Origin of the sequence: Pararobbsia silviterrae, from assembly GCF_003628125.1 — a bacterium.
Taxonomy (GTDB): domain Bacteria; phylum Pseudomonadota; class Gammaproteobacteria; order Burkholderiales; family Burkholderiaceae; genus Pararobbsia; species Pararobbsia silviterrae.
The window spans coordinates 281,941-339,611 of the sequence record NZ_RBZU01000003.1; the positions used below are offsets into that span (position 1 = coordinate 281,941).

At 63.0% G+C, this 57,671-nt stretch carries 51 protein-coding genes and 3 tRNA genes (1 of these 54 running past the window's edge); 17 read left to right on the forward strand and 37 right to left on the reverse strand.

All coding sequences use genetic code 11. The features are described from left to right. The 3 genes from D7S86_RS09410 to D7S86_RS09425 form a co-directional block, all read left to right on the forward strand. Positions 1-786 carry the 3' portion of a cupin domain-containing protein gene (locus D7S86_RS09410; RefSeq protein WP_121085699.1) on the forward strand. Its footprint begins 162 nt before the window's first position, so the window shows 786 of its 948 coding nt (coding positions 163-948); its start codon lies beyond the left edge, outside the window; the stop codon is at positions 784-786. Between the two features lie 57 nt (positions 787-843). Beyond that, entirely contained in the window at positions 844-2,178 is a 1,335-nt protein-coding gene (locus D7S86_RS09415; protein WP_158601915.1) for an MFS transporter, read from the forward strand. A gap of 215 nt (positions 2,179-2,393) precedes the next feature. Then, entirely contained in the window at positions 2,394-3,128 is a 735-nt protein-coding gene (locus D7S86_RS09425; protein ID WP_121085710.1) for a transporter substrate-binding domain-containing protein, read from the forward strand. A 12-nt stretch (positions 3,129-3,140) separates the two neighbouring features. On the opposite strand, the gene D7S86_RS09430 is transcribed toward D7S86_RS09425, so the two are convergent. The 23 genes from D7S86_RS09430 to D7S86_RS09540 form a co-directional block, all read right to left on the reverse strand. After that, positions 3,141-4,109 carry a hypothetical protein gene (locus tag D7S86_RS09430; protein ID WP_121085712.1) on the reverse strand — a complete coding sequence of 323 codons (969 nt, stop codon included), beginning with the start codon at positions 4,107-4,109 and terminating at the stop codon, positions 3,141-3,143. A gap of 31 nt (positions 4,110-4,140) precedes the next feature. After that, positions 4,141-5,538, reverse strand: a complete 1,398-nt coding sequence (locus tag D7S86_RS09435) for a glycosyltransferase family 2 protein (protein ID WP_240648059.1) — start codon at positions 5,536-5,538, stop codon at positions 4,141-4,143. A gap of 318 nt (positions 5,539-5,856) precedes the next feature. Then, positions 5,857-7,158 (reverse strand): type II toxin-antitoxin system HipA family toxin, encoded by a 1,302-nt coding sequence (locus D7S86_RS09440; protein WP_121085714.1) that lies wholly within the window; start codon positions 7,156-7,158, stop codon positions 5,857-5,859. Further along, on the reverse strand, positions 7,139-7,429 hold the full coding sequence (locus D7S86_RS09445; protein WP_240648060.1) for a helix-turn-helix domain-containing protein: 291 nt from the start codon (positions 7,427-7,429) through the stop codon (positions 7,139-7,141). Before D7S86_RS09445 ends, D7S86_RS09440 begins: the two co-directional genes overlap by 20 nt. Positions 7,430-7,616: 187 nt before the next feature. Then, entirely contained in the window at positions 7,617-8,606 is a 990-nt protein-coding gene (locus D7S86_RS09450) for an ABC transporter permease (RefSeq protein ID WP_121085718.1), read from the reverse strand. A gap of 21 nt (positions 8,607-8,627) precedes the next feature. After that, positions 8,628-9,560, reverse strand: coding sequence for an ABC transporter permease (locus D7S86_RS09455; protein WP_121085720.1), 933 nt, complete (start codon positions 9,558-9,560; stop codon positions 8,628-8,630). After that, entirely contained in the window at positions 9,557-11,116 is a 1,560-nt protein-coding gene (locus D7S86_RS09460) for a sugar ABC transporter ATP-binding protein (RefSeq protein ID WP_121086096.1), read from the reverse strand. Before D7S86_RS09460 ends, D7S86_RS09455 begins: the two co-directional genes overlap by 4 nt. Positions 11,117-11,340: 224 nt before the next feature. Beyond that, positions 11,341-12,294 carry an ABC transporter substrate-binding protein gene (locus D7S86_RS09465; protein ID WP_240648085.1) on the reverse strand — a complete coding sequence of 318 codons (954 nt, stop codon included), beginning with the start codon at positions 12,292-12,294 and terminating at the stop codon, positions 11,341-11,343. Positions 12,295-12,668: 374 nt separating this feature from the next. Then, positions 12,669-13,850: a LacI family DNA-binding transcriptional regulator gene (locus D7S86_RS09470; protein WP_205962779.1), complete on the reverse strand. Its 1,182-nt coding sequence runs from the start codon at positions 13,848-13,850 to the stop codon at positions 12,669-12,671. Between the two features lie 208 nt (positions 13,851-14,058). Further along, positions 14,059-15,153, reverse strand: a complete 1,095-nt coding sequence (locus D7S86_RS09475) for a protein-glutamate methylesterase/protein-glutamine glutaminase (protein WP_121085724.1) — start codon at positions 15,151-15,153, stop codon at positions 14,059-14,061. Continuing rightward, on the reverse strand, positions 15,150-16,448 hold the full coding sequence (locus tag D7S86_RS09480; RefSeq protein ID WP_121085726.1) for an EAL domain-containing response regulator: 1,299 nt from the start codon (positions 16,446-16,448) through the stop codon (positions 15,150-15,152). The genes D7S86_RS09475 and D7S86_RS09480 overlap by 4 nt, the downstream gene beginning before the upstream one ends. Before the next feature lie 49 nt (positions 16,449-16,497). Continuing rightward, positions 16,498-17,307: a CheR family methyltransferase gene (locus D7S86_RS09485; protein ID WP_121085728.1), complete on the reverse strand. Its 810-nt coding sequence runs from the start codon at positions 17,305-17,307 to the stop codon at positions 16,498-16,500. A gap of 72 nt (positions 17,308-17,379) precedes the next feature. Continuing rightward, positions 17,380-17,931: a chemotaxis protein CheW gene (locus D7S86_RS09490; RefSeq protein ID WP_121085730.1), complete on the reverse strand. Its 552-nt coding sequence runs from the start codon at positions 17,929-17,931 to the stop codon at positions 17,380-17,382. 13 nt (positions 17,932-17,944) lie between these two features. Beyond that, complete coding sequence (locus D7S86_RS09495) at positions 17,945-19,642, reverse strand: HAMP domain-containing methyl-accepting chemotaxis protein (protein ID WP_121085732.1); 1,698 nt, start codon at positions 19,640-19,642, stop codon at positions 17,945-17,947. A 39-nt stretch (positions 19,643-19,681) separates the two neighbouring features. After that, entirely contained in the window at positions 19,682-21,952 is a 2,271-nt protein-coding gene (locus tag D7S86_RS09500) for a chemotaxis protein CheA (RefSeq protein ID WP_121085735.1), read from the reverse strand. Positions 21,953-21,973: 21 nt separating this feature from the next. Next, the gene (locus D7S86_RS09505; RefSeq protein ID WP_121085737.1) at positions 21,974-22,324 is read right to left on the reverse strand and encodes an STAS domain-containing protein; all 351 of its coding nucleotides are present in this window, start codon (positions 22,322-22,324) and stop codon (positions 21,974-21,976) included. A 14-nt stretch (positions 22,325-22,338) separates the two neighbouring features. Beyond that, positions 22,339-22,707: a response regulator gene (locus D7S86_RS09510; RefSeq protein ID WP_121085739.1), complete on the reverse strand. Its 369-nt coding sequence runs from the start codon at positions 22,705-22,707 to the stop codon at positions 22,339-22,341. A 6-nt stretch (positions 22,708-22,713) separates the two neighbouring features. Continuing rightward, positions 22,714-23,907 carry a methyl-accepting chemotaxis protein gene (locus tag D7S86_RS09515; RefSeq protein WP_147432281.1) on the reverse strand — a complete coding sequence of 398 codons (1,194 nt, stop codon included), beginning with the start codon at positions 23,905-23,907 and terminating at the stop codon, positions 22,714-22,716. A gap of 786 nt (positions 23,908-24,693) precedes the next feature. Then, positions 24,694-25,833 (reverse strand): porin, encoded by a 1,140-nt coding sequence (locus D7S86_RS09520; protein WP_121086100.1) that lies wholly within the window; start codon positions 25,831-25,833, stop codon positions 24,694-24,696. A 171-nt stretch (positions 25,834-26,004) separates the two neighbouring features. Next, a complete protein-coding gene (locus tag D7S86_RS09525; protein WP_121085743.1) occupies positions 26,005-27,579 on the reverse strand; it encodes an MFS transporter in 1,575 nt (524 codons plus the stop codon). 139 nt (positions 27,580-27,718) lie between these two features. After that, positions 27,719-29,413 carry a long-chain-fatty-acid--CoA ligase gene (locus D7S86_RS09530; RefSeq protein ID WP_121085745.1) on the reverse strand — a complete coding sequence of 565 codons (1,695 nt, stop codon included), beginning with the start codon at positions 29,411-29,413 and terminating at the stop codon, positions 27,719-27,721. An 87-nt stretch (positions 29,414-29,500) separates the two neighbouring features. Then, complete coding sequence (locus D7S86_RS09535) at positions 29,501-31,000, reverse strand: coniferyl aldehyde dehydrogenase (protein ID WP_121085747.1); 1,500 nt, start codon at positions 30,998-31,000, stop codon at positions 29,501-29,503. An 88-nt stretch (positions 31,001-31,088) separates the two neighbouring features. Next, positions 31,089-32,003, reverse strand: coding sequence for a TauD/TfdA dioxygenase family protein (locus D7S86_RS09540; RefSeq protein ID WP_121085749.1), 915 nt, complete (start codon positions 32,001-32,003; stop codon positions 31,089-31,091). Between the two features lie 123 nt (positions 32,004-32,126). Between D7S86_RS09540 and D7S86_RS09545 the strand changes: the two genes are divergently transcribed. Continuing rightward, complete coding sequence (locus D7S86_RS09545) at positions 32,127-32,828, forward strand: TetR/AcrR family transcriptional regulator (RefSeq protein ID WP_121085751.1); 702 nt, start codon at positions 32,127-32,129, stop codon at positions 32,826-32,828. A gap of 11 nt (positions 32,829-32,839) precedes the next feature. Here the strand turns inward: D7S86_RS09545 and D7S86_RS09550 are convergent, their stop codons facing one another. After that, complete coding sequence (locus tag D7S86_RS09550) at positions 32,840-34,330, reverse strand: amino acid permease (protein ID WP_121085753.1); 1,491 nt, start codon at positions 34,328-34,330, stop codon at positions 32,840-32,842. Between the two features lie 376 nt (positions 34,331-34,706). Between D7S86_RS09550 and D7S86_RS09555 the strand changes: the two genes are divergently transcribed. From D7S86_RS09555 to D7S86_RS09560, 3 genes are all read left to right on the forward strand, one after another. After that, positions 34,707-34,782, forward strand: a tRNA-Thr gene (locus D7S86_RS09555). Positions 34,783-35,082: 300 nt separating this feature from the next. Continuing rightward, complete coding sequence (locus D7S86_RS29770) at positions 35,083-35,229, forward strand: hypothetical protein (RefSeq protein WP_166444110.1); 147 nt, start codon at positions 35,083-35,085, stop codon at positions 35,227-35,229. 191 nt (positions 35,230-35,420) lie between these two features. Continuing rightward, entirely contained in the window at positions 35,421-36,023 is a 603-nt protein-coding gene (locus tag D7S86_RS09560) for a chorismate mutase (protein ID WP_121085755.1), read from the forward strand. Positions 36,024-36,124: 101 nt separating this feature from the next. Here D7S86_RS09560 and D7S86_RS09565 read toward each other — a convergent pair whose 3' ends face one another. Beyond that, positions 36,125-36,328 carry a cold-shock protein gene (locus D7S86_RS09565; RefSeq protein ID WP_121085757.1) on the reverse strand — a complete coding sequence of 68 codons (204 nt, stop codon included), beginning with the start codon at positions 36,326-36,328 and terminating at the stop codon, positions 36,125-36,127. Between the two features lie 385 nt (positions 36,329-36,713). Between D7S86_RS09565 and D7S86_RS30645 the strand changes: the two genes are divergently transcribed. The 3 genes from D7S86_RS30645 to D7S86_RS09580 all read left to right on the forward strand — a co-directional run bounded on the left by D7S86_RS30645 (position 36,714) and on the right by D7S86_RS09580 (position 39,344). Beyond that, positions 36,714-36,899 carry a hypothetical protein gene (locus D7S86_RS30645; protein ID WP_420813224.1) on the forward strand — a complete coding sequence of 62 codons (186 nt, stop codon included), beginning with the start codon at positions 36,714-36,716 and terminating at the stop codon, positions 36,897-36,899. 759 nt (positions 36,900-37,658) lie between these two features. Beyond that, complete coding sequence (locus D7S86_RS09575) at positions 37,659-38,801, forward strand: porin (RefSeq protein WP_121085761.1); 1,143 nt, start codon at positions 37,659-37,661, stop codon at positions 38,799-38,801. A gap of 171 nt (positions 38,802-38,972) precedes the next feature. Further along, entirely contained in the window at positions 38,973-39,344 is a 372-nt protein-coding gene (locus D7S86_RS09580; RefSeq protein ID WP_121085763.1) for a transposase, read from the forward strand. A 202-nt stretch (positions 39,345-39,546) separates the two neighbouring features. Here the strand turns inward: D7S86_RS09580 and D7S86_RS09585 are convergent. Beyond that, a tRNA-Arg gene (locus D7S86_RS09585) sits at positions 39,547-39,623 on the reverse strand. Positions 39,624-39,740: 117 nt separating this feature from the next. Here D7S86_RS09585 and greB point away from each other — a divergent pair. Further along, positions 39,741-40,319: a transcription elongation factor GreB gene (gene greB / locus D7S86_RS09590; protein WP_121085765.1), complete on the forward strand. Its 579-nt coding sequence runs from the start codon at positions 39,741-39,743 to the stop codon at positions 40,317-40,319. 281 nt (positions 40,320-40,600) lie between these two features. On the opposite strand, the gene D7S86_RS09595 is transcribed toward greB, so the two are convergent. The 4 genes from D7S86_RS09595 to D7S86_RS09610 all read right to left on the reverse strand — a co-directional run bounded on the left by D7S86_RS09595 (position 40,601) and on the right by D7S86_RS09610 (position 45,068). Then, positions 40,601-42,988, reverse strand: coding sequence for a RelA/SpoT family protein (locus D7S86_RS09595; protein ID WP_121085767.1), 2,388 nt, complete (start codon positions 42,986-42,988; stop codon positions 40,601-40,603). A 92-nt stretch (positions 42,989-43,080) separates the two neighbouring features. Further along, the gene (rpoZ, locus tag D7S86_RS09600) at positions 43,081-43,284 is read right to left on the reverse strand and encodes a DNA-directed RNA polymerase subunit omega (RefSeq protein ID WP_121085769.1); all 204 of its coding nucleotides are present in this window, start codon (positions 43,282-43,284) and stop codon (positions 43,081-43,083) included. A gap of 108 nt (positions 43,285-43,392) precedes the next feature. Beyond that, complete coding sequence (gene gmk / locus D7S86_RS09605) at positions 43,393-44,001, reverse strand: guanylate kinase (RefSeq protein ID WP_240648086.1); 609 nt, start codon at positions 43,999-44,001, stop codon at positions 43,393-43,395. A gap of 125 nt (positions 44,002-44,126) precedes the next feature. Continuing rightward, entirely contained in the window at positions 44,127-45,068 is a 942-nt protein-coding gene (locus D7S86_RS09610) for a YicC/YloC family endoribonuclease (RefSeq protein ID WP_121085771.1), read from the reverse strand. A 172-nt stretch (positions 45,069-45,240) separates the two neighbouring features. On the opposite strand from D7S86_RS09610, the gene rph reads away from it, so the two are divergent. From rph to D7S86_RS09635, 5 genes are all read left to right on the forward strand, one after another. Then, entirely contained in the window at positions 45,241-45,981 is a 741-nt protein-coding gene (gene rph / locus D7S86_RS09615; protein WP_121085773.1) for a ribonuclease PH, read from the forward strand. A gap of 194 nt (positions 45,982-46,175) precedes the next feature. Further along, positions 46,176-46,799 carry an RdgB/HAM1 family non-canonical purine NTP pyrophosphatase gene (rdgB, locus tag D7S86_RS09620; RefSeq protein WP_121085775.1) on the forward strand — a complete coding sequence of 208 codons (624 nt, stop codon included), beginning with the start codon at positions 46,176-46,178 and terminating at the stop codon, positions 46,797-46,799. A gap of 96 nt (positions 46,800-46,895) precedes the next feature. Then, positions 46,896-48,089 (forward strand): radical SAM family heme chaperone HemW, encoded by a 1,194-nt coding sequence (hemW, locus tag D7S86_RS09625; protein ID WP_121085777.1) that lies wholly within the window; start codon positions 46,896-46,898, stop codon positions 48,087-48,089. Positions 48,090-48,186: 97 nt separating this feature from the next. Next, a tRNA-Ser gene (locus D7S86_RS09630) sits at positions 48,187-48,276 on the forward strand. Between the two features lie 154 nt (positions 48,277-48,430). Continuing rightward, positions 48,431-49,633, forward strand: coding sequence for a tyrosine-type recombinase/integrase (locus tag D7S86_RS09635; protein ID WP_121085779.1), 1,203 nt, complete (start codon positions 48,431-48,433; stop codon positions 49,631-49,633). A gap of 1,137 nt (positions 49,634-50,770) precedes the next feature. Here the strand turns inward: D7S86_RS09635 and D7S86_RS09640 are convergent. The 7 genes from D7S86_RS09640 to D7S86_RS09670 form a co-directional block, all read right to left on the reverse strand. Next, complete coding sequence (locus D7S86_RS09640; RefSeq protein ID WP_121085781.1) at positions 50,771-53,644, reverse strand: DUF927 domain-containing protein; 2,874 nt, start codon at positions 53,642-53,644, stop codon at positions 50,771-50,773. A gap of 415 nt (positions 53,645-54,059) precedes the next feature. After that, positions 54,060-54,398, reverse strand: coding sequence for a hypothetical protein (locus D7S86_RS09645; RefSeq protein WP_121085783.1), 339 nt, complete (start codon positions 54,396-54,398; stop codon positions 54,060-54,062). Then, positions 54,391-54,630, reverse strand: coding sequence for a hypothetical protein (locus tag D7S86_RS09650; RefSeq protein WP_147432282.1), 240 nt, complete (start codon positions 54,628-54,630; stop codon positions 54,391-54,393). The genes D7S86_RS09645 and D7S86_RS09650 overlap by 8 nt, the downstream gene beginning before the upstream one ends. Before the next feature lie 7 nt (positions 54,631-54,637). Beyond that, positions 54,638-54,814, reverse strand: a complete 177-nt coding sequence (locus tag D7S86_RS29775) for a hypothetical protein (protein ID WP_166444111.1) — start codon at positions 54,812-54,814, stop codon at positions 54,638-54,640. A gap of 340 nt (positions 54,815-55,154) precedes the next feature. After that, complete coding sequence (locus D7S86_RS09660; RefSeq protein WP_121085789.1) at positions 55,155-55,598, reverse strand: hypothetical protein; 444 nt, start codon at positions 55,596-55,598, stop codon at positions 55,155-55,157. Further along, on the reverse strand, positions 55,598-55,828 hold the full coding sequence (locus D7S86_RS09665) for a helix-turn-helix transcriptional regulator (RefSeq protein WP_121085790.1): 231 nt from the start codon (positions 55,826-55,828) through the stop codon (positions 55,598-55,600). The genes D7S86_RS09660 and D7S86_RS09665 overlap by 1 nt, the downstream gene beginning before the upstream one ends. Before the next feature lie 81 nt (positions 55,829-55,909). Beyond that, complete coding sequence (locus D7S86_RS09670; RefSeq protein WP_121085792.1) at positions 55,910-56,725, reverse strand: hypothetical protein; 816 nt, start codon at positions 56,723-56,725, stop codon at positions 55,910-55,912. Positions 56,726-57,482: 757 nt separating this feature from the next. Here D7S86_RS09670 and D7S86_RS29940 point away from each other — a divergent pair. Next, complete coding sequence (locus D7S86_RS29940; protein ID WP_205962780.1) at positions 57,483-57,644, forward strand: hypothetical protein; 162 nt, start codon at positions 57,483-57,485, stop codon at positions 57,642-57,644. Positions 57,645-57,671: the final 27 nt, after the last annotated feature.

The window sequence follows — 57,671 nt, forward strand, 5'->3', positions numbered from 1 at the left end:
GCGGCGCTCGATGCGGCGGGGCGGCTCGTCGGCACCGAATGGGCCGAACGCCGCAACCTCATCCTGGCCAACCCCACGCCCGGCAACGAATACCCGACCGTCACGACGCTCGTGGCGGCCTATCAAATGGTCAAGGGCGGCGAATCGGCCCGCAGTCACCGGCATACGCCGAACGCGATGCGCGTCGTCATGGAAGCGGGCCCGCAGGCGTATACGATCGTCGACGGCGTCAACGTGCCGATGGCGCGCGGCGACGTGCTGCTCACGCCCAATTGGGCGTATCACGGCCACGACAATCGCAGCGCCGAGGATGCGTACTGGATCGACATCCTCGACGCGCCGCTCGTCCAGATGCTCGGCCCGATGTTCTTCGAGCCGCATCCCGACCACATCGAACGCGCGTCGACCGTCGATCCCGCGAGCCCGATGCGATTCGCCTTCGAGGTCTACGCACCCGCCTTGCTCGCGAAGCCCGAAAGCGCGCCCGGCGTACGCCAATTGTCACTTGGCCCGGCGACACTCGACACGTTCGACCGAACCGCGATCGCGCTGTCCGCCCACGGCCGTTGGCATATCCCCCGCCACACGTCCAATGAGATCTTCGTGGTCGTCGAGGGTGCCGGACGATCGACGATCGGGGACGCCTCGTTCGCCTGGGGTCCGGGCGACGTGCTCGCCGCGCCGAGCTGGCTCGCGCAGACCCACAAGGCCGAGCGGGACGCGATTCTGATTCGTATGTCGGATGCCCCCGTCATGCGCGCCTTTCATTGGTTAAGATCGGCCTGACATGGCGATATGTTCCGTGTGTTGAAGCACAACGAAGATTCGGAGACAGGTGAAGCGATGAACACAAGTACCGAAGAGGTTGCCGTCAGCAGGAAAGTCTACGCACGTCTTGTCTGGTTTCTCGTGCTGATGTTCATCTGTTCGTATCTGGACCGGATCAACATGAGCTTCGCGGCCCTGTCGATGAATCGCGATCTCGGGCTCACGGCGACCAGTTTCGGTATCGCGGGCAGCGTGTTCTATCTCGCGTACGTCGTCGCGGAGATCCCGAGCAATCTCGCGATGCAGCGGCTCGGCGCCCGCCTCTGGATCCCGCGCATCATGATCACGTGGGGGCTCGCTTCGGCGGCATGCATGTTCGCCACCGGTCCGAGCAGCCTCTACGTGTTTCGCGCGCTCGTGGGTCTGGCCGAAGCCGGGTTCATGCCGGGCGTGCTGCTCTATCTGACCTATTGGTTTCCCGAGGCCTACCGCGCGCGCGCCAGCACGCTGTTCATCATGGCGCAGCCGATCACGATTCTGTTCGGATCGAGTTTGTCGGGCGCGCTCCTCGAAATGAACGGCTTCATGGGTTTGGCCGGCTGGCGTTGGCTGTTCCTGATCGAAGGCGTGCCGTCGATCGCGCTCGGCATCGTGGCGTTTTTCTATCTCGACAATCGCCCCTCGGACGCCAAGTGGCTGTCCGATGAAGAGAAGGTCATCCTGCGTCGCACGCTCGAACGCGACGAGGAGCGGCTCGCCAAGCTGTCGGGCCACACGACGCTCGAGAAGCGCTCGCTCGGTTCGCAGATCTTCAGCGCGCCCGTCGTGCTGCTCGCGCTCTGCTATTTCGGCCTCGTCATGTCGCTGAATACCAATTCGACGTGGGTGCCGCAGATCGTCCACGGGCTCATCCCGCATGCGAGCCTGTTTCATGTCGGGCTGATCGCGGCCATCCCGTCGCTGGTGGCGATCGTGGCCATGACGTACTGGGGCGCGCATTCGGACCGGCGCGGCGAACGCGCATGGCACGTCGTCATTCCGATGTGCGTGGCGGCGCTCGGATGGCTCGGCGTCGCGCTGCTGGGCACGCCGAGCCTGCGGTTCGTCGGTCTGATCCTGAGCTCGTGCGGCACCTTCGCCGCCCAGGCGATCTTCTGGACGCTCGCGCCGCGCTATCTGTCCGAATCGGCACGCCCTGTCGGAATCGCCGCCATCAATGTGGTCGGCATGATCGGCACCGCAGCCGCGCCGGCGATCGTCGGCGTGCTGCACGATCTCACGGGCGGATTCCGGGCCGGACTCGGCTTCGTCGCCATTTCCGCGGTGGCGGGCGCGGCCTGCATCGTCGCGATCCGGTTCTCGCGGCATCGCGTGAGCTACAGCGACGCGGCCGAGCATCTTGCGCGATAAGCACGAACGCCGCCCCGCGCATGCGGCGCGCGGCGCGCGTCGGCCGCGGTTTCGGCACGGCTCGAAACCGCGCATGATCGGCCGGGCGCGCGTGCGCAGCCGCCGCAGCCGCAATCGCCGCCCATGGCGCGGCCGATCCGCCGCGCGCGGCCACGCACGCCGTCCGTCTTGAACCCAGGGCCGGCGCTCGGCGCTCGGCCTCACACAGGTCATCCATGAACTCCGATCCCGCCCTCGTCGAAGCCTTCGCGCCCACGGGCGCACTGCGCGCATCCATCAACCTCGGCAATCCGATCCTCGCGAACCGGCATCCGGGCACGGGGGAAGCGTTCGGCGTGTCCGTCGATCTCGCGCGCGAATTCGCACGTGAACTAGGCGCGCCGCTCGAACTCGTCGTGTTCGATACCGCGCTCAAGTCGGTCGAAGCCGTGACCGACGAACGCGCCGATTTCGGCTTCTTCGCCGTCGATCCGAAGCGCGGCGAGACGATCGCGTTCACCGCGCCCTATGTGCTGATCGAGGGGTTCTATCTCGTGCGCGAGGACTCGCCGGTCCGCGCGAATGCCGATGTGGACCGGGCGGACACGCGCGTCGTCGTCGGCCAGGGCAGTGCATACGATCTGTATCTGACGCGCGAACTGAAGGCCGCGCAGATCGTGCGGGCGCCGACGTCGCAAGTCGTCGTGCAAACCTTCGTCGATCAGGGTTTTGAAGTCGCCGCGGGCGTCAAGCAGCAGTTGCTGGCCGATGCGAGCCGGTTCGACCGTCTGCGTCTGCTCGACGAGCGGTTCATGGTGATTCGGCAGGCGATGGGGGTCTCGAAGCGCCGCGAACCGAAGGCGGCCGCTGTACTGGCCGCCTTCGTCGAGCGCATGAAGGCATCGGGATTCGTCGCGGATGCGCTCGCGCGGCATGGGATCGGGGGCGCGTCGGTCGCCCCCGCGGCCTGAAGCCGATCTGACTCAGTTCAGCGGGACGAACACCCGGCCCATCACGCTCGTATAGCGATATCCGGCGCCGCCGCCGCTCGTCAGGCCGGCCGAGCTGTCGTTGGTCGTCTCGACGGCGATCTGCCATTGCGCTTGCTTGGCACGGCTGCGGTGGTTCTCGAGACCGATGCGCGCGCCCCAGATGTTGTTCGCGCCGTTCGACGAGTTCTGGCGGCCCACATCGGCGCTCGCGAAGAACACGGCCTTGTCGCCGAGTGCGGTCCGCCACGACAGCCCGCCCGAATATTCGTTGAGCCAGCGCGGCGCGTAGTAATCGCCGTTGTTCGGGTTGCTGTTCGAATACGTCCAGGTCTTGATATAGAAATTCAAGCCGCTGTTCGCGATGAGCTCGTAATTCCAGCGCGTCTTCAACAGCGGACGCGTGTTGTTGTCCGAGAAGAAGAACGCCCCGGCCACCGCCCCGACGCTGAACCGCGGCGTGAACTGATGGTCGAGCACGAGCGCGAGACTCGTATAGGTCAGACCCTTGTCGAGGCCCTCGATCGAATCGACGACATCGCGTTCGGCGCTCACGCCGAGGCCCGTATCGGACGTCACCTGCCGCATGTAGTCGACCGAGCCGAGGACCGTCGTCTCGCCCTTGGTGTCCATGACCCCGAGCTTCGCGTCGACGGTCTGCTGCGCATCATGCTCGCGGTAGAGCCCGAACAGGCCCGCCCCCGTCGCCGACCAGCCCGGCGAGCTGAAATGCGTGACGCTCGTATCGATGCCCCAGCCATTGCTGAACATATAACCGAGGTTGGTCCGCTCTTCCTGAAAGCTGTCGCTGTCGTCGCTATAAAGGAAATTACCGGTCACCGCGCCATGCACACCGGGTCCGTCCGAAGACTGAGCGTGTGCGAATGCGCTCACTGCGAAAACGCCGGCGCCAACAAGCATGCGCTGAAGCACGAGCGCATGCGCGCCACGAAATACGAACATGAACGATCCCTATCTTATTGTCGGTATTGGGTTACTTGGTGCCCCAACGCTTGCTGCGCGACACGAACTCCTGCACATAGCCGACCACGCAGGCCGGCTGCAGGATGAGTCCGTAGAACAAGCTGTAGTAAAGGAAGCCGAGACGGTTACGACGAACCTTGAGTCCCTGCTCGACGAACATGCGGCTCTGGATCCGATACATGATCCCGTTGATCACGGCCGCGAACGGTAGCACGAGCAGCGTCATCGGCCCCGCGATCCAGTTGATGCCGAACAGCGCGAGGATCAGCCCCGGCAGGAACGCGAACGTATAGACGACGTCCATGTACGGGAAAAACAGGTTCCACCAGATGAAGATCGTCGTCATGCGCCGCTTGAACAGCAAAGGCCAATGCGACTTGAACGCCTCCATGAGTCCGCGCGACCACCGTTGACGTTGACGAATGAACTGTCCCAACGTCGTCGGCGCATTCGTGAACAGACACGCGTTCTCGGCGAAGCCCACGCGATAGCCGGCCCGCAGGATCGCCCACGTCAGCACGATGTCCTCGCCGACCGAGTGCGGCCAGCCGCCGATTTCGCGCAGCACGTCGGTGTCGTAGACGGAGAAGGCGCCCTGGGCGACCAGCGTCCCTTGATAGAGACTCTGGATGCGCTTCGTCGCGGCAATGCCGTGGAAGTAGTCCCACTCCTGAATCCGCGTCACGAGGTTCGCGCGCGAATTGCGCACGAGCACCGCGCCCGCGACGGCGCGCGTGTTCGGCGGATCGCTCATATAGCGATGCACGAGGTTCTGGAGCGCGTAGCGGTAGAGGTAGGAATCGCCGTCGACCGTCACGGTCAGCGCGTAGCGCACGTGCTTGAGGCCTTCGCTGAGCGCGCGCGCCTTGCCCATGTTCTTCGGCAGATGCAGCACTTCGAGCCACGGATAGTCGAGGCTGTCGAGCACGGCGCCCGTCTCGTCCGACGAACCGTCGTTGATGACGATGACCTGCAGGTCGCCCGGATACTGCTGCTTCGCGATGCTTTCGACGGTCTGCGCGATATTCTCGCCTTCGTTATAGGCCGCGACGAGAATCGCAATGCCGGGCAGATCGCCGGTCACCGGATGAAACGCGGGACGGCGGTCCATCAGCAGGCTCGACATCATGAAGGCATTCATGAAGCCGGGCAGAATCGCGATACCGAACAGGATGATGTAGGCCCACGCGGCGCCGAATACGGCGCTCATGTCGGCGAGCCAGCGCTCGGCGAGATAGAACGATGCCCCACCCCACAGCAGGGAAAAAGCGATCGCGACGGCAAACTTGATTTTGACCGGCAGGTACATCCCCGAACGCGGTCTGGCGGGCACCGGATAATTACCTCCGGTTTCCGCGACGAACTCGCCCGTCTGCGGCGAGGCGTCAAGCTGTTTTATGTTGTCCATGTACTCTTGTTATTAGGTCTTTTCGCGCGAAAATCATAACGTCAGGGTTTGTTATTGCAACAAACTATTTCAGCGCTTGACATACTAAAAATGTACTAGACACCAAGGTCTTGACGTTTTTTTGAATGCGCCGCGGTAAGCCTCAAGCGGCCTCCCACGTGCTTTGGACGGGTGATTTCACGCAAAGATGATCGCGGCGTGACGTATTAATTACGCCACACTTACGCGTGACAAGAACAGCTTACCGGTGGTTACCGCGCGTCATTTTCTGAGACGGACGGGATAGTCCGCTCAAAAAAACCGTTCAGAGTCTGCTATTTAGCAGCGTCCCGCGTCCCACTCCGCGCGCAGATCGGCCCGGAATGCGCGCGACATGCTCGCGCCGTCTTCATTGAGCGTGACGGACATGGCATCGGCAATGCGCTCGATGACGACAGCTGGATGCGCGACATGACACGTGTTGCGTCCGAAGTCGATCAACGCGTCGCGCGTCGGGTACGACACGGATTTGTTCAGCTTGAGCGCCATCGTCCGATCCGCCATCTCGACACCGGTTCGCTGATTTTCGTAGCGATAGACGGACGTCGTCACGACATCGAATACCGGCGACAGGCTCGGCGGCACGGCGGCATCCGGATGCGTGTAGATCAGACCGAAGTTCTTCAAATGCGCATCGCCGTTGCGCACGAGAACGGACAGCACGAAATATTCGAAAAACCGCGCAAGACTCTCCCCGGTGTTTTCCCCGCAATTCAATGCGATGACCCGCGCGACGTTCTCGTAGCTGCTGCTGTACTTGAAGTTGGGTTGAACGGCGTTTTTGCCCATCAAGACGGCCATATCTTCGAAGCCGAATTGCACGCCGTCCACGACATCGAAGCGTTCCATGACAAACAGACTGAGGTCGTCGGAAAGCCAGAATCGCGGCACGCGGATGCCTGCGCGTCGTGCGGCGCTCATGCACAAATACTCATTGACCGGCAAATGCGGATGATCGTCGCCGGCCGCCTTGAGGATCAGCGTCGGCGTCGTCGCCGTCGTCTTTTCAATGACCTTTGCATCCGCCTCGCCGCGCCCCGGATCGGGACTGCCTTCTTCACGAGAGGAGACCGGCTCGCTTCCGATCGCATCGCCGCTCAGGGCGCGATCGGCGGTCTTGTCCGCATCCGGGATCATGACCTTCGGCTGAAACCCCGAAATGCCCGAATCCAGATACGCGTCCACCAAATGCTCGAAAAGCCCGGCCTCGCTACCCGTCGCGAGCACCGTCGATAAGCCCACCTCGGCCTTTTTACTTTCACGCGCCTTGCCAGGCTCCGCGTAGCGCAAGCGTCCGATCTGGTTTTCGCCGGTGATGGCAAGCAACGCCATGTCGTCCAACTGGACCTGCTTGAATACGCGTTGAATCCGTTCGAGCAGGAATCCTTCGGGCCGATTCATCGAGAACGCAGGCAGCATCGGCGTCTCGGCATAAGTCTCCGCCCGCAGCGGCATCGTCAGCGACACCTCGCAGGCGCGATGACGCGTCGCATACGCAAACACGTGGCGAGATGCCTTCGTCAGCGTGCCGGCGACGCCTTGCGGCGTGCCGACGCTCAGTTCACGAACCCTCGTCGTCACGGAACATCTCCTTGATCTGGTCGTAGTCCGGACGAACCGACACGATCGAAAGCCCCTTACCCAGCGCGGTCAACGCGGCCAGCGCGTGATGCAACCCGACGTTCTGCCCCGATTCGAGTTGCGTGATCGTGAACCGCGTCACGCCCGCCTTCTCGGCGACCCACTGCTGGGTGCGCCCTTGCGCCTTGCGCTCGCGACGAAACGCCTCGCCGAATTCCGGGGCGAACACGATGGGTAATGCGTGAATTTCCGACGAGGTCATGTATGACATATCTATCAAATCGTCTTGATTTGACAAAAATGTAAGATATGTCAGTCACAAATTCAAGCTGAGTGCCGATTCGCCAAATCGACAATGTCAGCGCAGCGGATGCGATCGTCTGCTCGTCCGGATGGCTAAGGAATCGACACGATCGCGAGGCGTCGGCGGCCTTATCGGTCCGCCGGACATGGCCTCCTCACCCCTTGCCGCGCTCCGCGACCGCCTGGCCGGCCGACCCGTCGTCCTTCGACGCCGGTCCCTTCTTGAGCGCGCGCGCCTGCAAGACGATCACGACGAGCAGGAACACGCCGCGAATGACCGACTGCCAATACGCCGACAAACTGATGAACCCCATGCCGTTCTCGAAGTTCAGCATATTGAAGACGAGCCCAAGCAGCACCACGCCGGCGATCGTCATGCCGATCGAGCCCTCTCCGCCCGTCAGCAAGGTCCCGCCGAGCACGACGGCCGAGATCGCGAACAACTCCCAGCCGAGCCCTTCGTTCGGCTGACCCGCGCCGAACTGCGACGCGAGAATCACACCCGCGAGCCCGGCAAGCAGACCCGACACCGCATAGACCACGACGAGCAGACGGTCGATATTGAGCCCCATGAGCCGCGCCGCTTCCTCGCTGCCGCCGGCCGCGAGCGCATGCCGGCCGAAGCGGCTGTAGCCGAGCGCGACGAGCGCGATCACGAACGCGATCAACGAGACCCATGCGGGAATCGGCAGCCCGAACAGATCGCCCTGGCCGAAGACGGCGAACCCCGATTCGGCCGAGATCGCGACCGCATCGTTATGTCCGAACAGCAAGGCCAGCCCGTGCGCGGCCAGACTCGTCGCGAGCGTCGTGATGAACGGCAGGATGCGCAAGCGCGTGATGATCAGGCCGTTGACGATGCCGACGACGAGCCCCGACCCCGCTCCCGCAAGCACGGCGAGCGTCGCGCCGTGCGGACTCACGAGCGCCGAGACGACGCTTGCCATCGCCGCGACGGTCCCGACCGACAAGTCGATGCCGCCCGTGATGATCACGAAGCACATGCCGATCGAGATCAACGCGAACATCGCGTTGTAACGCCAGAACGACGTCACGTTGTACGCCGAGATGAAGTTGTCGTACCGGATCGCGCCGAAGATCACGAGCGCGGCGAGCACGAGCAGGATCACGTAGTTCTTTTTCATCGAAGTGTCTCCCTGTGTCGCTCAACCGCGGCGGCGCCGCTGGATATACACGGCCACGATGATGATGCCGGCCTTCACGACGAGCGCCGCCGCGTCGGGCACGCCATGCGCGAGCAGCGAATACCGCACGAGCTGGATGATCAGCGCGCCGAGCAGCGTGCCGCCGATCCAGGCCTTGCCGCCGGTCAGCGCGTTGCCGCCGACCGCGACGGCCGCGATCGCGTCGAGTTCGATGCCGAGCCCCGTCACGTTCGGATCCGACGACGAATTGATGCCGATCGAAATAAGCCCCGCGAGACCCGACAGTGCGCCGCATATCGTGTACGCGATCATCTTGACGCGCCGCGTCGGCACACCGCTCACGAACGCCGCGCGCTCGTTGCCGCCGGTCACGAGCAGGTACTGCCCGAACAGCGTCTTGCGCACGACCCAGATAAACAGCGCGACCAGCACGAGCATCACGAACACCTGAACCGGCACGCCCGCGATCTTGCCGAGCGCAATCCACTGGAACGCCTCGTTGTCGAACACCTGCAGATTGCCGTCGACGATGACCTGCGCGATGCCGCGTCCCGCGATGAACAGCACGAGCGTGCCGACGATCGGCTGGACCTTGAGCCGCGTGACGAGCACGCCGTTGAACACGCCGAACGCGGTCGCCGCCGCGATCGACGCGATAAACGCGAGCGCGACGCCGACCGGCCCGTCGATATTCAGGAAGATCAGCGGCGCGAGCGTGCCCGCGATCGCCATCGACGCGCCGACCGACAGATCGATGCCGCCCGTCGCGACGACGAGCGTCATGCCGATGCCGACGATCACGATCGTCACGACCTGCGTGAGGTTGACGTTGAAGGTCTGCAGCGACCAGAAATGCTTCGTGAACAACAGATTGAACGCGAGAAGCAGCAACAGCACGGCCACTTCGCGCGTAACGGGCAAACGAAACTTCATGAATGCTCCCCGGGGATATCGATCTCGGTGACCGTCTGCGCGGCCTGCGCGAGCGCGCTCGGGCCGCCGGCGCCGAATGCGATCGCGTCCATGATGGAAGCTTCGGTGAGCTTCTCGCCTTCGAGCTCGGCGACGCTGCGTCCGTCGCGCATGACGATCGCGCGGTCGGCCACCGCGACGAGCTCCTCGAGTTCCGACGCGGTCAGCAACACGGCCATGCCCGCATTGCGAAGCTCGCGGATGATCTTCGCGATTTCAGCCTTCGCGCCGACGTCGATGCCGCGCGTCGGCTCGTCGAGCAGCAGCAGCGTCGGACTCGCCGCGAGCCAGCGCGCGAGCAGCACCTTCTGCTGATTGCCGCCCGAAAGTTCGCGGATCGGCTGCTCGGCGTCGCGCAGCTTGATGCCGAGCGACACGATGAACCGGTCGACCAGCGCCTTTTGCCGCGCCCGATCGACGACGCCATGCTTGACGAGCGTCGGCAGGCAGACGAGCGTCATGTTCTCGCGCACCGACAGCTCGGGCACGATGCCCTCGGCCTTGCGGTCTTCGGTCAGCATCGCCATGCCGCGCCGGATCGCATCGCGCGGCGACTTCAGCGCAACGGGCGCGCCGTTGAGCGCGAGCGATCCGCCCGCGAGCGGATCGGCGCCGAACATGAGCCGCATGGCCTCGGTACGGCCCGCGCCGAGCAACCCCGCGAGCCCGACCGCTTCGCCCGCGCGCACCTGCACCGTCACGTCGTTGACGCGCGGCGCGGCCTGCAAGCGTTGCGCGTCGAGCCGGACTTCGCCGCGCGCACGCGCATCGTGCTCGGCGCGCGCGGCGGCCGGGTGCTCGATCACGGCCGCGAGCGTGCGGCCGAGCATCGTCGTCACGAGCTGCAGCTTGTCCATCTCGTGCATCGCCGCCGCGGCGACGGTCTGGCCGTCGCGCATGACCGTCACGCGGTCGCAGACCGCATAGAGTTCGTCGAGCCGATGCGAGACGAAGATCACCGCGCGGCCGTCGTCGCGCAGCCGCCGCACGACGGTGAACAGCAGCTCGACTTCGCGCTCGTCGAGCGACGACGTCGACTCGTCCATGATGACCATGCGCGCATCGGCCGACACCGCGCGCGCGAGCGCGACCATCTGCTGGATCGCGGTCGAGCACTGCGCGACAGGCTTGCGCACGTCGATCGAGAGTCCGAACGACGTCAGCAACGCATCGGCCTGCGCATGAATCGAGCGCCAGTCGATCAGACCGAAGCGACGCGGCTCGCGGCCCAGAAAGATGTTCTCGGCGATCGAGCGCAGCGGCACGAGATTGATCTCTTGATAGATCGTGCTGATGCCGCCGTCACGCGCGGCTTGCGGCGAGGCGAAATCGACTTCGCGGCCGCCGAACCGGATCTGCCCCGCGTCGCGCCGATACGCGCCCGTGAGGATCTTGATCATCGTCGATTTGCCCGCGCCGTTCTGCCCGATCAGCGCGTGGACCTCGCCCGCGGCGACCGTCAGGCTCGCATTGCGCAGGGCCGCGACGCCGCCGAACGATTTGTTGATGTCCTGCATCTGCAGGAGCGGGGGCGCATGGGTCGTGTCTGCCACCGGCTGTCCCTCCTTGAAGCATGCGCGCGCCGCCGCGTGCGCGGCGCGCTCGTATGACGGGCTGACGGGCCGTCGAACACGCACGACCCTATCAGAACAACGCCGGCCACGCGCATCGCGCGAGGCCGGCGTTCGGTCTAACGATCCGCTCGGCGAACCCGGACAACAGGTCCGGGCGCCGGGGCCGATCAGTACCCGTCCTTCATGCTCGCGTCGACATTGCTCTTGTCGTAGAACTTGTCGGACACCTTGACCCACGGCCCGATCGACTCGCCCTTCGCGTACTTCTCGGCCACCTCGCACGAGATCGGACCGAAGAACGGCGACGACTGGACGTCCGCGCCGAGTTCGCCGGCCTTGATCGCCTCGAGCGCGCCGCGCGTGCCGTCGATCGACACGATCGTGATGTCCTTGCCCGGCACCTTGCCCGCCGCCTTGATCGCGGCGATCGCACCGAGCGCCATTTCGTCGTTGTGCGCGTAGACGGCCGTGACTTCAGGATGCGACTGGAGCAGCGTCTCCATGACCTGACGGCCCTTGTCGCGCGCGAAGTCGCCCGATTGCGACGCGATGATCTGCATGCCCGAATGCGATGCGATTTCGTCGTCGAAGCCCTTCTTGCGATCGTTGGCCGCCGACGCGCCCGTCGAGCCTTCGAGTTCGATGATCTTCGCGTTGCCGTTGGTCGCCTTGATGAGCCAGTCGGCCGCGCGCTTGCCCTGGTCGATGAAGTCCGAACCGATGAACGTGATGTAGTCCTTGCCGGCGACCGCGAGCGACTGGTCGACGTTGCGGTCGACGAGGATTACGGGAATGCCGGCCTTCTTCGCTTCGAGAATGACCGGTGCGAGCGGCTTCTCTTCACGCGGCGGGAACACGAGCAGATCGACCTTCTGCGCGATCATGCTGCGAATGTCCGACACCTGCTTCGCGGCCGAGCTGTTCGCGTCGGTCATGACCATCTGCCAGCCGCACTTGGCCGCGACGTCCTTGAACGACTTCGTTTCGGCCAGACGCCACGGGTTGTTGCTTTCGGTCTGAGCGAAGCCGACCTTGAGGGGCTTCTTCGCGGCAATCTTCGGCAGCGGCGCATCGTCGGCCGACGCCGCGCCGGCGGCGGCCGCGCAGGCCACGGCGATCATCGATGCGACGAGGGAACGGGTCCAGCGAGTGTTCTGCAACATTGTCTTCCTCCAGGGTTTTTGTCGAAGCGCCAGGGTTGTTGCGTCGGGCCGAACCGTCCGCGGCCCTTTTTCTGTGTCTTTCTTGGATTGACCTTGCCGCCGTTTTTTTGGCGCGCAAGGTTCAGGCGCTTGGCGATTGTTCCATCGCGGTTATTACTCGTCAATTGCTAATAATTACTAATTTTCCCTTAGACGACGATGTTGCCCCACCCTGTTGCGGCTCGCCCGCCGTCCCCCAGGACGGCTGCGCGGCCCTTGCCCCAAGCGGGTTTGACGCGCTTTTCCTAAGCGAATTTGACGCGCTTGCCCTACTCGGAATTGCCGCGATTTCTTTAAGCGGATTGACCGCCGCGACGACGTGCCCCGCCCACGGAGGCCGCGCGCGGCGCGGGTTCGGCCGTCTCGCGCGCCGCGCGCGGACGGGGACGCGGCGCGGCGTCGGCCGACGGGCGCGCGGCGCCGGGCCCCGCGACCGACGTGCGTTCGATGAGCGGCCCGTCGAGCTTGACCGTGCGCTTGCGCACCGGCGCCCCGGCCTCATGGTTCTCGTGTTCCTGAAGCAGCGTCTCGACGGCCCAGCGGCCCAGCTCGTAGTTCGGCAGCACGACCGTCGAGAGCGGCGGATGCGTATGGCGCGCGATCTCCTGATCGTCGTAGCCGAGCACCGAGACGTCCTCGGGCACGCGCAGTCCGAGCTGCTTGAGCGCCTCGATCGCGCCGATCGCCGTCAGGTCGTTGCCGCAGAAGATCGCGCTCGGCGGCGCGCTCTCGCGCATGAGCGAGAGCGTCTGCTCGAAGCCGAGACCCGAGCTCCAGTCGCCGTCGCGCGTGAGCGCCTCGTCGAACGGCACGCCCGCGGTCGCGAGCGCCTGGCGATAGCCCTTGAGCCGGTCCTTCGCGGCGTCCTGCCACGGTTCGCCGTTGATGAAGCCGATGCGCCGATGGCCGCGCGACAACAGATACTCGGTCGCCGTATGGCCGCCGACGACCTCCGCCGGCACGACCGACGAGAACGCGTGATCGGACGTATAGCAGTTGAGCAGCACGGTCTGCACGCCGCGCAATGCGTCGGGCACCGCGACCTTGCGCGTGTAGACCGTCGCATAGATCACGCCGAGCAGGTTCGGCATGTCGAGCACCGCGCGCAGCACCTGCGCCTCGATCTCGGCGTTGCCGTGCGTCGAATAGACCGCGAGCACGTAGCCGCGCTCCCAGGCGGCGTCGCGCGCGCCGTCGATGTTGACGACGGGGTGCGGGCTCGTCGAGATTTCGTCGGCCAGATAGACGATCAGATTGCGCGGACTCTGCGCGGCGGGCGCGAGCGCGAGCGCCGGCGCGCGCCCCGCGTGCCGATAGCCGAGCGCCTGCGCGGCCTCGTAAACCTTGGCGCGCGTCGCATCCGAGAACTTCGCGCCGGCCGCGTCGTTGAGCACGAGCGAGACCGTCGATTGCGAGACGCCGACCGCCTTCGCGATATCGGTCATCGTCGGGCGACGTTGAGCAGTTTTTTTCATCGTGTATGTCGAGAAACCAGACTTCGCGCGCGTCGGCACGCCGGCGTCATGCACGAACCATGAGCAGGCGCGGCGAAGTTAGCATTAATATTTATGAACGCCAATGCCGAACGGATCGGGATTTACGCCAATGCCGTCCCCCCGGGGCCGGCATGGCGCCATGATAATCCGCGGATTTATGAATGACTCGGATGCGGCGAGGATTCGGTCAGAGCAGACGCTGACCCGCGATTTCCCCGGCGATATCGTCGAGCGCGACGATCCGTTGGGCGGCGCCGCGCTTGATCGCTTCCTTGGGCATGCCGAAGACGACGCAGCTTTCCTCGTTCTGCGCGACGGTCTGTGCGCCCGCCTGGCGCATTTCGAGCAGACCCGCCGCGCCGTCGTCGCCCATGCCCGTCATGATGACCCCGAGCGCATTCGCGCCCGCGCAGCGCGCGACCGAGCGAAACAGCACGTCGACCGACGGACGATGCCGGTTCACGTAGGGGCCGTCGATCACGTCGACGTGATATTGCGCACCGCTACGCTTGAGCAGCAGATGCTTGCCGCCGGGTGCGATCAAGGCCTGACCCGGCACGACGCGCGCATTCGGATAGGCCTCGCGGACCGTGATCTCGCAGACGCTGTCGAGGCGGCTCGCAAACGCGGCCGTGAATTTCTCGGGCATGTGCTGAACGATCACGAGCCCCGGACATACGCGCGGCAAGCTGCTCAACACGTGTTCGAGCGCCTGCGTGCCGCCTGTCGACGTACCGATGGCGACCACGCGCTCGGTCGTCTGCGTCATCGCGCGCGCGCCGGCGCCCGTGCTCGGCAGGATCACGTCGGCCGTGTGCTTGGCCTGCGCGGCGACGGGCTTGACCGCTTGCGGTTTGGCGCGTTTCGCGATCGCGCCGACATTCGCGCGCGCCGCCGCGCGCACGACACGCACGAGCTCGTCGGCCGTCTCGCTGAGAAACTGCTTGAGACCGACCTTCGGCTTCGTGACGATCGCGACCGCGCCGGCCGACAGCGCCTCGACGGTCGTGCGCGCGCCCGCCTCGGTCAGCGTCGAGCAGATGACGACGGGCGTCGGCCGCTGCGCCATGATCTTGCCGAGAAACGTGATGCCGTCCATGCGCGGCATTTCGACGTCGAGCACGATGACGTCGGGCCACTGCTGACGCATGCGCTGCGCGGCGAGCAACGGGTCCGCGCAGGCGCCGATGACCTCGATGTCCGGATGCGATTCGAGCAAGCCCGTGACGACCTGACGAACGACCGCGGAGTCGTCGACGACGAGCACCTTGATCGTATTCATGTGGACCCTCTCCCATTCCCCGATGGACGCGTCGTCGCGCGCGCCGCGCTGCGCAGCTTCGTGCTGCGCTGCGCGCGCAGCGACGGCATGCGTTCCTGATATTCCTTGATCCACGGCAAGAGCGCGTCGGCCGACATCGGCTTGCCGATCAGATAGCCCTGTCCGACATCGCATCCGTACCGCTGCAGCAGGCGCCAGTCCTCGATCGTCTCGACACCTTCGGCGACCGTCACGAGCTTGAGCCGATGCGCCATCGTCAAGGCCGATTCGAGAATCACGCGCAGGTTTTCATGCCGATGCGCGTGATGCACGAACGAGCGATCGACCTTGAGTTCGGTGAACGGAATCCGCGCCAACTGCTGCATCGACGAGAGGCCCGTGCCGTAGTCGTCGATCGACAGGCCGAAGCCGCGCAAACGCAGGCGCGCGAGCGCACCGAGTGCCGGGCCGTCGGGACTCACGACCGAGCTTTCGGTGATTTCAAGCACGATCTGCGGCGCGCCGACGCCGTGTTTGTCGAGCAGATGCGTGATCGCGTCGACGATATTCGGTTCGCTGAGCAGGATCGGCGACACGTTGAGCGCGATCGACAGCTTGAGGCCGCGCGCATTCCAGATCGCCGCCTGGGCGATCGCCTGATCCATGACGGACAGGCTCAGATCGAAGATCAGGCCGCCGCGCTCGGCGGCCGCGATAAAACGATCGGGGGGCACCGGTCCGAGCGTGTCGTCGGTCCAGCGCGCGAGCACTTCGACGCCGCGCAAGAGCCCGCGCCCGATATCGACCTTCGGCTGGTAGTGCGGCACGATCGCGCCCGCGCGGATCGCCTGTTCGAGCGCGCCCGGATCGAGCGCGCCCGCGTGCGCGGCGCTCGGATCGACGCGGCGGCGCTCGGCGTGTTCGCGGCTCGTGAGCGCCTGCGACAGCATCGATCGCGTGAGCGGCTTGTGAAGGCCCGCGATGACGGGCAATCCGAGATTGCGCGCCATGCCGACGACCGCGCGCACGAGCGAGCCTTCGCGGCTCGATGCGACGATCATCGGAATGCTCAGGCCGCGCTGGCGCAGCTGCTGCATGAGTTCGACGCCGTCCATGACCGGCATTTCGAGGTCGACGATCATGACATCGGGCACATAGCCGGGCTCGGCGAGAATCGCGAGCGCCTGCACGCCGTCGCCCGCATGCACGACCTCGGCCACGCCGAGTCCGCGCAAGATCGCCTCGACCGCATGGCGCTGCGTCGCGCTGTCGTCGACGAGCAGCACCGAGCGTATCGGTGGAGCGGGGGTCGTCATCTCGCAGTCTCCTGGATCAAGGCGCGCGCGCGCGAGTCGTGGGTCCGGGTCATGGCTTGCGATAGATCGAGGGCATGACCTGCACAACGTCGGTGTTGATCTCGTTCAAGGTCTCGGAATGACCGATACAGAACAACCCGCCGGGTCTGAGCCGCTCGAGCACGCGCGCGACGACGCTGCGCTTGGTGTCGTTATTGAAATAGATCATCACGTTTCGCAGGAACACGCAGTCGAACTGGCCGAGATCCGGCAGCGGCACGTTCAGATTCGCATGAACGAAACGCACGCGCTGACGCAGCGGCTTCGACACGAGCAGCGTGCCGTCGTACTGGCCGATTCCCTTGAGACAATACCGTTCGAGGAACGCGGCCGGCACGTGCTGCGCGCGTTCGACAGGATAGTGGCCGCGCCGTGCGCGCGCGAGCACGCGCGTGCTGATGTCGGTGCCGACGACTTCCCAGGGCTTCTCGCCGAGCGTCTCCGCGAGCACCATCGCGATGCTGTAGGGCTCCTCGCCGCTCGAACACGCGGCGCTCCAGACCCGCACGGGTTCCGAGCGCGCGCTCGCGCGCACCGCGCCCGCGAGCAAGCGCAGCTGCTCGAAATGCTTGGACTCGCGGAAGAAAAACGTCTCGTTCGTCGTGAGCAGATCGATCGCGATCTGCACTTCGCCGCCCCCGTCACGGCCGCCGATCAGATCGAGGTACTGCGTGTAGTTCGCGTAGCCGAAATGATTCAGCCGCTTCGCGAGGCGGCTGCAGATCAGATTCTTTTTGCTCGGCGATAGATGGATGCCCGCCGAGTTATGAATGAACTCGCGGAATCTCGAGAACTCCTTGTCGGTGAGCTGAACTGTCATCGGCGGTCTCTCTCGGGATCACGGTATGCGCCGGCCTCGCATCGGCGGGCCGGCGTTCGATACGCGGCGCGATCAGGCGATCGGACTGAGCTCCTGGCCGGCCGCGCTCGTTTCGAATGCGCCGAGTTCGTCGAGGCTCAGCACCTGGCTCACGTCGAGCAGGATGATGAACCGGCCTTGCAGCTTGCCCATGCCTTGGATGAAGTCCGAGCGGATCCGCGTGCCGAACGTCGGCGGCGGCTCGATCTCGGACGCCGGGATGTCGAGCACCGCGCTGACCGCGTCGACGACGACGCCCACGACATGCCGTTCACCCGCGTGCCGCGTTTCGAGGATCACGATGCACGTGCGCCGGCCGATCTCGGTCGGCGCACGGCCGAACCGCGACTGCAGGTCGACCACGGGCACGACCGCGCCGCGCAGATTGATGACGCCGCGCACGACCGGCGGCATCATCGGCACCTCGGTGACGCCCGCGTATTCGATGATCTCGCGAATCGCGAGAATGCCGATGCCGAACATCTCGCCGCCGAGCATGAACGTCAGATACTGCGCGGCGTCGTCCTGACGCGTCGCGACCGGCGCGTGACCGCGCGGCAGACCGTCTTGTGTCGCTCCGTTCATCACACGCCTCCGGCTAGAACTTGACGAACTGCGATTCGTCGAGATCGCTCGTACCGAGATCGAGCACGGGCGCCGGCGCCTTCGCGCGCGCGACGGTCGCACTCGGCTTGGCTGCCGGACGCACCCGCTTTTCGATCGCGGGCGGCACGCGGCGCGCCGGCATGCCCGCCAGCTTGAAGAACGCGATCGACTCCTGCAGTTGCGCGGCCTGCCCGTTCATCTCCTCGGCCGTTGCCGCGAGTTCTTCGGAACTCGACGCGTTCTGCTGCGTCGTGTCGCTCAGTTGAACGACGGCCGTATTGATCTGCGAGACGCCCGTGGTCTGTTCCTCGGACGCGGCCGTGATTTCCTGCACGAGCTCCGACGTCTTGCGAATGTTCGGCACCATCGTGTCGAGCAATTGACCCGCGCGCTCGGCGAGTTCGACGCTGCCGCTCGCCACTTCGCTGATCTCCTGCGCGGCGACCTGGCTGCGCTCCGCGAGCTTGCGGACCTCGGCCGCGACGACCGCGAAACCCTTGCCGTGCTCGCCGGCGCGCGCGGCCTCGATCGCGGCGTTCAGCGCGAGCAGATTGGTCTGATACGCGATGTCGTCGATGATGCCGATCTTGTTCGCGATCTGCTTCATCGCCGAGACCGTCTGCTTGACGGCTTCGCCGCCCTCGGCCGCCTCGTTGGCCGCCTTCGTCGCCATGCCGTCGGTGATGCGCGCGTTCTCCGTGTTCTGTGCGATCGACGCCGTCATTTCTTCAAGCGACGCGCTCGTTTCCTCGACGCCCGCGGCCTGTTCGCTCGCGGCTTGCGACAGCGCCTGCGCGGTGTCGCTGAGCTGCGTCGACGCAAGCGTGAGGCTCGACGCGCTGCTGTTGACCTCGCTGACGACCTGCGCGAGACGCGTGACCATCTCCTTGACGGCGAACAGCATGCTCGAGCGGTCGTTCTCGCGCGTGACGACGGTCACGCCAAGATCGCCCTCGGCGATCTTGCGCACGATATCGGCCGCATAGGCGGGATCGCCGCCGAGCTGGCGCATGATCGCCGACAGCGTATAGAGACCGAGCGCGATCAGAATCAGCAGCGACACGGCCGCGACCGTGTACATCTGGGTCAGCGCGTGCGCGGCGGCGTCCTCGGCGGCCTTCGTCGAATCCGAACCGTATTGGACGTTGAGCTGCACGAGCTTGGCCAGACCGTCCTCGGCAGTGTGGAAGTTATCCCCGTTTTCGATCAGCGCCTGATGGAGCTTCAGAAACAAGTCCTTCTTCGAGGCCACATCGGCATGCTGGATCGACTGCGCAATGTCCTCCATCTTCTGCTCGCCGTCCTTCCACGTCGCCCAGTCCTTGGCGAACTGCTTCCAGACCACGGCTTCCTCGGGCTCCTGCGGCAGCGGCTCATAGATCGCCCAGCCCTTGTCGGCGCGTGCCCATGAATCGTGCAGGCGCTGGATTTCGTGCGGCACCACATCGTATTCCTCGGGATGATCGGCGACCGAGTCCATCGCGCGGTACGACGAACGGATCGCCGTCTGCGCCTCGTTCATCATCTGCAGCCCTTCGACCGACGGCAGGCGATTGCGGCCGACGTCATCGAGCCGCTCGCCGTCGGTGCGCAGACCGAGCAACGCGATCGCGACGACCGATAGCGTCGCGAGCACGCCGATCGTGAGCAGCAGCACGATCTTGACCTTGAGTGACATCTTTTCAAACATGGCATTTCCTTGATGTTGAATGGGCCGGCGGCGGTCCGATCATGAATGGACACTTGCCGCACGGGCCTGCACCCGGTCGGCACGGTTGGGCGAGCGCGCATCGCGATCGCGTTCGACGTGCACGGTCTCGAACAACGCCGGCACATCGAGAATCAGTGCGACTTCACCGCTGCCGAGAATCGTCGATCCGCTCACGCAACGCACATGCGAGAAGATCGGACTCAGCGGCTTGATCACGGTCTGGAACTCGCCGAGCAAGCTGTCGACGACGAGCCCCGCGCGCGAACCCGCGTGACGGATCACGACGACGCTCTGGCGTCGCGGCGCATCCGTCTCGACACCGAACAGCTCGCGCATGCGGATGAACGGCAGGACCTGTCCGCGCAGATTCGTGTAGTCGTGCATCGACTCGACGTCGAATTCGATGCACTCCTCGACCATTTCGAGCGGGATCGTGAACACCGACCCGTCGATCGAGACCATGAAGCCGTCGATGATCGCGAGCGTCAGCGGCAAGCGGACCACGATCCGCGTGCCGCGTCCGAGCACGCTGTCGATGCCGATCGAGCCGCGCAGCGCCGTGATGTTGCGCTTGACGACGTCCATGCCGACGCCGCGTCCCGACAGATTCGTGACCTGCTCGGCCGTCGAAAATCCGGGCTCGAAGATGAGGTCGTAGATTTCGCTGTCGGTGAGCCGTTGTTCGGCATCCACGAGACCGCGTTCGATCGCTTTCGCGAGAATCCGGTCGCGCTTGAGCCCCGCGCCGTCGTCACTGACCTCGATGACGATGCTGCCCGAATCGTGATACGCGTTGAGCGCGACGGTGCCGCGCGCCGGCTTGCCGGCCGCGAGCCGAACCTCGGGCGCCTCGATGCCATGGTCGATCGCGTTGCGCACCATGTGCGTGAGCGGATCGGTGAGCTTCTCGACGAGCGTCTTGTCGAGTTCGGTCTCTTCTCCGCTGACCGTCAGCGCGATGTCCTTGCCGATCTCGAGCGAGAGATCGTGCACGACGCGCTGGAAGCGATTGAACGTCGCGCCGATGCGCACCATGCGGAGCTGCAACGCGGTATCGCGGACTTCCTCGACGAGCGCGGTCAGCGTCGACGTGCTCTCTTCGAGTTCGCTGATCCGATGACGCCGCGCGGCGATCGATGCGCCCGCGGCCGCGATCGTGAGTTCGCCGATCAAGTCGATCAGTTGATCGAGGCGCTGCGCGTCGACGCGCAGCGACGGACCGTCCTTCGCGCGCTGCGTCTTCGCCGCGGCGGACGTATCGCGATCCGAAGCGGTCGCGTTCGGCGCGCCGGCCGCCGTCGCGCGATCCGAAACGCCGGCCGGGGTCGCGTGTTCAACGTGTGCGGCGGCATCCGCAGCGTCGGCGGGCGCGTCCGCGACGACCGGCTCGACCGCGTGTTCGACGCGCCCCAGCACGCGCGCGACGTCGTCCGACGCGAGCGTGCCGCAATGCACCCACATCGCGGCGAGCTGATCGGGATCGGAACCGATCTCGCGAATCAGCGCCGCGCAGTCGTCGAGCGTGCTGCCCGGCGCGAGGATGCGCAGTTCGCAATCGTCGATGACGAACTCGAAGACGCTTTCGATCGTCGCGCGATCGGCCGTCGAATCGAAGGCGATTTCAAAGCCCAGATAGCAGCACTCGGGGTCCATGTCGTCGACCGCCGGAATCGCGTCGCCGATCGTGACGATGCCGCGAATGTCGCCGAGCGTGCGCAGATAGCGGACAAACGACAGCGGGTCCATTCCGTTGCGAAGCACGCCCGTCGCGAAGCGCAACGAGAGATGCCAATGACCGATGCCGCCCGATATCGGCACGGGAGCGGCCGGCATCTCGCCGTGCGACCCGTGCGCGTGCGCGTCGTCGACGTCGGGCGCGCCGGCCTGCGGACCGAGATAGACACGCAGTTGTTCGACCAGGGCCGCGGCGCGCGTATCCGATTCGGCGTCGCCTTCGAGCTGGTCGTTTTCGACGCCCGTGATCAGGTGGCGAATATGATCTCCGCACGAGAGCAGCAGCGCGATCATCTTCATGTCGGGCGTCAGCTGCCCGCACCGGACGTCGTCGAGCACGCTTTCGAGCACATGCGTGAACGCGACGATCGAATCGAGGCCGAACAGGCCCGCGGAGCCTTTGATCGTATGCGCCGCGCGGAAGATCGCGTTGACCGCCTCGCTATCGGGGTCGTTTTCGCCGAGCGACAGCAGCGCGGTCTCCATGTCTTCGAGCAGTTCGCGGCTCTCGACGATAAAGGTCTGCAGCGCTTGATCGAGATTGAGGGAGGACATGGTCGCGTCGCAATGGAAGAATCAGGCCGCAGGCGCGGTGCCGAGCGCCGGCGTATCGAATAACGCGGCGAGATCGAGGAGCTCGAAGACTTCACGCACAGCCGGGCTGTGGTTCGTCAGATGCAGCTCGGCGTCTTTCTCGCGCGCGAGCGTGCGTAACAGCATCAGTAACTGAACCCCGGAGCAATCGAGTTCGGTGACGCCGGATAAATCGACTTCGAGCGCGTCGACGCCCTGGATCGCCGCTACAAACGTCTGCTTGAGTTCGTGCGCGCGATAGATGCTCAGTTCGCCGTCGACGCGCAGGCTCGCGGGCGATGCATCGCGATCGCCTTGCGGCGCGGCGGCATCGAAGATTCCGGTATCCGACATACCCGTTCTCTCATTCAGGGCAAAACGAGCTTCTGCACGACGCCGATCATCTGCTCGGGCTTGAACGGCTTGAGGACCCAAGCCTTCGCGCCGGCCGCCTGACCTTCGCGTTTCTTTTCGTCCTGCGACTCCGTCGTCAACATGACGACCGGCGTGAACTTGTAGGCCGGCAATTGCTTGACGGCCTTCACGAAGCTGATGCCGTCCATATTCGGCATATTGACGTCGCTGATCATCAAATGGACCTTCTGGCCCGTGAGCTTCGCGAGCGCATCGCGTCCGTCGCTCGCTTCGAGCACGTCGTAACCCGCCCCGCGCAGCGCAATCGCGACAACCTGCCGCAACGATGCCGAGTCATCCACAATCAGAATGGTCTTTGCCATGATCGCTCAGAAAAAAGTGATGTCGTCGGCCGGCTCGACGGCTTTCGGGGCCGCGGCCGCACCGGGGCGCGGCGCGGCGCGCTCGTCGGCCATCACGTAGCTGCGTTCGAGCTCCTCGAGCAATGTCGAGGCCGACACGGGCGCGAGCACCCCGCTGCTTTCGATCTGGTTCCGGTGTTCGGCGAGATAGTCGGGCAGACGTCCGATGTTGCCTTTCACGTGGGTCAGGATCTGACTCACGCGGTCTTGAAACTGCAATTGCACGAGCGCGTTCGCGATCTCGGACTGCACGCCGAGGCTTTCGGCCTTGAGCACGCTCGTCGAATCGGTCAGCGCCTCGGTCACACCGCGGAATTCGGCGAGCACGCCCGCGATCGCGGTACCCGAGGCCTGCGTCGCGTGCCGGTCGGAATCGCCGCTTGCATCGGCAGCCGCGCAGGTCGCCGTGATCGCCTCGTTGACGACGCGCACCTTGGTCCCGATGCGCTGACCGGTTTCAGCCGACAGCGCCGCGAGCTTGCGTACTTCCTGAGCCAGGACGGAGAAGCTGCGGCCGGTCTCGCCCGCGTGGGCCGCTTCGATCGCCGCATTGATGGCGAGCAGATTGGTCTGCGCCGCAATCGTCGAGACTTCGCTCGCGAGTTGATCGAGTTCCGCGATAAAGGTCGTCAGCTCGTGGATCTGGCCGACGAGCGACATCTTGTCCTGCATCGCCGCGTCGAGCGTGCTGAGCACGGTCGAAAGTTGTTGTTCGCTGCGCGAGAACACGGCGAGCAGACTCGTATCGCCGGTCTCGATCGAATGCGCGGCGGCGTCGGACGCCTTGAGCGAGCGATCGAGCCGCCCGACGATGCCCGAGAACAACTGGACCAGTTCGGACACCGCGGTCTCGGTCTGACTCCGCGACATTTCGATGAGACGCGCCCATGTCGGCGCGAGCTCCGCGCTCAGCGTTTGATAGCTTGCTACATAAGTATCGAGTTCACCGTGATCGCGCGAGACGGCACCGACGATCAGCCAACCGACCGCGAGACCGCCGACCGCGACAAGCACGGCGACCACGACGACGGGGATCGACAGCGTGCCGAAGAACAACAGCGCAAGCGCGCCGATCACACCGAGCACCCCTGCCGCAATAGCCGGCTTGCGCGCTTGCGGCCAGGCTCGCGCGAAATGGGCAGTGACGAAAGCTTCAGACATGAATCCTTCCGGGATAAAGACGACCGGCAATCCATGCCATGCATCAGATCAATCCGACGAGTAAGACGTACTCGCTGAGCATAATAAGGATCACATGACGCCTTTAACGGCGAGCGACCCGGCAACTTGAGGACGAGGATTAAAAAGATCCTTAATCAAAACCCTGATGGGCGTTAAGGTCTTATTTGAGCACGGTTTAGCGTCGACACACGCTTAAGTACTTTTACTCAATGCGAGGTCGCGCGTGCGGAGCAACGGAGATGCGCGCGAGCAAACGCTCGATGAAGGCGCGATCATCGGACGCGTGACGTAAGGATCGGTAAACGCGGACCTGCGTGGTATCAGGTTGTGTGGATGGCTAAAGCCGAACATGCATGGCTTTAGCCATCCGAAGCTTTAGCACTTTGCGCGCGCTCGGGAGCTTGAGGGCTTTAAGCGATGTGAGCGCTCAAAGGTGCGTGCGAGTGAAGCCGTTGAGGCACGCATAGACTTTGCGCCTCGTGTGCCTAATGGCTTTGAGCGCTTAGCCACCCGAGGGAATTCAGCGCTTGAGGACATGGCGCGTCAGGAGATGACGCGCTCGAAGCGCTTAAAGTCACGAGGCCCTTGAGACCTCGCAAGCCAACGACAAAAACAATGACGCAAGCATCGATCGCGTACGGTCGTGCCGATATCCGCCTCAAATGCGACGGCGCCGTGCGCGCGACGAACCGGCGGCGTTTGCACGCAGCACCGGTTCGCCGTGTCGCCGTGTCGCCGTGTCGCCGGACCGCGATCGATGCACACTCAGAACAGATGCCGAATGCCCACCATCGCACCGAGCTGTGTCGACCCTTGCGCGGCGCTCAAGCCATTGAAGCCCTGAATCTGCGCGCCAATGAGACCGCCGCTGTACCACGCGTAGTCGCCCTCTATATAGACGTCGGTCCGTCGTGACAGGTTGTAGTCGGCCATCAACTGGAACTGCGTCGCGTTGCCGTCGCCGCTCGTCTGCTTGCCCTCCTGCAATGTGCGCCACACGTTCGCGGACAGATGCGTCGCCGCGCCGACGGTCTGCGTAACGCCGCCGAAGATCATCGTGCGCTCGGTGAAGTTATTGAACTTGAGCGCCGTCAGCGTCGCCGTCGTGTAGGGTCCGTTCGGGAAGTTGCCCGTGAATCCGGGATCCTCGCGGTTCTCGGCCCAGCCCAAGCTGAACCGTGTGCTGTCGAACGTGTAGGTCCCGCCCGCGGTCCAGGCCTTGAAGTGCGCCGACCCGTTCACGGCGTCGCGCGCATCGAGGTAGCCCGCGGCGAGACTCACGGGTCCTTGCGGCACATACGCGATCGACGCGCCGATCTGGCTGCCCGCGCCGAACGCGCCCGTCGTGCCGAAGGCATAGGACCCCTCGACCGTCACGTCGTGCCATTGCGCCGCGTACTTGGCCATGCTGCTCGTCCAGACGCCCTGCGCCATGCCGACCTCGGGACGGAACTGGTAGACCGTCGGCAGCCAGGGGTTCGTGATGTAGGTGCGCATGACCGCATCCGCGAACGGATTCAATTGACGACCGAGCGTCAGGCGCCCGTATGTCGTCGATTGCAAGCCGACGAACGCCGTGTTGAAGAACGGATACGCCGGATCTGTCGTGCCGGAGTTCGTGAAGAAGCGATCCTCGAGCTGAAAGATCGCCGAAAGACCGCCACCGAGATCCTCGCTGCCCTTGATGCCGAAATGGCTTTCGCTCGCGCCGCCCGACATCGTCTGCCAACGGCTGTCGCCTGCCTTGTCGGCGTTCGTCGTATAGCGCAGGCCCGAATCGATGAGGCCATATAAGGTCACCGAGGACTGGGCGAACGACGTCCCCGCCCAACATCCGATCGCGCCCGCGATCGACGCGCGGCGCAGCGCCTTGCCCAGATACGGCTTCTGAAGACTTCTTTGCATGATGCTGACTCTCCCCGATAAATCCGGTGTGGCCTCGCGCGCCCGGCGCAAATCGATATCGCGCGGGATCGGCGGGACTTGCATGTGAATCGGACGCGGCACGCCCTTCGACCCGCGCAGGGACGCTTCGAAACCGCGAAGTAAGGGTTGGAAAAAACGCGCGGATCGGACTCAGGCGATCGCCCGTTGCGACAGACGCTCGACCGATCGTTCGGGGTTCAGGACCGTCAAGCCGCACACGCTGAGCACGGCCAGCAACACACCCGTGATCAACAGTCCCTGCTCGAAACCGGCGGCGATGTTGTTGTTCGCCGCGCGGATCAGCCCGCCGACAACGGGCGGCGCAATGACGCCGGCGGTCCAGGCGATCGAGTATTCGATCGCGAGCGCGGCCCCGCGCTGCGAAGCCGGCACGATCTGCGCCACCATCGCGGGTCCGAGCGAGTAGATGATCGGCGTCGTCGCGATCGCGAGCGCGATCAACACGACTTTCGCGAGCGGCGGCAACGGAGCGAGCGCCGCCGCGATCAGCAGCAGACCGCCGACGCCCAGACATGCGCAGACGAACGCGCCGCGCGCGATGCGTGACGGCACGCCCTGCATCAATAGACGTTGCGACCACGCGGACAGCGCAAGACCGATCGGCGCGCTGACGACGAGCGTCGCCGCGAACAACTGACCCGCGCGGTGCGGGGCGAAGCCGAGCCCTTCGCTCAGATAGGCCGGCAGCCAGGTCAGCGCGAGCGCGAGCGAGAGGAACGCCGCGAAATGCAGGGCGATCGTGAAGCTCACGGTCCGGTCGGCCAGGAGCGCGCGATAACGCAGACGCGGCGTTTCGGTCGCCGATCCGTCGACGCCGTATCGCGCGCCGCGCCGGGCGTCGGCGTTCTCGATGCCCTTTTCGTCGCCGTTTTCGTAGCCCTTTCCGTGGCCCGATTCGTTGCCCTGCTTTTCGCCCTGTTTGTCGCCCTGTTTATCGCCCTGTTTATCGCCCTGTCCGGAGCCCTTTCCGCTGCTGCGCTCGTCGGATTTCACGCCGCATGTCGTGCCGTTTCCGGCGGCCTGCGGGTTCGCATCGTGGGTCTCGAACGCTGTATCCGGCACGCCCTCATCGAAGCGCGCAGGCGCCCGCTCGGACGTCCTCCCCGCATCGAGCGTGCCTTCACGCCCGACACACAGCCACGCGATAGCCCAAGCCGCGCCGAGCACGGCAAGCACGAAGAAGTTCGCCCGCCATCCCCAGCGATCGTTGACCAAGGGAATCCCGATCCCCGCGACGACCATCCCGAACACCCCGCCCTGCTGGAACACCGAGACGGGCAGATTGCGCCGCGCATCGGGAAACCACTTGTAGCACGCGTGAATCGCAACGGGCTGCGCAGGCCCCTCGCCCGCGCCAAGCAATACGCGGCAGACCACGAGCGCGACGAGCGACGTGCTGAACGCGATCGGCAACTGCACGATCGCCCAGATCAAACTCATCGCGAGCAATAGCCACCGCGTCGCGAAGCGATTCGACAGAAAGCCTCCCGCGACGCCGCTCAGCGCGAACAGGAAGAAGAAACTTCCCGCAAGCACACCGTACTGCGCGGGAGACAGATGCAACTCGCGCATCAACGGCGCGGCCACGAGGCCGAGGACGACTTTGTCCATGAAGTTGATGGCGATCAGCACGAACAGCATGGCCGTGACGCACCAGGCGCGCACGGGTTGATAAGCGGGCGATGGGCGCAGCGAAGTCATCATGTTCACGCATGCAGAGGTCGGACTCGGCGTGCATAACGGGCAATCGATGCCGCGTCACGCACGCATTCGGAGGCCGATCGGTTTCGGGATCAAGGCGCACATCGGTGCACACATGGACGAAGCGAACGAGCGCGGCGCGTCAGCTCGCCGGCGCGTCCGCGATCCGCCCGGCGTTCGCCTCTCGGGACGCCGCGCGCGATGCCTCGACGCTTCGCGCGCGCGCCGCCCAGATCTCTCGCAGGGTCTGCTTCTGGACTTTTCCGGTCGCGCCGAGCGGCAATTCGGCAACGAACTCGATGGTCTCGGGCAGCCACCACTTCGCGACGCGCTGCGCGAGAAACGCGTGCAGCGTGGCGGCATCGACGTCGCTGCCGGGTCTCGACACGACGAACAGATGCGGGCGTTCGTCCCACTTCGGATGGGGTACGCCGATGACGGCGGCCATCAACGCGGCCGGATGCGCCATGACGGCATTCTCGAGATCGATCGAACTGATCCATTCGCCGCCCGACTTGATCACGTCCTTGACGCGATCCGTGATCCGCATGCAGCCCGACGCGTCGATCGTCGCGACGTCGCCCGTCGCGAACCAGCCGTCCTCGGTCGCGCAGGTCCCGCTCGCCACGTAACCCGACGCGATCCACGGCCCGCGTACGAGCAGTTCACCGCACGTCTGCCCGTCATGCGGCGCCCTGCCGCCATCGGACGTACGCAGCGCAAGCTCGACGCCGAAGACCGGATGGCCCTGCGTCGCGGCGCGCGCGTAGCGTGCATCGAGCGCGTGCTCGTCGAGGTCGTCAAGGTCGTCGACGGGATCGAGCGCGCGCGTGACCGTGCCGAGCGGGCTCGTCTCGGTCATCCCCCACGCATGCCGGACTTCGACATCGAACGATTCGGCGAACGTGCGGATCAGCGCGGCCGGCATCGCCGAACCGCCGACGACGGTGCGCCGCATCGTCGCGGGACGTACGCCGTGCTGCTGCATGTATTGCGCGAGCGCGAGCCAGATCGTCGGCACGCCAGCCGCGCACGTGACATGCTCGGCGTCGATCAGCTCGAACAGACTCGCCGCATCGAGTCGCGCGCCGGGCAACACGAGCGCCGCGCCATTGAGCAGCGCGCCGTACGGCAAACCCCAGGCGTTGACGTGGAACATCGGCACGACCGGCATCACCGTATCGCTCGGCGACACGGCGAGCGCCTGATTGCCGCCGAGCACGAGCGAATGCAGCACCGTCGAGCGATGTGAATAGAGCACACCCTTCGGATGGCCCGTGGTGCCCGACGTATAACAGAGTCCGCTCGCGGTGCGCTCGTCGAACTCGGGCCAGGCGAGGCGATCGTCCGACGATGCGATCCAGGCCTCGTAGGACTCGACATGCGGCACATCGATCGACGGAAGCGCGTGACTCAGACAGACGACGTGTCGCAACTTCGGACACCGCGGCACGACCGCCTCGACGAGCTGCGCGAAGGCCGGATCGAACATGAGCACGGTGTCTTCCGCGTGATTGAGCACGTAAGCCAGTTGATCGACATGCAGACGCGGATTGCACGTATGCAGCACCGCGCCGATGCCGGGCACGGCGTAGTACATCTCGAGATGCCGGTGATCGTTCCAGGCGAGGGTCGCCACGCGGTCGCCGCGCGCGATTCCGCGCGCGAGCAGCGCATTCGCGAGGCGCCGCGCACGGGTCGCCATCTCGCGATAGGAATAGCGCCAGAGCGTTCCGTCCGTGTCGCGCGCAACGATCGTGCGCTGCGCATCGGAGCGAACAGCGTGTTCGAGTATCGACGAAATCAGCAAAGGTCGATCCATCATCATGCCCAACATACTACGTCCTCCTGATTACATACTTCGTACGCGTGCGTTGCAAGCGCCGTGCGGATGCCGTCTCGACGTTCCCGTGCGAGACGCGATTCAACGGATGTCAGACCGGTCCACGTCGAATTTGGGGATGGCGTACAGGGCGGCCGCGACGTCGGCGCCGAAGTACCAGCGCATCGCGAGCCGCTGTGCCCAGCGTCCGTAAGGCGGATGAAACAGCTCGATCGGAAAGGCGCGATGTTCGGAGAACACGGCCTTCGCATGCGACAGTTCGCGAAAGCCTTCTTCGCCATGATAGTTGCCCATGCCCGACGTTCCGCTGCCGCCGAACGGCAGATCGTGATTGAGTACGTGCCAGCCCCAGTCGTTGAACGTCACGCCGCCCGCATGCGTCTCGCGCAACAGACGTTCGCGCTCTTCGCGATCGTGTCCGAAACAGTAGAGCGCAAGCGGACGCTCGTGGCAGCGGATGAAGTCGATCGTATCGTCGAAGGACGCATACGCGAACACGGGCAGGATCGGTCCGAAGATTTCCTCGCGCGCGATGCGCATGCGCGGCGAGACGTTCGTGACGATGTGCAGCGCGAATTGACGTGTTTCCGGTGAATTCGGTCCGCACACGATGACGTGCGCGCCCTTGTCGCGCGCATCATCGAGCAGGGCTTCCATGCGCGCGTATCCGCGCGCGTCGATCATCGACGTCGCGGATGCCCCATCTCCGGCCTGCGCGTCATGCGCGCGCCGCGCATGCTCGCAGAATGCGTCGACCGATTCCTGCGGCACGAATGCATAGTCGGGCGCGACGCACACCTGCCCCGCGTTGGTCAGCTTGCCGTGCACGATGCGCCGTGCCGCCGTCTCGATCGACGCCGAACGCAGTACGACGGCGGGCGACTTGCCGCCCAGTTCGAGCGTCACGGGCGTCAAATTTCGTGACGCTGCCTGCATGACATGGCGACCGACCGCGGGAGAGCCCGTGAACACGAGATGATTGAACGGCAACGCGCAAAAGCGCCGCGCGCAATCGGCGTCGCCTTCAACGACGGCCACTTCGTCCGCATCGCAGACGTCTTCGAGCAGCGCGCGAAGCGCACGCGACGCATGCGGCGCGTATTCCGACGTCTTGATCATGCAGCGATTGCCCGCCGCGAGCGCGGTCGCGAGCGGCCCCAGCGCCAGGTAATACGGAAAATTCCACGGCACGACGATGCCGACGACGCCCTTCGGCTGATAGTGGACCGCCGCGCGATTCGTCTTGAACAACAGCTCCGTGCTCCGCCGTGACGGCCGCATCCAGCGGCGCAGATGACGCCTCAGGTGATCGATATGCAAGAGCGACGGCAACAGATCGACAAGCAGCGTCTCGTCCGATGCGCGTATGCCGAAGTCCTCGCGGGCCGCGTCGGCGCAGACCATCGCGTGCGTTCGGATCGCGTCTCGTAGTCGACGCAGCGTGGCGCGCCGCGCGTTGAGCGAAGGGTATGGCGCGTCCTTGAATGCGCGCCGCTGCCGTTCGAACGTGATGTCGATCGTATCCCACGCGCGAGCGCGGTCGAAACCGCATGCGTCGATCTGTGCGTCTGTTTCCAACATATTCACTGCATGCCTCTCTTCGGTCTTGCGGATGCCACGGCGCGTCGGCCATACCGACCGTTCGTGCCGTCGCCTGTTTGTGACGCGATCAGACCGGCACTTCACCGATGATCGTCGCGCGCATCATCCGGCGGCGCGCGGGGAAGTAGTCCTGGATCGCGTAGTGCTGGGTGGCGCGGTTGTCCCAGAACGCGATCGTGTTCGGACGCCATTTGAGTCGAACCTGGTACTCGGGAATCGCGGCTTGACGGAACAGGTATTGAAGGATGTCCATTTCCGCGAGCCGGAAATCGAAGCCCACGCGAACATCGTTCTTTTCGACGAAATTGGCGAGGTGCGTCGTAAACGCTTCGTTCACGTAGAGAATCCGTTCCTGCGTTTCGGGATGGGTCCGTACGACCGGATGCATCACGGGCGGATACGCGGCCCGGCGCGCCGTGCGTTCGTCGTCCGTCATGCGCGTGCCGAAAGCAGGCAACAGATCGTGGACGCCGACGAGGCCGTCGATCGACTCGCGCACCGTCTGCGGAAGCCGTGCATAGGCGGCCGCCATATTGACCCAAAGCGTATCGCCGCCGACCGTCGGACATTCGACGCAACGCAGCACGGATCCCATCGAGGGTCGCGCGCGCCAGCTCACGTCCGTGTGATAGACGTTCTCGCGCGCGGCCGTCGTGTGGTCGCCGCCGAGCAGCACGAGTTCGGGGTGTTCGGGGTGATGCGGAAAGACGGGATGGATTTCGAGATCGCCGAACCGATGCGCGAAGTCGACGTGTTGTCGCGGGGTGATGTCCTGATCGCGGAACACGAGCAGCTTGTGTTCAAGTAACGCGGCGCGAAGCGCGGCGTATTGATCGTCGTCGAGCGGCATCGTCAGATCGATGCGTCCGACTTCCGCGCCGATCATGGGTGAAATCGGATCGATCGTGAACGAAGTCTTTCGTACTCCGGATCGAATAATCGCTGGGGCCGCCTGCTCGGCCGTGGCCGTTTCTGCGTTCATATGCCTCTCCTGTTCTCGATACCGCGCAACGGTTTCCCGGGGGCGCGAACGAATTGGTAACGTCCGCTATCTTTTGAAAAGATAATATGGACTACCATTCGGAGGGTCAATTCAGGGTTTTCCATGTCCAAGCCATCCGAACCGCCTTTGTCCATCGCCCTCGGCAACCAGGACGGATTCGTCGCGCCGCGCTACAAGAGCGGCCAGCGTTCGGCCGACGCGTTGCTCGAGGCGGGCCGGGCGCTCCTCACGCATGTCAGCTACGAAGGACTCAGCGTCAGCGAACTCTGCAAGCACGCCAACCTGACGACGGGCGCGTTCTACCGGCGGTTCGAGGGCAAGGAGGCGTACTTCCTCGCATTGCAGCGGCTCGCACTCGACGACGGGATGCGCACGCAGCGCGCGCTGACGACGCATCTCGACAGCGAACACGGCGCGCGGATCGGACTTCAGGATGCGTGCGTGCGCGTGGTCGACGGCGTGCGGCAATGGCACTTGCACCACCGCGGGATCTTGCGCGCATCGATGCAGCGGCGCGACCACACGTCGGGAGGATGGCAGCCGTTCAAGGAACTGGGACGCGAGTTCATCCGCGATATTTCACAGCGGCTCATCCGCACGCCCGAGCTTTGCCAACGCACCGATGCATCGCGGCGGCTCGCGGTCGGATTCCAGATCGTGATCGGCACGATGATCAATGCGTCGCTCAACGACCCCGGACCGATCCGGCTCGAGGACACGATGATGACCGACGCGCTTGCGCAAACGCTCGCGCTCTATGCGCAAGCGTTCGCGCTACGACCGGAGCCCGCGGACTCCGACTGACCCGCGCGCGATCAGCGCGTGCGTTCGCGCATCCGGCTATGCCGGATGCCATAGCCGAAATAGATGACGATGCCGATTGCCATCCAGGCGACCAGGCGCAACCACGTATCGGCAGGCAGACCGGCCATCAGGAAGACGGCCGAGATCGCTCCGAGCGGCCCGACAATAAAGACCGCCGGCGTACGGAACGGCCGCTCGATCTCGGGATGCGTGATGCGCAACACGACGACGCCGATGCTCACGACCGCGAACGCGAACAATGTGCCGATGCTCACGAGTTCGCCGACCAGACCGATCGGCAACAGGCCCGCGAGCACGGTGACGACGATGCCGGTCACGATCGTCGTGATGTGCGGCGTACGAAAGCGCGGATGGATCCGGGCCGCGAACGGCGGCAGCAAGCCGTCCTTCGACATCGTGTAGAAAATTCGCGGCTGGCTCAGCAGCAGGACCAGGATGACCGAGGTCAGACCGAAGATCGCGCCGAGCTTGATGATCGGCGCGAGCCAACGCATGCCGATCGCATCGATGCCGACCGCGATCGGATCGGCGACGTTGAGCTTGTCGAACGGCACGATGCCCGTGAGCACATACGAGACGAGCACGTACAGGATCGTGCAGATGATCAGCGAACCGAGCAGACCGATCGGCATATTGCGTTTCGGATTGACGGTCTCCTGCGCAACGGTCGACACGGAATCGAAACCGATATAGGCGAAGAACACCACGGCCGCGCCGCGCAATACGCCGCTCCACCCATACACGCCGTCGTGACCTGCATTAGGCGGAATGAACAGGCCGTCGGGGTTGTGCGCGGTCACCCAATGCGCGCGATCGACAAAGGCGAAACCCGACAAGATGAACGCGACAACGATCAGGACCTTGATCACGACGATCGCGCTATTCACGCGCGCGGACTCGCGAATACCCGTCACGAGCAGGACCGTGATGACCGCGACGACGAGCATCGCGGGAATGTTGAGGAATGCGCCCGTGTGACTCCAATGCGTGACGGGGTCGTAGGCGAATGGCGCCTGGGCGAGCGCCGGCGGAATCTCGATACCGAAGCCGCGCAGAAAACTCACGACATATCCGGACCATCCGATCGCGACGGTCGTCGCGCCGAGACAATACTCGAGAATCAGATCCCATCCGATCAACCAGGCGATGAATTCGCCCATCGTGGCGTACGCATACGTGTAGGCGCTCCCCGAGACGGGGACCGTCGACGCCATTTCGGCATAGCAAAGCCCGGCGAACGCACACACGATCGCGCCGAAAACGAATGAAAGCACGACAGCCGGTCCCGCATTCGACGCCGCCGCATGACCGGTTAAAACGAAGATACCGGCTCCGATGATGCAGCCAATTCCTAATAAGGTCAGGTCAAAACCGGACAGCGTTCGTTTCAAAGTCCGATGCCCTTCGCCGGCATCGAAATCGTCTCCCGCATCCGCTTCGGCCTGAAGCGCATCGATTGTCTTTCTCGCGAAAATCGTCATTGTTGTCGTTCCCTGGGTGAACATCGTGTCTCGCTTCACCGCTTGCGCATCGCAATTCTCGCGCCGCACCGCCGGCAGACGCCTTGTGGCACGGAATGCCGGCTACCAAAAAAAGAACGGAGCCGGCACTTCATGGTCGCGATCGATGCTTGCGAACGCGGCCCGAACGCGTACGAGCGTGCGATGCGCGCGTCGAGCGTGGCTACTGGATACCGCATGCTCACGCGTTTCGCCAGACGCACCGCCGCAAGCATTGCGTGCACGGGAACGCGCCACCGGACGCCTTGTGCAAAACACGCCGCGCGTTTTTTTAACGCGTTTGCACAAAGGGGCTTCCATTCTTCAAATAGCGCCGCTATACTCTCGTTTCTTCGTCGCCGGAATAGCTCAGACGGTAGAGCAGCGCATTCGTAATGCGAAGGTCGGGGGTTCGATTCCTCTTTCCGGCACCAGAATTCCCCCTGTAACGGGAAACAAAAAACCCGCTCGATAACTTCGGTTCTCGGCGGGTTTTTTGTTTTGGATCGCGCCGACCGCTTCAATCGCTCGAACGATGCGCACGAACAAAAAAACGCATGCATACGATGTCAACAAAACAATCGGCGCGTCGTTAACAGGCTTACGGCTGCCGTCGACGGCGGCGCCCACAGACGGATGTGCCGACGGCGCAACACCTGTGCGAGCGAATGGACGGGGCGCTGTAACAAGCCGATACACAAGCGGATAATCAAAGGCATGTTTGGGAGATGATCATGGATGCGAAGCCCACGAAGATCCCTGCCCCCGAAAAGGTGGCCAGTCCGGATCCGGAGCCATCCAACGTAGAATTTCTGGCCGATCTGCCGGATCACGTGCGAGCGTTCTTTGAAGAACGTCAGGCACGCCCGAAAACGACCTGAAGAGACGCCCGCATGGCGGCCGACTCGCTTGCATATGGCGAGGAGCGCGCGCGTCGCGGGCTATTTGTTCATCACGCCGCGCCGTACCGGACTGCGGTCATGTCTTGTCATCCGGATCGTCATTGTTTCAGTGACAACTCGGGCCTTCATGCCGCACACTCCCCGCGGTTCCCACATCCGCCGCCGAACGCATGACGCCCCTTGCTCGCCGCACTGCCGCGCTGATCTGCGCATTCGCCGTTTCCACCTCTTTGAGCCTCGCGCCCCGCGCTGCCCACGCAACCGGTGAAACGACCGCTTTGACCAATGTGATCGCGCTCGTCGCCGAGCGTCTGTCGCTCGCGACGCCAGTCGCGCAGTACAAGTGGATCAATCACAAGCCGATTACCGATGCGCCTCGCGAGAAACAGGTGCTCGCCGACGTCGTGGCGCGTGCGTCGTCGCAAGGCGTCGATCCCGACTTCGCGCGCTTGTTCTTCGGCGATCAAATCGAGGCAAGCAAGATTGTCCAGGAGCGCCTGTTCGCGCAATGGCACGCGAGCGGTGCGCCGACGCAAGCCGCGCCTGATCTGTCGGCCGACATCCGGCCGCATCTCGATCGACTCGATGCGACGTTGATTCAGGCACTCGCGCGCGTGACGCCCGTGCGTCATGCCGACGATTGCCAGAGCCAACTCGCGGAATCGCTCGCAAACTGGCGGCAGCTCACCAAATTCGATTCATCGGAATCGGACGCGCTGATGCGCGCGCTCAATCATGTGTGCGAAAGCGGCGGCGTACCCGCGCAAGGCTAGAGCCGGACGCAGCGCGACGGCACGGGATACGCAGGCGCAACGCCAATAAAAAAACCCGCCATCATTTCTTCGGCGGGTTTTCCTGATCAGCCTCGACGCACTTAAAGCGGGCGAATATTGGCAGCCTGCTTACCCTTCGGGCCCGTCTTCACTTCAAACGAGACACGCTGATTTTCCTTGAGCGACTTGAAGCCCTCGACGCGAACTTCGGAAAAGTGCGCGAACAGATCCTCGCCGCCGCCATCTGCAGCAATAAAACCAAAGCCCTTGGCATCGTTAAACCATTTGACAACACCCGTTTCCATATTGCATCCCAAGTAGTTGATGTATACCAAAGTCGGCGCGTCTCTGACCGATTGGGCAGGCACCTCGGTTAATCGGAGGCGGCCCACGCCGAATTTATAAATAGCCGGCAAATTTCAGTCAAGTGTTTTTCGGATAGATCGTCACGTGGTATTCCGCATCACATATCGCCCGCAAACGTTGGCGCGACATTATGCAGCCGGGCCCATTCGAATATGGTACGCAATTTGTAGTGCGACCCCATCGCATTGAAATCATTCAGTATCGATGCATGTCTAGGTGTTAACGCGTCTTGTCTGGTTGAACTCGAGAAATACCATCGAAGTGAGATGCTTCGGATTTCAGGAGTTTTCAATGTTTGTTATCACTCGACGCCTACTCGGCCTGATGTTCGCCCGCCCATCGGCCTCGCCTGCGGCCGCCGCGCCCAGCGCGAGCCCGCCGCCGCTGCCCGAGACGCGAAGCTGGCATGGCGACCATTGGGCCAACCTACTCACGTGCCCGATGGATGCCCGCCACTACGTCCTCGAAGATTGGACTGATTTCGATTCCCTGCCGTCCCGTCAGGTCTGACATTCAGTTCGCGCACACCCAATCTCGAAGGCGAAACGACGCGACGGGAATTCGGCCGGCTTGCAGCGGCATCGACGATTGCACCCTTTGCGCCCTTTGCGCTCTTCACCTGCCGCTTATATATCTCACACACATTCCGTCTTCATGCTGGAATCGCTTAATACATTTGCGATGAAAAAATTACCGAAGAGACATATCGAATACGGTCAATATGATCTAGATAGAATCGCCCACACCAGGTTCCGAATACAGGCCAGACTTGTACGCACGATCGATCGGCCACTTCGCTGATTGACAAGATGCTTTTCTCGTGCATCGTCATCAGCAGCATTCTCGTGAGTCGGCGCTCGCATCAAAGCACCGGGGCACCCTCGAATCCAAGCGGCTAAATCGCATCGCATGCCTTATCGATTTAAAATAAATAAAAATCAATTTTTAACTTCTTTAAAAAGTCACAAAAATTCGCTGTGACGATTTAACAACATTCGTCGAAAACATCCGGATTCGAAACTTCCATACGCCCGCTTCAGAGCCTTCTGTGTCGGGACCGTCCGCATCTCGCTATTTCATCTTTTGAATTTTCCAAAAAGCTAATTCAACTTTTGTGCGTGGTCAGTGCTCCATGACGTCCTTAAGCTCGGCCCGGTCAAGAAATCAGTCGGTGTAGTGCTGACGTTCTTGCCTCGGCGCATCGTGCGCGGCAGCCCGACGAGGGGGCGTGCGGCGTGTGTCCGGGATTCGACACGTACTGGAGCAGATATGAAAAAAACCCTTATCGTCGCCGGCGTGACTGGCTTGTTTGCTGTCGCCGCCCACGCCCAAAGCAGCGTGACGCTGTATGGGTTGATTGACGCAGGCCTGAGCTACACGAGCAACGATGCAGCGAACACGGGCGCGACCTGGCGCGCGACGAGCAACATGACCTCGGGTAGCCGGTTCGGGTTGCGCGGCGCCGAGGATCTCGGCGGCGGTCTCAAGGCGATCTTCACCTTGGAAGGCGGTTTCGACCTTTATTCGGGCGGCTCGAAGAACGGCCTGTTCGCGCGTCAAAGCTTTGTCGGGCTGGCCGGCGATCATTGGGGCTCGTTCACGCTCGGTCGTCAATACGAGTCGATGGTCGACTACGTGAGCCCGCTGAGCCTTGCCAATATGGACAATCGCGCGGGCGGCGCCATGTTCGCGCACCCGTTCGACAACGACAATCTCGCGGGTACGTTCCGGATCAACAACGCGTTCAAGTTCTCGAGCGCGAACTACGGCGGCTTCTCGTTCGGCGGCCTGTACGGCGCGGCGAACGGCGGCTCGGGACTGTCGGACAACAACCGCGCGTATAGCATCGGCGCGAAGTATGCGAACGGGCCGCTGTACCTTGCCGCCGCGTACACGATGCTCAATGAGCCCAACAGCGCGACCAACTCGGGCGGCGCAGTGTCGAGCGACTACGGCATCAGGGCAGACAAGCAGCAGACGTTCGGCGCAGGTGGCAGCTATGCATTCGGTCCGGCTTCGGTTGGCTTCGTCTGGACGCAGACGCAACTCGACGGCGTAATCGGCTATGGCAACGGTACGTTCGCTATGCCGATTTCGAGCCAGAGCGGAAAAATCAACAACTATGAATTGAACGGCAAGTACGCAGTGACACCCGCGTGGTCGCTCAGCTCGTCGTACGTATTCAGTGACGTCCGCTTCGACAACGTGAAGGGCAAGTCGCTGCACGGCAATTTCCAACAAGTGAATCTGATGTCGGACTACGCCCTGTCGAAGCGCACCGACGTGTACGTTGGTGCTGCGTATCAAAACGCGAACGGCGACGCCGACCACGCGTTTATCGCTGGCGCAAGCGGCCCGTCGGAAGGGGACTCGCAAGTGCTCGTGACGGCAGGCATGCGTCACAGCTTCTAAGCTTCGATCCATGAAGCGAGGCGCCGCACCCTTTGGGCGGCGCCTTTTTTTTGGCCGGTCTTCGGTTCTCGGGCCCGCCGTTCAACTCATCGACAATCAGGAACAGGGCACGGTGGATACGTCGGCGATCCGATAGCGCAGCACGCCACGATCCTCGCCCGGACACGCACCATGAGCGATCTCACCGACAACGAATGGAACGCGATCAAGCATCTATTCGAGGACACCCAACGCCCGCGAAAAAGCACGGGAAGGCCATCGGCCAATGCGCGAGCCGTGCTCGATGCGATTCGCTGGATCCAGACCACGGGCGAACGCTGGCTCTACCTGCCCTCGCACTATCCGCCCCAGCAAACCTGCTACTCGAAGTATCTGATCTGGAAAAAGGATGGCCGCCTCAATCAAGCGATGCGCGTGCTCGATGGCGCGATTGCGTCGGGTGACGCGCTGACGGCCGCAGGTCCATCATTCGGCGCGCACGAATCGGAATCGGGCCGATCGCCCGAAGTGGACGCACCAGGATCCGGAGCCTATGCGGCTTGATCCAAACGTCGCGTGGTCACGTTCGCCCCCATCCCGCAGGTCGGCCCGATGTCGCAGAACCCGCAGCGTGGTCCGCGCGTCACCACCGACATGACAGATCGCCGCAGCAGCACGCTCATCACGGAATACGGCGCCAACACCGAATGCGACGCAGGAAATGAAAAAGGCCTTCCATTCGGAAGGCCTTTTTTTACAGCATAAGTGGCGCGGCTGGCAGGATTCGAACCCACGACCCCTTGGTTCGTAGCCAAGTACTCTATCCAACTGAGCTACAGCCGCACATCAGAAGCAAGATTATAGCGAGGACTTGGCGATTTGCAAAGCGTTTTGTTCGTCTCTTTGCTGGTACTCTATGCTTCAAGTCCACGCGTTCCTCGCGCAGCCCGCATTTTCCCCATGAACAAGGCTTTTGTCAAAGAAACTTCATCTTCGGACGCCGACGACGACGATCTTGAGTCGAACGCCCCTCCGATTCCGCCCGGTGCGAAGAACTACATCACCCCGGCCGGCTATCAGCGTCTCAAGGATGAATTGCTGCACCTGATCGATGTCGATCGACCCGACGTCGTGCGCCTCGTGTCGTGGGCCGCATCGAACGGCGATCGCTCCGAAAACGGCGACTACATCTACGGCAAGCGACGTCTTCGCGAGATCGACAGACGTGTGCGCTTCCTCACTAAACGGCTCGATATCGCCGAGGTCGTCGACGCGAGCAAGCAGGAGAATATCGATCAGGTGTTCTTCGGCGCGACGGTCGACTACGCCACGAAAGACGGCAGCGAACATCGGCTCACGATCGTCGGCATCGACGAGGTCGATCTCGACCACAATAAAGTCAGTTGGATCTCGCCGATCGCACGCGCACTCGTCAAATCGAGAATTGGCGATGTCGTACCGCTCCACACGCCCGCCGGCATCGAGCAGATCGAGATCCTCGACGTGACCTACCCGCCTCGGCAAACAAGCTCGCACTAGCCCGCGTCGAGAGGCACCGCAAGCGCTCCAGGCGCGCCATCCCTCGGCCGTCACTGAAGCGGCGCACACGCGTCGCTACGCGGCGCGGAGCATGCATCGATTCAGTCTGTTCGAATGGGCCGTTGCCTCGTCGAGCGCTCAGCCGACATCGATGTCAGCAGACACCCAACAGCGATACAGAAGTACGCGGAACTTGATCGGCCGATCGCCGCTGACACGGTCCGCCGTACGTCTTGCACACGAGACCTGCGCAGCGGCCCGTGCGCTCGCGATGCGGGCCGTCAGTAATCCGATCGATCGCGATCGATCCGGATGCCGCCGTCGTGGCGACCGGCAGGCTCTTCGCTCGGCCGTTCGCGTGCGATCCGCACGACGTCCGGATTCGCCCGCGTCCGGCGCATGACGTTCGCCAGATGCACGCGATCGCTGACCTGGATGATGAAGCGCAGTTCGGTGATGCCCTGCGTAATGTTTTCGTCCATCGCGACGTGGACGATATTCGCGTCGGCCGACGTAATGTCGCCCGCGACGCGCGCGAACACGCCCTTCGCGCTCTTGACGAGCACCTTGACGCCAACATCGAACAGGCGGCCCGGCTGGGGCGCCCACGCGACATCGATCCAGCGCTCGGGATCGCGGCGATGAATACGCTGCGCGACGCGACAGTCGGCGGTATGAATCGCCATGCCGAGACCGATGCCGATATAACCCATGATCGCATCGCCCGGAATCGGGCGGCAGCAAGGCGAGAGCTGCACCGACATCCCCTCGGTGCCCGTGATCACGACCGCCGCCCCACCCGCTCCGCCGCCGTGATGCGCCGCGGAGGCTTCGGCGCCGGCGAGGCCGTTTTCGTCGTCTTCCTCGCGACCGCTCATCAGCACTTCGAGACGCTTGGCCATGACCGCCGCGACATCGCGTCCGAGACCGATATCCGCGAACAACTCCTGACGATTGCGATTCCCCGTCCAGAGCGACAGTTTCTCCCAGACCTCGGGCGTGACGTCCGCCAGCGACAACCGATACGCCTTGAGCGCTTGATCGACGAGTCGCTCGCCGAGCTGCACCGACTCGTTGAAGCGCATCGTCTTCAGATAGTGCCGGATCGCCGCGCGCGCCTTGCCGGTCCGCACGAAGCCGAGCCACGCCGGATTCGGCTTCGAATACGGCGCCGTGATGACCTCGACGATGTCGCCGCTCTTGAGCTCCGTGCGCAACGGCAGCAACTCGTTGTTGATCTTGACCGCGACGCACTGATTGCCGAGATCGCTGTGCACGCCGTACGCAAAGTCGAGCGCCGTCGCACCGCGCGGCAAGGCCATGATCTTCGACTTCGGCGTGAAGACGTAGACGGCGTCGGGAAACAGATCGATCTTGACCTGTTCGAGAAACTCGGTCGAATCGCCGGCTTCGGACTGGATATCGAGCAGCGAACTCAGCCACTGATGCGCGCGCTTTTGGACATCGTTGAGATCGGCGCTGCCGTTCTTGTAGAGCCAATGCGCCGCGACACCCGACTCGGCGATCTCGTGCATCTTGCGCGTGCGGATCTGGAATTCGATCGGTGTACCGAACGGCCCGACGAGCGTCGTGTGCAACGACTGATAGCCGTTGACCTTCGGAATCGCGATGTAATCCTTGAATTTGCCCGGAACCGGCTTATAGAGCGCATGCAGCGCGCCGACGCACATATAGCATTCGAGCGGCTGCTCGACGACGACGCGGAAGCCGTAGACATCGAGCACCTGCGAGAACGACAGTTGCTTGTCGCGCATCTTCTGGTAGATGCTGAAGATCGTCTTTTCGCGGCCCGTCACGTCAGCCTGGATCTTGGCGTCGCCAAGCGAGCGCTGAACCGACTCGAGAATCTTGCCGACGACTTCGCGCCGGTTGCCGCGCGCGGCCTTGACCGCTTTTTCGAGCGTCGCGTACCGGCGCGGGTTGAAATTCGCGAAACTGAGGTCCTGAAGCTCGCGAAACGTATTGTTGAGCCCGAGGCGGTGCGCGATCGGCGCATAAATGTCGAGCGTCTCGCGCGCGACGCGGCGCCGCTTTTCGGTCGGCACCGCGCCGAGCGTGCGCATGTTATGCAGGCGGTCGGCGAGTTTGACGAGAATCACGCGCACATCGCGCGCCATCGCGAGCAGCATCTTGCGGAAATTTTCCGCCTGCGCTTCCTCGCGATTCCGGAACTCCATCTTGTCGAGCTTCGACAGCCCGTCGACGAGTTCCGCGACCTTCGGTCCGAACCGCTCGGCGAGTTCGGTCTTCGTGACGCCCTGGTCCTCCATCACGTCATGGAGCAGCGCCGCCATGATCGACTGCGCGTCGAGTTTCCAGTCGGCGCAGATTTCGGCGACCGCGACGGGATGCGTGATATAGGGTTCGCCGCTTTGGCGATATTGACCGAGGTGCGCCTCGTCGCTGAAGTGGAAGGCCGCCTTGACCTCCTTCAGCTCGTTCTTCTTGAGGTAAGCCGACAGCGTGGCGGTCAGTTTCGCGATTGAAACGACCTCGTGCTTGCGCGGCTGCTCGGGTGTCGCGGTCGGTCCGAACAAGTGCCGGAACGACTGCTCGAGCACGGCGTCGATGTATTTGCGCGCGGAAGCGGCCTTCGACGTCGTCGGCGATTCGACAGACAAAGAGGCGGATGAGGAATCGGAACTCATGCTCGCCTCCCTGATAAGTAAGTCAAATACGCTTGGCGCTCACGCGTATCGGGAACGGAGCGCCATCTGAAAGTCCCGCGATGGGCCTGTCGTCAGACGGGCACCTTTTTCAGCATTTCGATGCCGACCTTGCCTTCGGCGATTTCGCGCAGCGCGACGACGGTCGGCTTGTCGCGACTCTCGACCTTCGGCGTGTGTCCCTGCGCGAGTTGACGCGCGCGATAGGTTGCCGCCAGTGCGAGTTCAAAACGATTCGGAATCTGCTTGAGGCAGTCCTCGACAGTGATGCGTGCCATGGTGGTGAGTTCCTTCCTTATATGCTGCGTATTCTACATGAAGCGCCGAGCGGGCCGTGCGAAGCGAGCCGCGTGCGCGATGTGCGTGCGGCGCGTTTCGCATCGCCTTCAAGCCTGCGGCAAATGAATCCCGAGCTGCATGAACAGTTCGGTGTGCCGCGCATATTGCGAAGCACACCGCAGACGCGTCGCCGCGACGATGCATTGGAGCTCGTTGAGCGCGGTCGGGAACGACTCGTTGATGACGACGTATTCGAAATCGGGCGCGTGCGCGATCTCGCTGCCCGCGGCCAGCAGGCGGCGCACGATCACGTTCGGCTCATCCTGTCCACGCTTGCGCAGACGGTCTTCGAGCACTTCGAGCGACGGCGGCAAAATGAAAATCCCGACCGCGTTGCTGAATTGTTTGCGCACCTGCAACGCACCCTGCCAGTCGATTTCGAGCAGCACGTCGCGGCCGTTGCGCATTTGCTCCTCGATCCATACGCGCGACGTCGCATAGAAATTGCCGTGCACCTCGGCGCTCTCGAGGAATTCGCCCTTGCGGCGGCGTTCCGCGAATTCTTCCTTCGTGCAGAACAGGTACTCGCGCCCGTGCTTTTCGTTCGGTCGCGGCGGCCGCGTCGTGTAGGAAATCGACAGGCGAATCGCCGTGTCGTGTTCGAGCAGGGCGTTCACGAGCGTCGATTTACCCGCGCCGGACGGCGCGATCACCATGAACAAGTTCCCCGGATAACTCCCCGTGTACTCGGCGGGCTTGTCGGCCCGCGCTTCGGATTCGGCGGCGCGCTGCTCGGCCTGCACTGCGCGGGCGTCGCGCGGCGTCTTATCGCTCATTGTTGTCACTCCAGATTCTGTACTTGCTCGCGCATCTGCTCGATGAGCAGCTTGAGCGTCATCGATGCATCGGCGAGTTCCTTCGCGGCGGCTTTGGAGCCGAGCGTGTTGGCCTCGCGGTTGAGCTCTTGCATCATGAAGTCGAGACGCTTGCCGACCTTGCCGCCCTTCTCGATCACGTGGCGCGTTTCGCGCAGATGCGCGTTGAGCCGCGAGATTTCCTCGGCGATGTCGATCCGGATCCCGTACATCGTGACTTCCTGGCGGATGCGTTCGGCCGCTTCCTCGCGCGTGACGACCGTCGCGCCTGCGCCGGAGTCGGCGGCGCCGATGCCGAGGGCGTCGTTGAGGCGCTCGACGATCTTCGCTTGTTGACGCGCGACGAGTTCGGGCACGAGCGGCGTGATCCGCGTCACGATCGCCTCCATTTCGGCCACGTTGCCGAGCAGCATCGTCGCGAGCTGGGCGCCTTCGCGGCCGCGCACGTCGATGAGTTCGCGCAGCGCTTCCTTGCCGCATGCGAGCACGGCGTCGCGCAGCACTTCGGGGGATACGGCGCTTTCGGAGAGCACGCCGGGCCAGCGCAGGATTTCGCCGACGCGCAGGCGTTCGGCGCCAGGAAAGACCGCGAGCACGTCGTTTTCAAGCGTACGCAGTTGATCGAGCGCGCCCGGCAGGATCGTGCCCGCGAGCGTGTTGTCGCCGCGCTGGACGTTGACTCGGATATCGACCTTACCGCGCGAAAGCTTGTTCATGAGCATTTCGCGCAACGTCGGCTCGCAGACGCGCACTTCTTCCGGCATCCGGAAGTTCAGATCGAGAAAGCGCGAGTTCACCGTGCGCAATTCGACGGAGACGCTCGCAACCGCGTCGCCGGCCTCGCTGCCGGCGTTGTCGCCCGCGAGTTCGCGGGTCACGCTGGCATAGCCCGTCATGCTGTAGATCATTGTCCGGTTCCGCGTTGGGGCGGCCGAAGCCGCCTGAAACAATTGAAGCCACGATTATCGCATTTCGGCGCACCGGTCGGCCGGGCGGGCCGATCGGACTGGGGTGCCCGCGTGTTTAGCGCTAAGATGCGGGCTCGTTATTCCCCACCCTCCTGTTTGAGCGGATCCCATCATGTCCTCCAGCGTCTCCCGCCACAGCGGCCGCCGTCCCGACCAGTTGCGTGCGGTACGCATCACGCGCCAGTACACGAAACATGCCGAAGGCTCGGTGCTCGTCGAGTTCGGCGACACCAAGGTGATCTGCACGGCCAGCGTCAGCGAACAGGTCCCCGGATTTCTGCGCGATCGCGGTCAAGGCTGGCTCACGGCCGAATACGGCATGCTGCCGCGTGCGACCCACACGCGCAGCGATCGCGAAGCCGCGCGCGGCAAGCAGACCGGCCGTACGCAGGAAATCCAGCGCCTGATCGGCCGTGCGCTGCGCGCCGTGTTCGATCTCGAGAAGCTTGGCGCGCGCACGATCCATCTCGACTGCGACGTGATCCAGGCCGACGGCGGCACGCGGACCGCCAGCATCACGGGTGCGTTCGTCGCCGCGCATGACGCCGTATCGAAGCTTCTGTCGGCGGGCAAGCTCGTCGAATCGCCGATCACCGACTTCGTCGCCGCGATCTCGGTCGGCATCCATGACGGTGTGCCGCTGCTCGATCTCGACTATGTCGAGGACTCGCAGTGCGATACCGACATGAATGTCGTGATGACGGGATCGGGCGGCTTGGTCGAGGTCCAGGGCACGGCCGAAGGCGCGCCGTTCTCGCGCGGCGAAATGAATGCGTTGCTCGATCTCGCGCAGGCCGGGATTTACGATCTGATCGCGATGCAACGCAAGGCGCTCGAACAGTTGTATGCGTAAGCGGATACGCAGTGCGCCGCTGTATGGCGTGCGCCTTGCGTGCGCGATCGACGTGGCCAAGCGCCGCGTCGGCGCGCGGGGATCTGCGATGCGCGTGCAAGTCCGAGTGCGATCGAGTCTTGCATCCGCGGCATCCGCGCGTGTGTGATGCGCGCATGCACGATGCGAACCCATGAAGAAACGGAATCCAACGAATGAATAGTGAGCGCGGTATCGAGCGTCGGCGCGTCGTCGTGGCATCGAACAACGCGGGTAAACTGCGGGAATTCGCGGCGTTGCTCGACGCGGCGGGGTTCGATCTCGTTCCCCAAGGGGCGCTTGGCGTGCCTGAAGCCGAGGAGCCGTATGAGACCTTCGTCGAGAATGCGCTCACGAAGGCGCGTCATGCTTCGCGGCTGACGGGTCTGCCCGCGCTTGCCGACGATTCGGGGCTCTGCGTGAGAGCGCTCGGCGGCGCGCCCGGCGTCTATTCGGCGCGTTATGCGCAGCGTGCGGGCGGCGAGAAAAGCGATGCGGCGAACAATCGGCATCTGCTCGCCGAACTCGCGTCGCACGACGATCGCCGTGGGCACTATGTCTGTGTGCTTGCGTTCGTCGAACACGCGAGCGACCCGGAACCGATCATCGGCGCGGGACGCTGGTTCGGCGAGATTGCCGAGACGCCGCAAGGCGAGCACGGCTTCGGGTACGACCCGTTGTTCTATCTGCCGGAGCACGGCATGACGGCGGCGGCGTTGACGCCCGAAGTCAAGAATGCGGTCAGTCATCGCGCGATGGCATTGCGTCATCTGCTTGCGCAGTTGCGCGAGCGCGAATAGCACGCGCGGCGCGTGAGCGCGCACCGGCCTGTCCGGGTGCGCACGGTTGGAATCATTGCGCGTTCATCGGTCTGAACGTGTATCGAGGTTGTTGTCATGGCTCAAGTTACCCAAGCCTTTCTCGCGCCCGGACGCATCCGGTTGCCCGCGATGCCCCCGTTGTCGCTCTACGTGCATTTTCCGTGGTGCGTGCGCAAGTGCCCGTATTGCGATTTCAATTCGCATGAGTGGAAGGGCGAAGGCGATTTTCCCGAGGATGCGTATCTCGATGCCTTGCGCGCGGACCTTGAGTCGTCGTTGCCGCTTGTGTGGGGACGGCGCATCCATAGCGTCTTTATCGGCGGCGGCACGCCGAGCTTGTTATCGGCGCGCGGGCTCGATCGGCTCTTGTCCGATATCCGTGCGTTGTTGCCGGTCGATGCCGATGCCGAGATCACGCTCGAAGCGAACCCGGGTACATTCGAGGCCGATAAATTCCGGCAGTTTCGCGCGAGCGGCGTGAACCGTTTGTCGGTCGGCATTCAGAGCTTTAATGACCGGCATTTGAAGTCGTTGGGGCGCATCCATGATTCGGCGCAGGCGCGTCGCGCGCTCGATGTCGCGGCGCAGGTGTTCGACAACTTCAATATGGATCTGATGTTCGCGCTGCCGGGGCAGTCGCTCGACGAGTGCAAGCACGATGTCGAGATGGCGATGTCGTACGGGTCGCCGCATTTGTCGCTCTATCACCTGACGCTTGAGCCGAACACGTATTTCGCGAAGTATCCGCCGCCGTTGCCGGACGAGGACACGTCGGCCGACATGCAGGACTGGATTCATGCGCGCGCGATCGAGGCGGGCTTCGAGCGGTATGAGGTGTCGGCGTATGCGAAGCCGCATCGCAGGAGTCGGCACAACCTCAATTACTGGCAGTTCGGGGATTATCTCGGCGTCGGCGCGGGCGCGCATGGCAAGCTGTCGTTTCCCGAGCGGATCATCCGGCAGATTCGGTACAAGCATCCGACGACGTATATCGAGCATGCGCTCAAGCAGAACGCTGTGCAGGAGGAGCATGAGGTCGGGACGTCGGATCTGCCGTTCGAGTTCATGCTCAATGCGCTGCGTTTGAGCGAGGGATTTCCGGTGCATCGTTTTATCGAGCGTACGGGGCTTACGATGAATTCGATCGAAGCGCCGTTGCGCGAGGCCGAGGCGCGCGGGCTGATCACGCGCGATCACCAGACGATCGCGCCGACGCCGCTTGGACAGCAGTTTCTCAACGATTTGCAGGCGTTGTTTCTGAAGGCGTAGCGCGAGGTTTCAATCGGGATGCGGGCTCGGGTACAATACGCGCCTTGCCGCATCGAGGCGCGTCTCCCCGACGCTCACTGGCCCCGATGCCGACGCAGGAGGTGTGGCCGAGCGGTTTAAGGCACTGGTCTTGAAAACCAGCGAAGGGGTAACCCTTCCGTGAGTTCGAATCTCACCGCCTCCGCCAGGACACCTTTTCAAGACGTCTCATAAAATCCCGGAAAGCCAATACCACAAAGGGATTCAGGCCGATCCATCATCTCACGACGTCTCGCAAAAACTCAAGAAATACCCGAAAATTCCGGGTACTTTTCCGGGTACTTTTTGACTGCTGATTTGCGATGCCTGAGAGCCTTCTTCGAGACCTGCAATGCCGTTTAGCCAAGCCACGTACGACCGTCTATCGCATCCGTGATGGCGGTGGTTTGTTTCTGCTGATCAAGCCGGACGGACTCAAATATTGGCAGTACCGATACACGAAACCCGACGGTCGCGAAGGCTTGATTCAGATCGGCCCCTATCCACGCACGAAGCTCGACCAAGCACGTCTCGCTCGCAACGAGCTGCGCGAGATCGTGGCTCGCGGCGACGACCCGGCCGTGTTGAAAAAGCGCGAGAAGGCCCAACGGCGCAGCGACCCTCTGCGAACGCTGACCTTCAAGCAATGCGCAACGAAGTACATCGAGACGCACACACCGACCTGGCGCAACCCAAAGCATGCGCAGCAATGGACCAATACGCTCACCACGTACGCATACCCGGTCATGGGCGCGTTTCGACCTCGCGACATCGACACTGAACTCGTGCTTCGCGTGCTCTCGCCGATCTGGACCGAGAAGAACGAGACTGCATCACGCTTACGCGGGCGCATCGAGAACATCTTGGATTGGTCGAAAGTGCAAGGTCTGCGTGAAGGCGACAACCCTGCGCGCTGGAGCGGTCACCTTGATCATTTGTTGCCAGCACCATCGAAGGTGCAAAAGCCGAAGCATCACGCAGCGCTCGCGTACTCGCAGGTCAACGCATTCATTCGGACATTGCGCCAACAGGCGGCCCTTAGCGCGAAGGCGTTGGAATTCACGATCCTGACGGCATGCCGAACAAACGAGATGATCGGAGCGACATGGGACGAAATCGATATTGATGCAGCTTTATGGATCGTGCCCGCCGAGCGCATGAAGGGGAAGCGCGAGCACCGCGTCCCACTCTCGACGTCAGCAATCACACTGCTGAGGGCACTCCCGACACGCGGGCGCCCTGGGGTAGTCTTCGAAGGCGTCCGCGAAAACAAGCCCATGTCAAACATGGCGCTGTTGCTTTTGTTGCGTCGCATGGAGCGCACGGATCTGACGACCCACGGATTCCGTTCGACGTTTCGCGATTGGGCGGCGGAGTGCACGGCGTTCGCCAACGAGGTGGCCGAGATGGCGCTTGCTCACTCGATTCGCGACAAGACCGAGAGCGCCTACCGACGTGGCGATCTGCTGGATAAGCGTCGCGAGTTGATGCAAGCGTGGGCTGACTATATCGAGCAAGATGCCTGACGCCGTTTAATGAGTCTTCGGTTGCCGATGTCGCGGGACAATCGCGTCGAAGCCGCGCGGTCCAGCGGACGAACCCAGGCTACCAACGGCCCGATGAAGGCCCGCGATAGAAATTTCGAAGCGAGAAGACGCCGGCCTTGCGCGAGCCAACCTAGGGCCTTTCTTTTGACTCCCCCCCCTCTAAAAAAATTGCCCCGCATAAAAATGCCGCTGAACACGCGGTGCCACCCTCGATCGGTCTGGACTTTTGCCTACCCCCCCCTTGGTCAGTGCCTGACCACCGCAAGTGACCATCTGACCACCTAGGTAGCCAAGTCGTCGTGCCACGAACCGATCTCGCCCACAGCGGAAGCGGCGCGACGCGGGCATCCTTAGCGCGGCTATTTCGCTCGCGAGCATGAACACGTATCGGCGTATGCGAAACGAGAGCAGGCGCACCAGAAGGCGAGATTTCGATAGCGACTGGCTGCCTGACCACCCGAGTGACTACCCTGGAAAAAGTCAGCGGCGACGTTCACAACGGGGCTCGAATTACCCGTATCGAGTGAAGGCCAGAAGGGACCCACGCGATATACGGGTCGCCTATCGAAGCTCGACCACATGCACAGATTCGCGTCGGCGTATCGCATGGCTTTGTTGCCGATATCGAAATGACTGCGCCGTATGGGCTGCGTTGCGATCCATTGACCGCACGCTCGAAACACGGCGTCGTTGCGCAAATCATCCGCCGCAAAGCCTTGTCCGTATTGCCTCATGTGTCCAACGTAATGCACTCGCCACGTTTGCCACATCTGTTTTTTTGCGGGAACATTGGGAACATGGCTTTCAATCGGCCTTAAACCCTTTCCAGATAAGGCTTTCAGCGTTCCCAGTCGGACTGGGAACAACACCGCACGATTTCGGGAACAAATCGGATTGAAGCCTTACTGCATAAGCCTTCGAGCCGTTCCCATTTCTTATTTGGTCGTTTGGGAACAGCCTGACCGATTGTTTCAATCGTCGAATTAATGCCCAAGTCCAGATGCACGCGGAATCTCCGTCTGGGACGTGCAGGCAAAGTGACTTTAACGACGCGGTTCGCGGAATGGTCGCGCAAAGGAAACGCCCGCGCCGTCACCGCAGCACGGGCGCGAACTTTCAGTCGATATCGAGAGTAAAGATCGACGACTGAATCCGGTACACGCGCATTATTCCTTGAGCACCAATGCGCACGTTACTGCTAGTGTGACCATCGGGCTCAGGCCGCAGAGCGCCGGCTTTGACCAGCAAGCGCGCAACCTCGCGAGGGTTGTACCCGCTACAGATTTCCTTGCGAAAGATCTCCGTTAGAACGAGATATTCCATGTCGCTACGCTCTGCGTCCGGCACGGCGATTTTCTCGCCATACTCGGCCATGTGATCGCGATCCGAGTTGACCGGCTTTCCGCCCGACAGGAAGCGCTTGAATCCAGCACGGTGCATCGTCTTGCCCGCGCGATCATCGTCAACCCGTTGCACCCAAGTAAAGCGCGCATCGCCGTGCGCCTCCAGGAAGCCCCGCACTTGCCGCAGCATCGCACTCGCCTCAGCATTGCCTACCCCACCGCGCTCGTGCACCCATGCCTTGAAACACGCATGCGCCGCTTCGATTGCGTAGCCCTCGCCCCATCCCGTACAGCCTGCCGCACTGGCGATTTCCCCGGCCGCACCGACGAGCGCGAAGCGCTGCGCAACGCGCGAGACCTGCCCGTCCGCGCCGTCCGGCACCCATTCGGCGACAAGCGGCGCAACCATGTTGCTCACGGCGTGGCGCATCTTGTCCGCGTTGTTGGACACATGCTGGATGAACTCCAGCCCCGCTTGGCCGTAATGCTGGTTGGCGGCTCGCGTCACGCGATCGGCCAGTTCCTTCGAAGATGCACACCCATGCAGTTGTTCGAAGAGCCCATAGCCGCATCCCGCGTCGGCGGGAACCGTGGCAAGGCGTACGTCCTGCCCTGCCTTCGCCGTCTTGTTGGCCTCACCCATGATCGACGAGAGCGTTTTCTCGCCGCTCGACAGGAACAGCAACCGCCACGTCAACACCGGCTTAGCGGTCGCGTTTCGTGTTGCTCGTCCCTTGCCCGCCTCGTTACCGATCATATAGACGATGTCGCCCACTTCCTTGGGTTCGACTTGGCCAATCTCGTCCAGGATAAGAAGGCCATCGCTATGCTGTGCCGCCGTCGATTCCATCGCGTTGGAGGTAGCCCGCCAGCTCCGCATGTAATCGCGACCACCGAACACCGATGCGGCCGCACGCAGTGCCGTCGTCTTGCCGACCGTACTATTGCCCACCAGATGGAAGCCGCCCGAACCTTGCCCGGAAAACCGCAGCAACGCCCCAGCGAAGGCGGCTGAAACGCAGAACATGAGTCGGCTATTGCCTACGCACAGCGCGGCCAGTTCGCGCTGCCATTCATCCAGCGAACCGCATTGCTTGAACTGACTTTCGATGCTGCCTTCGGTCTGGAATATCGTGCGGTCACCCGTGCCGCCAATCGTCCGATCGGGCAACACAAACGCGTCGCCATGCCAACCGACGCGGCTCGTGCAGAACGCGCGCTCATCGCTTCTTGCCGTCTGGATGTAGCTCGCCAGCCGTTGCTTCGCCGTCGATGACGGATCGATGTTCAGCCCCATATCCATAAGGATGGCGCGATACTCCGCACCGTCGCCGGCCAGCATACGGCGCGGCATCGCCCAGCGCTTCGGGTTGCCGTCGCGATCCGAGAATTCGAGTAGGACGCCCCACTCCATGCCGGATTCATTGCGGGACTCCGCCGCGATCTCCAACGGATCGCAGATCCATTGCGGCGGCAACGCATTGCCCTCACGGTCATAGCCTTCGTACCACACGCCGCGATCGTTGACGCGAAACCGCGAACGGCCGTCACCCGCCTGCGTCGTTTTAGACCGCTTAGCGGCCTTCGGAGATGGCGAAGCCACCTTGACACTCACCGATGTGTCTGAGACGCTTGCAGGGCCTGCACCGCTCACGCACGCCGCCACGGATTCCGCACCGCGAAGCGCGACCATGTCGTTGAAGTCGGTTGCGTTGGCAGGCCGCTTATCACCGAATTCCGGAACCGCCACAAAGCCGCCCACAGCGTCGGCCGCCGCACGCGCTTTTGTGACACCCGGATTGCCATTCGTTCTGTAATCGTCATCGGCACACAAGACGATGCGCGCGTGCGGATGCAGCTTGCGCAGCGCGGTCGCGACGGCCAGTAGATTGCCTTTGTCGAAGGCCACGGCCACGGCGTGCCCCGTCACTTGCGCGAGCGTCGCAGCGGTCGCATAACCCTCGGCGATCAACACAACCATGGACGACGCACCGAGCTGATCGCCGATAAAGCAATAGCAACCGGACTTGCGCCCGTTGGACAGAAATCGCTTTTGCCCATCCTCAAGGATGAACTGGAGCGTCCAAAGCTTGCCGGCCGGATCACGCAACGGCACGACGAGCGCACCATCGCACGCGGCCGTGCCGATGCGCAGATCGCCGCGATAGAGGCGCAACGCGTCCGGGCGGATGTTCTTTCGTGCGAAGTACGGATGAACGATCGGCGCAGGCCACGCCGCATCCCAGATGCGTTGCGCCTCGACCGCTGCTGTCGCGTGCCGTGCCACCTCGCGTTCGCGCTCGCGCGCATCGCGGTCAGCACGCTCAACATCGCGCCGTGCACGCTCGGCCTCGTCGATGGGTGTCGCCTTGTGTACTCGCGGATCAAAGCCGTTCGCCTTCGCGAGGTGAAAAAGCGTGTTGATACGGATCGCGCCGCCCTTGAACGATTTCCACGCGTCACGCGCGTCGCGCGCGTTGTAACTCGTCGCTTGTTCGCTCCAATCGCTCCAGAGGGCGAAGCCTTCTTCGCCGAATTCCGCCTTCAACGCCATCCCGGCCTTGCGCCACGTTTCGCGATCGTCAGGCGGGATATAGCCGAGCGCGACACGGGCGCGCTCGAATTCAGATAGGGTTGTATCGCTCATAGATTTCCGGGTCGTGCAAAGGCAACGAACGTGCCTCCGCCAATAGACGCGCCGTGCGCGCAGGCTGCCAATCGGAACGCGGGCCGCCTCGCGGCGGTGTGTCTATCGGACTATCGGTGCCGCTTAGGAATGCGGAGTGCGCGCGTGGCACACGTCGAATGCCGCGTCGTAGAGCTGCATCGCGTCGGATGCCAACGTGTGCAACACGCTGCATATAACGGACAGATCGTTCGATCCCATAAGCGGTGTTTCGACTGTGGAAAGCACATTGGTTAGGCCGCGCACTGCACACATACGGCTATCCGCTTCATCCCTCAGTGCCGTCGCGCCAAGCGATGCGTCGATCCAAAGCACCTTTTCGCCACTCGCACTCGTCAGGGGCACAAATCTTTGTGTCTTTGTCATGTGCGTCGCCTCAGTGCGTTACGCGCTCGTCGCGCGTAACAAGGCCAAGGGCAGCGAGCAAATACTGTTGCACTCGCCCCATCATGCCGGATGCGAAAGCTGCTCGACTTACCGCCAATTGACGCGAGTCGAATTCACCGGCGTCACGCATCGCACTCGACAGACCGCGTGAGAAGGCATCGGTTTGATGCGCAGCGTAGTCATGCAAGCGCACAGAGCCTTTAAGTTCGAGCCACGCGTCAGCGCACACGACACCGAGGTTCACCGCGAATTGCAGCTCGATCGGTGCGCCTGTGTCGAGCGGAGGAGCGTTGTCGAAACCCTCAATGACTGCAGTCGCGTTATGCATGGCAACCTCCCGCCATCAGCGTGCGCGCATCGTTGAGGAACACGCTGCCTTCATCCATACGATCGGTCGCGATGGATACGATCGCAAGCGCGTCGCGAACTCTCCCTGAATGCAAAAGCAACTGAACGCCGATTGCGAGCGACCGGAGCTGGATGAACATCATGTCCGTCGCCTCGATCAGCTCGAACAGCTCTGTGTCGCGCGCGCTGATTTTTGGGGACTGCGGAAGCACTGAGAAATTAGTCATGACGCACCTCGGCCTGCACGAGGTGGGCGATAGCAGCAAGCGCGTCGCCAGTCGCGTCGAGCGCGTCCTGGTACGTGTCAGCCATTGCGGCTTCACGAAGCGCGTCACGGATGATCGATTGAACGAGATTGGAATGCTGCCCGAAATGGGCATGTGTGAGCTGGCGCATGATGCGGCCTCCAGTGGTGTGGCTACACCTGCATCCCATCGCCAAATGGGGTGGGCAGGCACTAGGCGGGGTTGGCGAACCGGCACCACTGGAAACCGGCAGACCCTAAGGTCTCCCCACCTAGGCCCGCCCATTGATCGTGAAGGCGCGCGAAGGCGTGCGGACGAAAAAAAACCGCGCAAGGGCGGTTGTCCGCCAGTGATAGTCAGGTCGCCAAACCCGGCCGCTGTTGTTTCAACGGCACCTGCATCGTAATGCTGCTTTGCCTGTCGCGCAACCCGCCCTGGGGAAGCCTCAGCGAATGCCATGGAAATGAGTTCAAAGTCACTTTGGACGAGCACTATTGCGAACTCCTTCCCGTGAGCAACATCTCAATCCGCATCTGCTCGCCCCACGCTCGGAAATAGCCCGCAATCACGTGCGCGTACGCCAACGGGACGCGTCGATCCGCATCGTCACCCAACGTATCACACGCATGGTTATAAGCGTCGCACGCATAGGCCCAAATAAACTCAAGCACACCTGTCTGACGCGATTGCACATCGATCGTCGAACTGGACATCGCATTGAGCAAGGGCATGAATGAAAGAATTTGGCCATACACAACCGCGAATGCATCGGGGTTGTTTTCGACGGCGTACTCGTCGCCCATGATGTCATTCGTGAGCGCCAAGGCCGGAAGACGATTGCGCTCAGCCTCCGCAGCGCCCGCGTCTGCCAAGTCAACTGCGGCGAAAAGCGGGTTCGACACCTGAACGGTGCCCGTGACATTGACGGCCCGCATCAGGTGTTCTCCCCGAGCTTTACGAGATGCGCCGCAATGTCCCGAAATCGCCACCCCACAGCTCTCGGACCAATAGGAATCTGACGAGGCATGCGCCCTTCGGCCACATCGCGGTATATGCTCGCGCGACTGCGGCCGGTGAGACGGATCACGTCGCTAAGGCGGACGATACGGTTCTGCTCAACAGCAGCCGCGATCTCGACAGCTGGGTCTTGGGTGTTGTTTTCCATATAACCTCACGTTCATCGGGCGCAACGCCGCGCCCCGTGAGGTCAAGTATCAAGACGTGTCAGTCGGATTTTAAAATGGAATCACGGGGATTTTAGAATCTCGCCGTTTCGAATCTCGCCAATTCGCACTTGGATCTCTTGTTCGCATTTTTTTATCTGAGCGCGCGCGTAGTCGAGCGTCCACCCGCACGCGACATGAACCGCTCGAAGCACCTTCGACTTACTCTCTGCATCATCGGGCGTCGTCTGTTTCACCCTCAGTTTCGCGGCGATATCTATCGCGAGCGCACGTCGTTCGCCAGCCATCTGAGAGTACTCCTCTCGCCCTGCCTCCCCCCTGCCAGACTTAAGTCGCGCGTGCTCTTCGTATCCGTTGTTTCTCGCGTCACGGTGCGAGCCAGTGTTCTCGGTCGGGAGGTGAGCGTGCGCAAAAGCACGCGAAAGGTCGCCACCTCCCGGTCCGTACCCTTCTCGCAAGGATTGATATAGCATCGCGGCGATTCGCATAACAGATTCTTGCGGACTAATGATGCTGTTGACTGCGAACTCAACACACGCCTCAATGTCGCTGCCCATCGCGTCGACTTTCTTAAGAAACTTCGCAACATCGCCTTGCGCCGAAAACAATGACTCGCCCCTGCGCGCGCGAGCGATGCCCTCGGAATTAGCCCGCCATCGCCACGCAAACAAATGATGTGCGCGCTCGTACTTGCCACCAGGCAGACGAGAAATTTCCACCGAGGCACGTGCAATGGAAAATGGTACTCGGGCGACATATTCAAATATCCTGTGGCACTTTTCCGTATCGAGACGCTCGATTCTGAAGTGCTCACGTTCCAGGCGGTCGGCCGAAATTGCTTCATATGCGGCCTTGGTTTCGGCGTGAAGCCGAAGCATTTTTTGTTGATATGCCCGCCCTGGAGCCGAGATTCCGGCTGAACTAAGCGCAGTCCCACGCCGTCGGACAACAAACGTTTTACTTAGTTTGGAAGTCTCTTTCCCCATCTTCGCCCCTCACGCGCCCCTCGAAAAGGTCAAGCCGGCCGGCGAGGGTATCCGGCGTTCGGGTGGCCACCCTAGGCTTGACGCCCGCAAGTGTTTCAGGTTTTGAGGCACTTGAGAATCAAAATGCCGATTGGCGCGCCGACCAGTTTCAATGCCTATATCTGACAGCGGTTTGCAGGGCACCGAGTCAAAGTAACTTTCCCCCCACGCAGTTATGAAACCTACAATTGAGAATCGCCGCTACGACGTAACCTAACGGGCGACGAAAAGCCGAACTGATCGGCGTCAATTGAATCCACTCCCGGATCTTGCGTATCTCGAACTCGCCGCCATGAATTTAATTGAGCAGCGACAGTGCAAACAAGGGCGGTCTTGCGACGAGGAACGTAGGCCTGTTACGGTAGGTCTCTATTTGGGTCTAGAAAGGATAGTAGCGATGTGCCGCTCTCGGCCAGGAAGGGACATTCACTCAGTGCCGCACTTGGACTGTGCAGCGTCGGTAGATCATCGAGAGCAGTCAGTGGAGCGGGCAAACTCGGTGAAAGTTCATCGGTCAGATCGCATGTCGGCAGATGACTGGAACCGTGCCCTTTGCTAGGAAACCATCGACATCGGCGGCCTCGCCCGCGAACTGACGAGCAAGTCCTGGGTGACCTTTCTTCTCAGAAAGCAAATCGCACTCATGCTCGCGCTTATTCTGTTGGCCGAAAAGTTCACTCCGCGGCTGATCGAAAATCAGTTGCGCGCGAAACCGCTGGATGGCGTCGCGTGTCAGCAGAAATTTTCCGAACAGCTACACAACGGTCGATGACTACACTCTCATGTATTCTGGTCATGC

What these genes read in the sequence shown, in the direction of transcription:
- D7S86_RS09415 (WP_158601915.1), top strand. Translation starts at nt 844, where the DNA reads ATGAACACAAGTACCGAAGAGGTTGCCGTCAGCAGGAAAGTCTACGCA.
- D7S86_RS09425 (WP_121085710.1), top strand. Translation starts at nt 2,394, where the DNA reads ATGAACTCCGATCCCGCCCTCGTCGAAGCCTTCGCGCCCACGGGCGCA.
- D7S86_RS09430 (WP_121085712.1), bottom strand. Translation starts at nt 4,109, where the DNA reads ATGTTCGTATTTCGTGGCGCGCATGCGCTCGTGCTTCAGCGCATGCTT.
- D7S86_RS09435 (WP_240648059.1), bottom strand. Translation starts at nt 5,538, where the DNA reads ATGGACAACATAAAACAGCTTGACGCCTCGCCGCAGACGGGCGAGTTC.
- D7S86_RS09445 (WP_240648060.1), bottom strand. Translation starts at nt 7,429, where the DNA reads ATGTCATACATGACCTCGTCGGAAATTCACGCATTACCCATCGTGTTC.
- D7S86_RS09450 (WP_121085718.1), bottom strand. Translation starts at nt 8,606, where the DNA reads ATGAAAAAGAACTACGTGATCCTGCTCGTGCTCGCCGCGCTCGTGATC.
- D7S86_RS09455 (WP_121085720.1), bottom strand. Translation starts at nt 9,560, where the DNA reads ATGAAGTTTCGTTTGCCCGTTACGCGCGAAGTGGCCGTGCTGTTGCTG.
- D7S86_RS09460 (WP_121086096.1), bottom strand. Translation starts at nt 11,116, where the DNA reads ATGCAGGACATCAACAAATCGTTCGGCGGCGTCGCGGCCCTGCGCAAT.
- D7S86_RS09465 (WP_240648085.1), bottom strand. Translation starts at nt 12,294, where the DNA reads ATGATCGCCGTGGCCTGCGCGGCCGCCGCCGGCGCGGCGTCGGCCGAC.
- D7S86_RS09470 (WP_205962779.1), bottom strand. Translation starts at nt 13,850, where the DNA reads ATGAAAAAAACTGCTCAACGTCGCCCGACGATGACCGATATCGCGAAG.
- D7S86_RS09475 (WP_121085724.1), bottom strand. Translation starts at nt 15,153, where the DNA reads ATGAATACGATCAAGGTGCTCGTCGTCGACGACTCCGCGGTCGTTCGT.
- D7S86_RS09480 (WP_121085726.1), bottom strand. Translation starts at nt 16,448, where the DNA reads ATGACGACCCCCGCTCCACCGATACGCTCGGTGCTGCTCGTCGACGAC.
- D7S86_RS09485 (WP_121085728.1), bottom strand. Translation starts at nt 17,307, where the DNA reads ATGACAGTTCAGCTCACCGACAAGGAGTTCTCGAGATTCCGCGAGTTC.
- D7S86_RS09490 (WP_121085730.1), bottom strand. Translation starts at nt 17,931, where the DNA reads ATGAACGGAGCGACACAAGACGGTCTGCCGCGCGGTCACGCGCCGGTC.
- D7S86_RS09495 (WP_121085732.1), bottom strand. Translation starts at nt 19,642, where the DNA reads ATGTTTGAAAAGATGTCACTCAAGGTCAAGATCGTGCTGCTGCTCACG.
- D7S86_RS09500 (WP_121085735.1), bottom strand. Translation starts at nt 21,952, where the DNA reads ATGTCCTCCCTCAATCTCGATCAAGCGCTGCAGACCTTTATCGTCGAG.
- D7S86_RS09505 (WP_121085737.1), bottom strand. Translation starts at nt 22,324, where the DNA reads ATGTCGGATACCGGAATCTTCGATGCCGCCGCGCCGCAAGGCGATCGC.
- D7S86_RS09510 (WP_121085739.1), bottom strand. Translation starts at nt 22,707, where the DNA reads ATGGCAAAGACCATTCTGATTGTGGATGACTCGGCATCGTTGCGGCAG.
- D7S86_RS09515 (WP_147432281.1), bottom strand. Translation starts at nt 23,907, where the DNA reads ATGTCTGAAGCTTTCGTCACTGCCCATTTCGCGCGAGCCTGGCCGCAA.
- D7S86_RS09520 (WP_121086100.1), bottom strand. Translation starts at nt 25,833, where the DNA reads ATGCAAAGAAGTCTTCAGAAGCCGTATCTGGGCAAGGCGCTGCGCCGC.
- D7S86_RS09525 (WP_121085743.1), bottom strand. Translation starts at nt 27,579, where the DNA reads ATGATGACTTCGCTGCGCCCATCGCCCGCTTATCAACCCGTGCGCGCC.
- D7S86_RS09530 (WP_121085745.1), bottom strand. Translation starts at nt 29,413, where the DNA reads ATGTTGGGCATGATGATGGATCGACCTTTGCTGATTTCGTCGATACTC.
- D7S86_RS09535 (WP_121085747.1), bottom strand. Translation starts at nt 31,000, where the DNA reads ATGTTGGAAACAGACGCACAGATCGACGCATGCGGTTTCGACCGCGCT.
- D7S86_RS09540 (WP_121085749.1), bottom strand. Translation starts at nt 32,003, where the DNA reads ATGAACGCAGAAACGGCCACGGCCGAGCAGGCGGCCCCAGCGATTATT.
- D7S86_RS09545 (WP_121085751.1), top strand. Translation starts at nt 32,127, where the DNA reads ATGTCCAAGCCATCCGAACCGCCTTTGTCCATCGCCCTCGGCAACCAG.
- D7S86_RS09550 (WP_121085753.1), bottom strand. Translation starts at nt 34,330, where the DNA reads ATGACGATTTTCGCGAGAAAGACAATCGATGCGCTTCAGGCCGAAGCG.
- D7S86_RS29770 (WP_166444110.1), top strand. Translation starts at nt 35,083, where the DNA reads ATGGATGCGAAGCCCACGAAGATCCCTGCCCCCGAAAAGGTGGCCAGT.
- D7S86_RS09560 (WP_121085755.1), top strand. Translation starts at nt 35,421, where the DNA reads ATGACGCCCCTTGCTCGCCGCACTGCCGCGCTGATCTGCGCATTCGCC.
- D7S86_RS09565 (WP_121085757.1), bottom strand. Translation starts at nt 36,328, where the DNA reads ATGGAAACGGGTGTTGTCAAATGGTTTAACGATGCCAAGGGCTTTGGT.
- D7S86_RS30645 (WP_420813224.1), top strand. Translation starts at nt 36,714, where the DNA reads ATGTTCGCCCGCCCATCGGCCTCGCCTGCGGCCGCCGCGCCCAGCGCG.
- D7S86_RS09575 (WP_121085761.1), top strand. Translation starts at nt 37,659, where the DNA reads ATGAAAAAAACCCTTATCGTCGCCGGCGTGACTGGCTTGTTTGCTGTC.
- D7S86_RS09580 (WP_121085763.1), top strand. Translation starts at nt 38,973, where the DNA reads ATGAGCGATCTCACCGACAACGAATGGAACGCGATCAAGCATCTATTC.
- greB (WP_121085765.1), top strand. Translation starts at nt 39,741, where the DNA reads ATGAACAAGGCTTTTGTCAAAGAAACTTCATCTTCGGACGCCGACGAC.
- D7S86_RS09595 (WP_121085767.1), bottom strand. Translation starts at nt 42,988, where the DNA reads ATGAGTTCCGATTCCTCATCCGCCTCTTTGTCTGTCGAATCGCCGACG.
- rpoZ (WP_121085769.1), bottom strand. Translation starts at nt 43,284, where the DNA reads ATGGCACGCATCACTGTCGAGGACTGCCTCAAGCAGATTCCGAATCGT.
- gmk (WP_240648086.1), bottom strand. Translation starts at nt 44,001, where the DNA reads ATGGTGATCGCGCCGTCCGGCGCGGGTAAATCGACGCTCGTGAACGCC.
- D7S86_RS09610 (WP_121085771.1), bottom strand. Translation starts at nt 45,068, where the DNA reads ATGATCTACAGCATGACGGGCTATGCCAGCGTGACCCGCGAACTCGCG.
- rph (WP_121085773.1), top strand. Translation starts at nt 45,241, where the DNA reads ATGTCCTCCAGCGTCTCCCGCCACAGCGGCCGCCGTCCCGACCAGTTG.
- rdgB (WP_121085775.1), top strand. Translation starts at nt 46,176, where the DNA reads ATGAATAGTGAGCGCGGTATCGAGCGTCGGCGCGTCGTCGTGGCATCG.
- hemW (WP_121085777.1), top strand. Translation starts at nt 46,896, where the DNA reads ATGGCTCAAGTTACCCAAGCCTTTCTCGCGCCCGGACGCATCCGGTTG.
- D7S86_RS09635 (WP_121085779.1), top strand. Translation starts at nt 48,431, where the DNA reads ATGCCTGAGAGCCTTCTTCGAGACCTGCAATGCCGTTTAGCCAAGCCA.
- D7S86_RS09640 (WP_121085781.1), bottom strand. Translation starts at nt 53,644, where the DNA reads ATGAGCGATACAACCCTATCTGAATTCGAGCGCGCCCGTGTCGCGCTC.
- D7S86_RS09645 (WP_121085783.1), bottom strand. Translation starts at nt 54,398, where the DNA reads ATGCATAACGCGACTGCAGTCATTGAGGGTTTCGACAACGCTCCTCCG.
- D7S86_RS29775 (WP_166444111.1), bottom strand. Translation starts at nt 54,814, where the DNA reads ATGCGCCAGCTCACACATGCCCATTTCGGGCAGCATTCCAATCTCGTT.
- D7S86_RS09660 (WP_121085789.1), bottom strand. Translation starts at nt 55,598, where the DNA reads ATGCGGGCCGTCAATGTCACGGGCACCGTTCAGGTGTCGAACCCGCTT.
- D7S86_RS09665 (WP_121085790.1), bottom strand. Translation starts at nt 55,828, where the DNA reads ATGGAAAACAACACCCAAGACCCAGCTGTCGAGATCGCGGCTGCTGTT.
- D7S86_RS09670 (WP_121085792.1), bottom strand. Translation starts at nt 56,725, where the DNA reads ATGCTTCGGCTTCACGCCGAAACCAAGGCCGCATATGAAGCAATTTCG.